Source organism: Aeromonas sp. A04, from assembly GCF_047780465.1.
Classification (GTDB): Bacteria; Pseudomonadota; Gammaproteobacteria; order Enterobacterales; family Aeromonadaceae; genus Aeromonas; species Aeromonas bestiarum.
The window spans coordinates 910,687-967,676 of the sequence record NZ_JBLNHP010000001.1 but is presented as its reverse complement, the minus strand read 5'-3'; the positions used below and the strand labels follow the sequence as shown (position 1 = coordinate 967,676).

Here is a 56,990-nt window from a genome sequence, read left to right as displayed (position 1 = left end):
GAGGCCATCACGCTGACGGGCTTGTCCGATGGCTTGCGCCAGATTGAGCAGGCGGGCGCCGAGCTCATCGTCGTGGAGGGGGCCGGGGGCTGGTTTTTGCCGCTGGATCGCAAGCACCTGTTGTCGGACTGGGTCAAGCAGGAGAACATGCCGGTGATCATGGTGGTGGGAGCCAAGCTGGGTTGCCTCAACCATGCGCTGCTCACCTTCGCCGCCATTCGCAATGACAACCTGCCGGTGGCGGGCTGGGTCATCAATCGGCTGCACGGCTCCATGAGTCACTACCAGGAGAACCTGGACACCTTGCGGGGCTTGCTGCCCGCCCCGTTTTTGGGTGAAATACCCTTTGTAAACAATCCGCTCGAGGCCGATCTGCGCGGGCGTCTCGACATTTCGCCCCTGCTCTGAGGCCGACATTCAGCGAACATTCATCGAATCTATCTATTATGTGGGCAGGTGTGGTCCCGGCCGGCAGTGACGCTGTGCGGGGCCACGCATCCATATCTCACAAGGAGTCAATATGAAGCGAATTATGCTATTCCTGGTGACCAACCTGGCCGTCATGCTGGTGCTGGGGGTGGTACTCAATATCCTGTTCTCGGTTCTGGGGATCAACAAGTCCAGCATTTCCGGTCTGTTGGTGTTCTGTGCCGTGTTCGGTTTTGGGGGTTCCTTTATCTCCTTGCTGATGTCCAAGTGGATGGCCAAGCGCAGCTATGGCGTCCAGGTCATCGAGCAACCCCGCAACGAGACCGAGCACTGGCTGGTCAGTACCGTGGCCCGTCAGGCCCGTGAAGCGGGCATCAAGATGCCGGAAGTGGGGATCTACGACTCCCCCGAGATGAATGCGTTCGCCACCGGTGCCCGCCGCGACGATTCGCTGGTCGCCGTCTCCTCCGGCCTGCTCTACAGCATGAGCCGGGACGAGGCGGAAGCCGTGCTGGCCCACGAGGTGAGCCACGTGGCCAACGGCGACATGGTGACCCTGACCCTGATCCAGGGGGTGGTGAACACCTTCGTGATGTTCTTCGCCCGTATCGTGGCCGGCGTTATCAGCAACTTCTTCAGCTCCAACAACAGCGAAGAGAGCAGCAGTTCGGGTGGCTTTGCCTACATGATCACCGTGTTTGTGCTGGAGATGCTGTTCGGTGTGCTGGCCTCCATGATCGTCATGTGGTTCAGCCGTCAGCGTGAGTTCCGCGCCGACGCCGGTGCCGCCAAGCTGGCCGGCCGCGACAAGATGATTGCCGCGCTGCAGCGCCTCTCCCGCGGTGCCGAGCCGCAGATGGAAGGTGCCATGATGGCCTTTGGCATCAACGGCAAGCGCTCCGTGAGCGAGCTGTTCATGAGCCACCCGCCCATCGAGCAGCGCATCGCCGCCCTGCGCGGCTGAGTGTGATGCCAGGGTGACACACCCGCATAAAAAACGGCTGCCTTTGGGCAGCCGTTTTGCTTTGTGCCATAGGATCACAGCTTGAAGTGGCCCATCTCCTGGCGCAGCAGCCGTGACAGCTGCTTGAGCTTGGCCGCCTCCTGGGAGACGTGACGGGCCGCGTCTCCCGACTGCTCTGAGAGGGAGGTGATGTTGCCGACGGTGGAGACCACCTCGTTGGCGGCGGTGGACTGCTCGCGCAGGGTGTGGCTTATCTCCCCCATCAGGCCGGTCAGGTTGGAGGCATGGCTCTTGATGCTGGCGATGGCCTCGCCTGTCTGGTTGGCCAGGCTCACCCCGCGGGAGACGTTGTTGACCGTGTTCTCCATGCTGCGGATGGAGGCATCCGCCCCGCTCTGGATCTTGCTGATCATGCCGGTGATCTGCTGGGTCGAGGCCGCGGAGCGGCTGGCGAGATTGCGCACCTCGTCGGCCACCACGGCGAAGCCGCGCCCCTGCTCACCGGCCCGCGCCGCCTCGATGGCCGCGTTGAGGGCCAGCAGGTTGGTCTGATCGGCGATGCCGCGGATCACCTCTATGATGTCCGAGATCTGCTGGGTGTGGCTGTTGAGCTCGGAGAGGCTGCTGGCCGCGTTGGATACGGTGTCCGAGATGCTCTGTATGCTGTCCAGAGTCTGCTTGATGACGCCGGATCCCTCTTCCAGGGTATTGGCGGAAACCTTGCTCAACTCGTCGGCATGGGTGGCGTTGTCGGAGAGGTGGCTGATGCTCACCACCAGCTCTTCGATGGCCGCCGCCATGGTCTGGGTACTGGTCTGCTGGGAGGTGGCAAACTGGGCGGTCTGCTCCGCTATCTGGGCTATGCTGTCGGCCGATCCCGACAGCTCCTCGGTGGAGTGGGAGACTTGGGCAATGATCCCCTTGAGGGTGGATTGCATGGTGGCCAGCAGGCCGATCAGGCTCTCCTTGGCGCCGCTCGGCACATGGATCTGGCGCGAGAAATCCCCCTGCGCCAGGCTGCCGAGATCGCTCCTGAGCTGGCTGACCGAGGTGCCGACCAGATCGAGCAGGGCCTTGTAGGTGCGCCACAGGAAGAACATCAACACCAGACCCAGGGCGATGAAGAGGTAACGCAGCATGGAGGACTGGCTGGTGGCATCGTCCACCGCCTGCTGGGTACGGTTCTCCATCATGACGTAGAAGTCATCTATGGGGGACATGATGCGTCCCTTGTTCTGGTGGTAGGCCTTGTCATGCATCATGGCGATGGCCTTTTGCTGGTTGGCGGCCTGATCACCGTCCGTCTGCTGCACCAGCTTGAAGGCCGCCACCTCTGTGTTGACCAGGGCATCCGAGTTGTTTTTGGCCTCGTTGAGCTTGGCCAGCTCCCCGTCGGTGAAGCCGGCGTCCTTCATCAGATCGATGAGGCCGCGGCGAAGATTGCCGTCGGGCCTCGGGTTCTGGCCGTTGGCGGCGACGAAGTCCCAGTAGATGCGGTTGTAGCCCTGTGGCCGGTTCTGTTCACCGTTGCGAATGGCCAGGATCCGCATGTACTGCTGTTCGTAGGCGGGATCCTTGGTGATCACATAGGTGCGACCGAGCCGGGTCAGATCGTCGGAGGATTGCCGCAGTTCATCGGCCAGCAGATAGGATTGGTAGCGTTGCTGATAACTCTGTTCGAGTCGCGTCCCTGACCAGCTGTAGGCAAAAAATACCAGCGACAGCAGGATCAGGGTGACAACGGAGAGCAGGAGGTTGAACTGAAAGGTGGGTCTGTTCTGTTCCATGGTTTGAGCGTCCTTATTCTCACCAGAGCAACCCCCTTTGTCACACGGCGAAGGCCGGTACTTCTGTGGGGTTTTATTGTTGTTGCTGTGAGTATAGGAGCCGGGCTCGGCAAGTTTGGCGGGCAGCGCCGAGAAAAGGGGGAGGGGCTTGAGGGGGAGGGCCGGGATGCATGGATGACGCCATGCTCCCGGTCCCTTGGATTATCGCGGCCCGATCACCAGATCGGTCAGCGGCACGGCGCAGCAGGTGAGGATCTTGCCCTCGGCGCGCTCGGCGGCCGTGATGGCCGGGGCATCCGGGTGATCTACCTCGCCCGAGATCAGGGTCTGCTTGCAACTGCCGCAGATGCCGGCGCGGCAGCTCCAGGGCAGCTCCACTCCCTGCTTGTGGGCCTGATCCAGCACGGTTCCCTGATTGTTGCCGGCAAAGGCCTGTTCACCTATGCGCAGCCGTATCGCCTTGTGGGGGCGCGCCACCGAGAGGATGGCGCCGCCGAAGCTCTCCTGCCGGATCTGGCTGGCGGGCACGCCAAGGGCGGTCAGTCTGGCCGCCGCATCGGCCATAAAGCCGTGAGGACCGCACAGGAACACCTCCCGCTGGTGCAGCCCCTTGATCTGGGCCAGATGGGTATCGCAGAGGCGCCCTTTCAGTCCCTGCCAGTGACCATCGGGCTGGCTCAGGATCAGGGTGAGCGCCATCCCCTGCTGCGCCATGGCGTAGAGCTCGGCGGCGGCCGGGATGTCGGCCTCGCTGCGACACAGATGCATGAAGTGAACGTCGCCAAGCTCCCCGCGCAGGGCTAAGGTGCGGGCGATGGCGAGCATGGGGGTGACACCTGAGCCGGCCGAGAGCAGCAACAGCGAGCGCTCTGTGCCGAGGTGGAACTCGCCAGCCGGGTCGGATGCCAGCAGGGTATCGCCCACCCGCAGCTGCTGGTGCAGCCAGGGAGAGATGCGCCCCTCACCGAGGCGCTTGACGCTGATGCTGTAGCGATCCGGCAGATCCGGGCTTGAGCTCAGGGTATAGCGCCGCTGCAGCCGCTCACCCTTGAGGTCGAGGCTGATGGGCAGGTGCTGGCCCGGCAGGTAGTCGGGCAGCGGCTCGCCATCGGCCGCTTCGAACCAGAAGGTTTCCAGATCCCGTGCCAGCGGTTCGCGGGCCACGCACACCAGCGCCCGCTTCCTGGGCGCCGCGTTGGGGTAGACCCGGGGACGTGTCGTCTCCAGCACCTCTATCTCGCTGCCCGCCTCAATCCAGCCCTCGTTGAGGGCCACCAGATTCTGGCCGAAATAGACATCCCCATCCTCGCCCCGGCGATAGCGGGTGAGGGTGGCGAGCGGCTCCTTGAGGGCATTGAAGCGATCCGTGCCCGCTTCCACCGTGGTCATGATGCAGCGGCTGCAGGGCTTGTCGACCCGAAACTCCACCTCGCCGATGCGGATGCGCACCCAGCTGTCCTCCTCGAACGGACGGGTGCCGCTCGCCACCAGGTTGGTGCGAAACTGGCTCATCTGGTGCAGGGCATCGGAGCGCAGGTTGAGATCATCGAGCGAACTCTGGCTGATCAGCAGCAGTGGATAACCGTCGGCAAAGCTGACCCGGGTGCCTGTCTTCTCCCGAAAGCGGTCTGATGTTTCGCCAAGCCAGAGCAGTTGCACCGGCTCCCTCGTCACCTGGCTCAGCCAGTGATCGGCCCGGGGCTGGGTCTGCAGGGCGGTGAAGCTGTCGCCCCAGACCCCTGTGGTCTTGGGCGTGCGGGAAAAATCCTGCTCTCGCAGTGTGAGTGGCTCAAGACCCGGATAGCGCAACTGCAGGCCGCCGGCCATGGGGGTGGCCACTACCTGTTGCAGCTGGGGATGGGTGCGAGCCGTGATGAAGCTGCCGTCCGGCTTGACCACCATGTAGCGGCGATCCCCCAGCAGGCCCTCTTCGGTCACCCGGGCACGGGTCAGTGGCATGCCTGCCGTCGATTTGATGGGGTAGAGATGAATGCTGTCGAGTATTGGCATGTCCGAGTCCTTGTGCAGTGGCCTGTGCAGATGAAGAGGAGGCAAGATAACGGTTCCCGCCTCGTGCAGCAATCCTTGCATGGTCGCCGCCCTGTGCCGTCCTTACCTGGCAATCCGGCGCCGACGGTACTGTGTCCGCCCTCGGTCGGATAAGCCGGTCAACGCCATCCCGTGTGCAATTGGGCAAGATGTTACAGGGGTCACGTTCCGCGCTCCAGACCCCATAAAGTGCAACATTTTTTGATCCTGATCCGCCATTCAGTACAAAAATCAGTCCACTATCGAGACAGCTTCCAGTTTCTAACGCTTTCGCTTCTTCCCTCTCCGGCCACCGTCCGCTCAGGCTAAACGGTATCAAGTGCCATCGGAGGGGGCCTGTCACACAAAAAGAAGAAAGCAATGTATGAGCAAACAACTGGATATGACCCCACAGCCGGATCTCTCCCAGAAAACGGGAACAGGCCCGGTCCGTACTCGGCTACCCGTTTGGCGGCCGGCCCTGCCACCTTGCAACCACGCCTGCCCGGCCGGCGAGAACATCCAGGCCTGGCTTGCCCTGGCCGAAGCGGGCCGCTTTGAAGCGGCCTGGCAGACGCTGATCGAAGAAAATCCCCTGCCCGCTGTCCATGGCCGGGTCTGCTATCACCCCTGCGAGAGCGCCTGCAATCGCGCCCAGGTGGATGATGCCGTCTCCATTCACGCCATCGAACGCTTCCTCGGCGACGAGGCGCTGGCCAAAGGCTGGCAGCCTGCGCCACCGGCGCCCGCCAGTGGCAAGAAGGTGCTGATCGTCGGCGCCGGCCCGTCCGGTTTGTCCTGTGCCTGGCACCTCAACCGGCTCGGCCATCAGGTGGAGATCCGCGAGGCGGGGCCGCTGGCCGGCGGCATGCTGCGCTTTGGCATTCCTGCTTACCGCTTGCCCCGCGACGTGCTGGACAGGGAGGTGGCCCGCATCCTGGCCGCCGGGGTGACCCTCACCCTCAATCACAAGGTGGAAGACGTGCTCAAAGCACGTGACGAGGGGGGCTTTGATGCCGTCTTTATGGCCATAGGCGCCCATCTGGCCAAGCGGGTCGACATTCCGGCCCGGGAGGCGGGCAAGATCCTCGATGCGGTGAGCTTCCTCGAGCAGGCGAGCCTGGCCGAGGAGCAAGGCTTACCGCCACCCAAACTGGGACGACGGGTGGCTATCTATGGCGGCGGCAACACCGCCATGGATGCGGCCCGCACCGCCCGTCGCCTCGGGGTGGAGGAGGCGATGATCATCTACCGGCGCGACCGGGATCACATGCCGGCCCACGCCTTCGAGGCCCTTGAGGCCGAGGAGGAGGGGATCAAGATCAACTGGCTGCGCAGCATTCGCCAGCTCGACAGCACCAGCATTGAAGTGGAGGTAATGGCGCTGGATGAGCAGGGCAAGCCTGTGCCCACCGGCCAGTTTGAAACACTCGAAGCGGACTCCCTCATCCTGGCGCTGGGTCAGGAGGTGGACTTGAGCGTGCTGGAGAGCATTCCCGGCGTGCGGGTCAGCCAGGAGGGGGTGGTGCAGGTGGCGGACAATCTCATGACAGACGTGCCGGGCCTCTTTGCCGGCGGCGACATGGTGCCCTCGGAGCGCACAGTCACCATAGCCACCGGCCATGGCAAGAAGGCGGCGCGCCACATGGATGCCTGGCTGCGCGGTCGCCACTACCACAAACCGCTCTCCTACCCGCTGGTGGGGCCTGAACAGCTGCAGCTCTGGTTCCAGACCCATGCGCCCGCCAGCAGTCAGCCGGTCAAACCGGCGTGGGCGCGGGACGACTTTGGCGAAATCATAGGTGGGCTGGACGAGACGGCGGCACGCTACGAGGCGGCGCGCTGCTACTCCTGCGGCAACTGCTTCGAGTGCGACGGCTGTTATGGCAGCTGCCCCGAGCAGGCCATCGAGAAGCTGGGGCCGGGCCACGGCTATCGGGTGGATGCGGATCGTTGCACCGGCTGCGGTGCTTGCCATGACCAGTGTCCCTGCCACGCCATCGAGTTGCGCCAACCGGAGGAGTCCCAATGAAACATGAACTGATCATGGTCGACGGCAACGAAGCCGCGGCCCGGGTGGCGTACCAGCTGAGCGAAGTGTGCGCCATCTATCCCATCACCCCCTCCTCGACCATGGCGGAGCTGGCCGACGCATGGGCGGACGAGGGGCAGACCAACCTCTGGGGCAACATCCCCACAGTCGTGGAGATGCAGAGCGAAGGGGGGGCAGCCGGGACTGTGCACGGCGCCCTGCAGGCGGGGGCGCTCGCCACCACCTTCACCGCCAGTCAGGGGCTGATGCTGATGCTGCCCAACATGTACAAGATCGCCGGGGAATTGACCGCTGCCGTGTTCCATGTGGCGGCCCGATCCTTGGCGGCGCAGGGGCTCTCGATTTTTGGCGACCATCAGGACGTGATGGCGGCGCGCAGCACCGGCTTTGCCATGCTCGCCTCCGGCTCCGTGCAGGAGGCGCAGGACTTGGCCTTGGTTGCCCACAGCGTCACCCTGCAGTGCCGGGTGCCCTTCATCCACTTCTTCGACGGCTTTCGTACCTCCCACGAGGTGAACAAGATCACGGCCCTGCATAGGGACGAGATCCGCGCGCTTATCGACAACGACTGGGTGCGGGCCCATCGCGCCCGGGCGCTCAACCCGGATCACCCCGTGATGCGCGGCACGGCCCAGAACCCCGATACCTATTTCCAGTCCCGAGAGAGCGTCAACCCCTTCTACGAGGCTGTGCCTGCCCGGGTGCAGCAGTGCATGGACAAGCTGGGATCCCTCACCGGCCGCCACTACCGGCTGGTGGAGTACCACGGGGCCAGCGACGCGACCGACGTCATCTTGCTGATGGGCTCGGGGGCGGCCACCGCCCGTACCACGGTCGACTGGCTCAACCGGCAGGATCGCAAGACAGGGGTGCTGGTGGTGCGCCTCTATCGCCCCTTCCCGGTGCAGGCGCTGCTCGATGCACTGCCTGCCAGCGTGCGCCGGCTGGCTGTGCTGGATCGCACCAAGGAGCCGGGCGCCGGGGGCGAGCCGCTGCTGCTGGATGTGCAGAGCGCGCTGATCGACGGCTTGCAGCGCGGCCTTATCAAGCGGCTGCCCTGGCTCAGTGGCGGTCGCTATGGCCTCTCCTCCAAGGAGTTCACTCCCGCCATGTGCGCCGCCGTGTTCGAGGAGCTGGCATCGGATGCGCCGCGCCCGCGCTTTACCGTGGGCATAGTGGATGATGTCTCGGGCCTGAGTCTGGCCTGGCATCCCATCGGTGATCTGGAGCCCGCCAGCCGGGTGCGGGCGCTCTTCTTCGGCCTGGGCGCCGACGGCACGGTCGGCGCCAACAAGAACAGCATCAAGATCATCGGCGAGCTGGAGGGCTTCCACGCCCAGGGCTACTTCGTCTACGACTCCAAGAAGTCGGGCTCGCGCACCGTCTCTCACCTGCGTTTTGGCCCCGAGCCCATAGATGCGCCCTGGCTTATCGAGCAGGCGAGCTTCATTGGCTGCCACCAGTGGAGCTTTGTCGAATCGGTGGACTTGCTGGAGCACGCCGCCGAGGGGGCCATACTGCTGCTCAACGCCCCCTGTGAGGCAAGCCAAGTCTGGGCCCGGTTGCCCGAGCGGCTGCGGGCCCGCATCCGCGCCCTCAACATCCAGCTCTACTGCATCGACGGGGATCGGGTGGCCGAGCAAAATGGCATGGGCAATCGTATCAACACCATAATGCAGACCTGCTTCTTCGCGCTGGCCGGAGTCTTGCCGCGGGACGAGGCCATTGCGCTGATCAAGGAGAGCATAGAGAAGAGCTATGCCCGCAAGGGGCCAGAGGTGGTGGCGCGCAACTTCGCGGCGGTGGACGATACCCTGGCTCACCTCTGCAAGGTGGCGATCCCGGCCGGTGATGAGCCGATCAGCGACTACCCGCTGCCACTGGCCCCCGGCGGCAGCGAGTTTGTGCAGCGGGTGACCGGCGAGATGCTGGCGGGGCGCGGCGATCTCATCCCCGTCTCCATGCTGCCGGTGGATGGCACTTACCCCACAGCCACCAGTCGCTTCGAGAAGCGGGATATCGCCCGCGAGATCCCGATTTGGCATTCGGATATCTGCATCCAGTGCGGCAACTGCGTCTTCGTCTGCCCCCATGCGGCGCTGCGGGCCAAGTTTTATCACCAGGACTGGCTGGCCACCGCCCCCGAGGCGGCCCAGTCGGTGCCCGTCACCGCCAGGGGTTTCCCCGACAGCCGCTACACCTTGCAGCTCTATCCGGAGGATTGCACCGGCTGCGGCCAGTGCGTGCAGGCCTGTCCGGTGCGGGTCGGGGCTGATGCAAGCCATCAAGGCGAGCGTGTTGAAGGAGGGCGCCACGAAGGGGATCGCGCCATCACCATGATGGACAAGGCGCCCCATCTGGCCGGCCAGAAACAGGCGCTGCGCTGGTTCGAGGGGCTGCCCTGGCCTGCCCGCGAGCGGGTGGATTTCTCCACGGTGCGCGGTGCCCAGTTCCTGGAACCCCTGTTCGAGTTCTCCGGCGCCTGCGCGGGCTGTGGCGAGACCCCTTATCTGAAGCTGCTGACCCAGCTGTTTGGCGATCGCATGCTGGTGGCCAACGCCACCGGCTGCTCCTCCATCTATGGCGGCAACCTGCCGACCACCCCCTGGGCCAAGAACGGCGAAGGCAAGGGACCGGCATGGTCCAACTCCCTGTTTGAGGACAACGCCGAGTTCGGCTTTGGTTTTCGCCTCACCGCCGATCAGCATCATGGTCAGGCGGTGGCCGCCCTCAAGGCGATGAAGGGGGAGCTGGGGGATGAGCTGGTCGAGTCGCTTGTCAGCGCCCCGCAGCGGCTGGAGTCACAGATCCGCGCCCAGCGGGGCAGGGTGGCGCAGGTGCGCGAACGACTGGAGGAGGTGAACTCGGGACAAGCCCGCGAGCTGCTGTCCCTCATCGATCAGCTGGTGCGTCGCTCGGTCTGGATCGTCGGCGGCGATGGCTGGGCCTATGACATAGGCTCGGCCGGGCTCGATCACGTGCTCGCCTCCGGGCGGGATGTGAACGTGCTGGTGATGGATACCGAGGTCTACTCCAACACCGGCGGCCAGATGTCGAAATCGACGCCGCTGGGGGCCGTCGCCAAGTTCGCGGCGGGAGGCAAGACGCTGGCCAAGAAGGATGTGGCGCTGCAGGCCATCTCCTATGGCAATGTCTATGTCGCCCGCATCGCCTTTGGCGCCAATCCGCAGCAGACGCTGCAGGCCCTGCGGGAGGCGGAGGCCTATCCGGGCCCGTCCCTCATCATCGCCTACAGCCACTGCATCGCCCACGGCATCGACATGGAGCTGGGGCTGACCCAGCAGAAACGGGCGGTGGACTCGGGCCACTGGCCGCTGCTGCGCTACAACCCGGTATTGCGCCACGCGGGGCAGAACCCCTTCAGCCTCGACAGCCTGCGCCCCTCCATTCCGCTCGCCGAGTACAGGGCAGAGGAGAACCGCTACCGGGTGCTGGCCCAGAGCCACCCGGAGGAGGCCGAGCGGCTGATGCAGGTGGCGCAAAAAGTGGCCTGGCAGAAGTGGGCCACCTACGAGGAGATGGCGACCCGGGAGGCCAGCGCCTTCCATCCTCCCGTCTGAGCCGGATCCTGAATGACGAAGCGGGCCTGTCGGCCCGCTTTTTTTATGGCTGGAGAGAGGCGTGGTTCAGGGGCTGGTGGCACGCAGCACCTTGAGGTGCAGGCTGCGCTCCTGATGGGCTTCTATCTCCTGCTCGGTGAAGCGCATGGGCTGCCACTGCTGGCGGGCAAACTGCTCGGTCTGATCGGTGAAGTGCGGGCTCTCGGGATCGTGGGACTGGCCGTAGATCAGGAAGCGCTCCGCTTTGGGTCCGGCGGCATCGAACTGCAGGGCCAGCACGAAGCTGGAGCCGTAGTTGGCGCGATAGCGCAGCTCGGGCTGCCCGTCACCGTCGTCATCCAGGCTGCGCAGCGTGGTGTCCGCCACGCTCTTGCCGGTCACTATGTTGGCGAGATCCGAGCTGCTGCGCGAAGGCAGATTGGTCTGCACCATGTTGAACAGCCCCTCGAACGAGTTGCCTCCCGGCAGCGCTATGGGGGTCAGCCCGGCCGCCTTTTGTACGAACTGCAGCGCGCCAAGTTCGGCATCCGGCGCGATACCGGCGGCCTGCAACCGCTGCTGGGCATGGGCCAGCGCCAGCAGGGCGGGATCCTGATCCGGCGCGCCGCCCCAGGGAGCCAGTCCGCTCGGCGTGGTGGCACCCCGGGCCGGATCGAAGGGGATGGCAAACAGGGTATCCTTGATGTCTCTGTGGCCGCTGGTGCGAAACGCCGTCAGCCATTCGCGCATCAGGTGGGCACCCCGGCTCTCCAGCTGATACTCGCCATCCCAGTTGGCGAGCGCATTGCAACTCGGGGTCAGGTCCAGCGGGCCGCTCGTCAGCTGGATCAGGGGATGGGCCTGGCAACGGGCCAGCAGGGGTTCCCTCAGTTCGCGGGCAAACAGGGAGCCGTTGTGGGTCAGCACCCGTTGCAGCGCCGGCAGGGTGAAGCGGCGATCGGCCCCGGTCAGTCCCATGGCCTCTGGGGTGCTGATGAGCTGGGCGTTGTAGCGAGTGCGCGGGCTGCGCACCGTCTGCTCCGGTCCGTAGAGGATGGAGTAACCCTCCAGCGGCGCCGCCAGGTTGGTCAGCCAGTGGCTGCTGTTGGCGTTGTAGACGTAGTCGCTGCGGGTCTGGCGGGGGGCCTGGCTCAGGGGAACAAGGCCGGGGGCCCGGGTCTGGCCGCTGTCGACCCACTCGAAATCGGGGTCGTTGCCCGGCAGCAGCACGCTGCCCTCGCCATCCAGCCAGACGGGGGCCAGTTGCGGGGTCTGGGAGGCCATTCGCCACCAGGCTTCGGCCTTGGCGCCGAGGCGGGGCACCTGGGTGGCATCCACATAGCTGGCCTGGCCCGCCTTGTCGATCAGCAGGATATTGACCCAGGGCACCCCCTGATGCTCGGCCAGGGCGTCGAAGAAGGCCGGGGTACTCTGGGCCCTGGCCATGGCCAGCCACTGCTCCAGCATCTTGTAGTTGCCGGCGTTGGCATCGCGGAAGCTGATGGCGCTGCTGCTGGTCCAGCCCAGGGTGGGCGAGAGGGAGGCGAGGTTGACCACGGGGCCGAAGTGGCTGGCATAGACGGTCTGGGCATAGGGTTGCAGGCTGCCATCGGCCTGACGCACTTGCAGCGTGACGGTTTTCTGGCTCATCTCCCGCCACTGGTCGCCGTAGCGGTAGCGCAGCGGATTGGCGGGATCCAGGGTGAGCTGATAGAGGGTGAAGCGCTTGGACTGGGAGACGGTATGGGTCCAGCCCAGCTGTTCGTTGAAGCCGATCAGGATGGCAGGAAAACCCATCATGGTGGCGCCGGTCACGTTGAGTTTGCCCGGGATCTGCAGGTGCTGTTCGTAGAACCTGAGCTCGCCATCCCAGGGGAAGTGGGGTTGCCGAGCAGCAAACTGTTGGCGTTGCTGCTGCGATCCGCCCCCAGTGCCCAGCCGTTGCTGCCGATCCCCTCGGCGGTGAGCAGCCACTCGGCTTCCGGGTCAGGCAAGGCGCGCGCCTGCGTCCCGCTGCCGGGGGGCTGGGCGCTCGCCATGGCGCCGATGAAGCTGCGGCCGCTGGCGAGCTGGGCGAGATCCAGGTGATAGGCCAGCAGCTGGGTCGGGGTGATGGGCTCGACCCACTCGGCCCCACGGCAGGGGGAGGGATAGTCCGCCGGGCTGGCTCGTCCCGCGAGTGAGTGGTTGAAGCCCGCCACATAGCCCTCGATGAGATCGCGGGCATCCGGCGCCAGCTTGCCATACAGAGTGGCGGCCTGGGCGGGCAGATCCAGCGAGCGATAGCCCACGTCGGAGAGCAGGTTGCGCCGCTGCTCTCCCGCCCCCAGCCAGCGGGATTTTTCCCCCCGCAGCTTCATGATCTGTTCGCTCAGGGTGCAGAGGTTCTCCTCGGCATGGGCGTAACCTGCCCCGAAGCCGAGGCTGGCGTAGTCATTCGCCTTGATGTGGGGCACCCCCTGCTCCGTGTAGGTGAGGGTGACGTCATAGTGGCGAGCGGGATCCGGCTCGCTGCTGTTCTCCTGGCAGCCGGCCAGAACGAGGCAGCCGAGCAGGGTAAGGGGAAAGGGAGATCGCATTTGAGTTCCTTCTGTTGTCCGTGCTTGTTATGGTTCTGTTGCTTTTTGCCCGCAGGAGAGGGTATTTAAGAGCAGGGCGAGCTGGCTGTCGCTCCGCTGGATGGAACCGGTCATAGTTCCAAAAACAGAATAAAAACAAGGATAAACAGGTCCGTCTCGATGGAGCCGTACCTGGGGGAGCAAGCATATGCAGTGGGAAGAAGTGGCGGCCTTGCTCAGTCTGAGCCTGGCGGGCATGTTGTTGCTGGCGGCGCTCGGCTGGCAGTGGCGGGGACGCTGGGACTCAGCCTCCGGTTATCTGCTGGCCCTGCTCGCCCTGAGCAGCGTGCAGGCGCTGGAGTATCTCTACCATCAGCAGCAGTTGTTCGAACGCTGGCCTCATCTGCTCAAACTGGCGGATCCCCTGGTGGTGATGCTGCCGTTCTGCCTCTATGGCTATATCCGGGCCCTGCAGGGGGAGCCTGTACTCGGCCGCTGGCGTGACCGCATGGTGCACAGTCTGCCGCTGTTGCTGGTGGCCGTGCTGGCGCTGCCTTACTGGTTGCTGCCTGGCGCCGAGAAGGTGCGCTGGATCCTGCTCGGCAAGCAGGGGGATGGGTTGTGGCCCGGCATCACCCTCTACGGCAATCGTTATCTGGCCATCATGGCCCTGCTGGGGCTGATCTACTGGTGGCGGCAGCAGCGGCTTGGGGTCGTCAGCCGCAAGCCGGCGCTGCGGGCCTGGGTTAGCCAGTTGCAGGGACTGCAACTGTTGGTGGCCTTGTTGCTGCTGGGGCGGATCGCCCTGAGCTGGCTCGGCTGGCCGCTCTCCACCGTCTATCTGCAGGCCCCCGTCACCGCCTATCTGCTGTTGCAGGTGCTGGCCCATGCCCGCCTGCCGCAACAGGCGGCCTCGGCAGAGATCACGCACCCCGGCGGGAGTGAGGGTCAGGCCTGCGTCATGAGCCCGGCACAGGACGCGAGCCAGCAGCCGCTGTTTGACGAGCTGGAGCGGCGGCTGAAGGAGGGGGCCTATCGGGATCCCGGCCTCTCCCTCGGCAAGCTGGCTGGCGAGTGCGGCCTGAGTACCCATCAGGCCTCCACCGCCATCAACGCCTGCTCGGGGGGCAACTTCTACGACTGGCTAAACCGTTATCGGGTGGAGGAGGCCAAACGGCTGCTGCAGGCGGGAGACGAGACGGTGGCCAGCATCTGCTACCGGGCCGGTTTCAACAGCAAGTCCACCTTCAACACCGCCTTTCGCCGCCATACGGGGCAGACCCCGAGCGAATTTCGCCGTCAGGGCCTGCCAGCGTTTCGGACGGCTTCCCCGTGACGAGACGATAAAAAGCCCGGCTTGAGCCGGGCTGGAGGGATAAGTTGCTTATCCGGGTATTCGTCGAGGCGTCTAGTGTGGATGTTGTTTGAGGATGTCGTATATCTCCTCTTTCAGTTTAAGTTTCTGTTTTTTCAGATCCTTCACCTCGGAGCTGTAGTCGCTGGCGTGATGCTTTTCCAACTTTCTAATCTCCGCATCCAGGTCGTTGTGCAAGTCAAACTTCTTCTGGAAATGGACATCACTGCTCTTCAGTTTCGAGATGAGATCTCTGTACTCTGGGAACATGTAATGAAGCCTCCTTGGTTTCGTTTGATTGTGCCTTCAAAACCAAAGTACCCCTTCCCCCCACAGATAAATGTGATCCCGATCGAATTCGGGACCAATGATTTGCTGCATCTGGGGGATGATTTTTAACTGCTTGAATCACAAGCTGATAAGCCATTTGTAAGTAAGAAACTGAGCTTCAAACTGGAATCGCGATCACAGTTGTGACGGTTTGATGACGGTGGAGGGCTGGCAAGCGGGCAGCAAAAAGGGGCCAGGGGCCCCTTCTTGAGAACAGGTGTGGCGTTTACTCTTTTTTCTTTTTCTTCTCGGGCAGCGGCTGACCGCCTCGGGCAATCACCTTGCCCACCTCGAAGCCTATCTGGGCCGCCAGCTCTTCCAGATCCGGGGCCTTGGCCTCGTTGCCGATGGCGTACTGGTAGTTGGCGATGGTGATCTTCTCGGCCACCGGGGTGCCGGGGACTATGGGCTCACGCCAGCCCTGGCCCACATGGGCCACTAGAGTGCCGTTCATGATGAGCTCGCCGACTATCTCCTGGGTGGGGATGCCCTTGCCGTAGGTGAGGCCCTGGGGGTGTTTCTTGCCGACCAGAGGTTCGGTGCTTGCGGGCATCAGCTTGGTGCGGATCAGCCACTTGGGATCCTTGTGCTTGCCCACCGCCTTGCCGGTCTGGTACTCGTTGATCTTGATGGTCTTGATCATCTGGGCCATGAAGTCCTTGGTCAGGGCCTTCTGCACCTCGCTGGTCTGGTCGATGACGATGGGGGCCACGTACCAGGTCTGGGGGGGTTGCGCCTTGGGGGCCGCCGGGGCGGTTTGTGCCATGGCGAGCGGGCTGAGCAGGATGGCCGCCAACAAGAGTCCGATTTTCTTCATTGTGATTCCGCTTATGTTTCGACAAGAATTTTGTTTTGCCAGCGACGACTGCGCCAGCGCCAGAACATGGCCAGACCGCGTACCCACTCGTCGCAGGCCAGCGCCAACCAGATGCCGACCAGGCCATAGCCCTGCATGATACCAAGGAAATAGGCGAGGGGAACGGCAATGCCCCACATGGAGACGAGCGCCATGTAGAGCGGGAAACGGGCATCCCCGGTGGCACGCAGGGCGTTGATCACCACCAGGTTGAAGGTGCGGCCCGGTTCGAGGATTAGGCTGATGAGGAACAGCTGCGCCACCTGGGTGATGATGTCTGCATCGTCGGTGAACAGGCTGATGATGGCGCGTCCGTTCAGGGCCGCGGCTATGGCAATCAGGCTGGTGACGATAAGGCCGAGCTTGAGGCTCTTGATGAGCTGGCGATAGGCCTGCTCGAAGCGACGGGCCCCCGCCAGGTGGCCGATGATGATCTCGTTGCCAAGGCCGATGGAGAGGCCGAACAGCAGGATGAACAGGCAGATCTGGAAGAAGTAGGACTGGGTCGCCAGTGCCTTGTCGCCGAGCAGGCCGACGAAGGCCGTCACCACCATGAACTGCAGCATCCAGGAGAGGTTTTCCCCCGCCGCCGGCAGGCCGATATGCAGCACCTTGTCCAGCATGGCGCGGCTTGGCCGGACTATCTCCGGCAGACGCAGCCGGATGCCGGTCTTGCACGCCACCAGCCATACCAGCAGCACCACACCGACGATGCGCCCGGCAACAGTGCTGATGGCGACCCCGGCGACCCCGAGCTGCGGCAGGCCGAACCAGCCATAGAGCAGCAGCAGGTTGCCGACGAAGGTGATGAGGTTGACGATCAGGGTCACGTACATGGCCTGACGGGTGTGGCCATGGGCGCGCAGGGTGGCGGCCAGGCAGAGGGCCGCCGCCTCCGGCAGCAGGCAGAGGCCGATGATCTGCAGGTAGAGGGTGGCATCCCCCATCAGGTGGGCGGGCAGGTTCATCAGCGCCAGCATGGTGCTGGCCCCGGCCATGACCCCGACCGCGGCCACCAGCCCCACCAGCAGGTTGAAGCCGATGGCGGTGTGGATGACCACGCGCGCCTTCTCCCTATCCCCCGCCCCCAGATACTGGGTGATCACCACGCTGGTGCCTATGCTGACGAAGCTGAACAGGGTGATGGCGAGATCGAACACCTGGTTGCCGACCGCCAGTGCCGCCACCCCCTGATAGGAGACGTGGCCCACCATGAAGGTGTTGAGGGCCCCGGTCAGAAAGTGCAGGGCGAGATCGATAAACAGCGGCCAGGTCAGGGAGAAGAGAGTGCCCGGGCCCGCGTGGGATTGAGTTTGCATGGGGTGTCCAAATACTGGGGATGGCCCTCGTCAGCGCCATCTGGACGGGCATTTAACACCAAGAGTCCGCAGGGTGCAATCCTGCCCTGAGCTGAGAGTGCGCCAGACCCTCCCAGGGGAGAGTCCGGCGCCCGATCAGGCCGGGGTGGCGCCCGCCTCCTGCTCAGAGGGGAGCGTGAGCCGCGCCGAGTCCGGCAGCGCATCATCCTGGGGCCAGTGGGAGAGGATGGCGTCCGTGGTGCTCTCCACCACGGCCTCATCCTTGAACACGGGCTCCCGGTAGCAGCGGGTCATGCGCAGCGCCTGATACATGTCGGGGCAGAGGATGACTCCCTCGTCGCCCACCCGGATCCCCGCCTGCTTGAGCCACTGGCTCATCTGGCCGTGGCGACCGGCCATCACCATGTGGATGCCGCGCCGTTTCAGATCCTTGTGCAGCTCCCCCACCATGCTCATCACGCTGATGTCCTGATGGGTGAAACAGGCCACCGCATCCACCACCAGGCATTTGGGGTTGTGGGGATCCTGCACCAGCAGCGCCAGCACCCGCCGCTTGAAGTAGGGGGCGTTGAAGTAGGTGAGCGGCGAGTTGAAGCGATAGACCAGGATGCCCGGAATGGCCTTGGCCTGCTCGTTGTCCCCCAGGGTACGCACCACCCCCTCGTCATCCATGCCGAGCAACTGGTCGGTGGGGCGCATCACGTTGCGCAGGAACTGGAACAGCCCCAGCAGCACGGCGAGGGTGATCCCTGGAATGACCCCCATGGCCAGCACGCTGACGAAGGTGATGAGCGCCAGCCAGAAGGCGGCCCGATCCGAGTGGCGCAGCGCCCACAGGCCGCGAAAATCGGTCAGCGACAGCGACGCCATCACCAGTACCACGCCGAGGGCGGCCGTGGGTATGTATTGCAGCGGCGCCGTCAGGTAGAAGGTGACCAGGGCGATGGCGGCGGCCGCTATGATGGAGACCAGCTGGCTCTTGCCGCCGTTGGCATCGTTGACCGCGGTGCGCGAATCCGCCCCGCTGATGGCAAAGCCCTGGGAGGCGGCGGCCGCCAGGTTGGCCATGCCGAGCGCCCGAAACTCCTTGTCCGCATCTATCTCGTAGCCGTTCTTGGCGGCGAAGCTGCGGGCGGTGAGCATCATGGAGACGAAGCTCACCATGGCGAGGTTGAGCGCCGGCAGCACCAGCTCGCGCATCAGACCTGGGGGAAATTCCGGCAACTGGAAGACGGGCATACCCGAGCCGATGGCCCCCAGGGTGGCGATGCCGAACTGGCCGAGATCCAGTCCCCACACCAGGGCCGCCGTCACCACCATGGCCACCATGGAGGAGGGCCAGGCCGGCTTGTAGCGCTTGGCCAGCAGCAGGGTGAACAAGGCGGTCAGGCTCATGGCCAGGGTCGGCAGATGGGTCTGGGTAATGTAGTTGGCACCGCCCGCGATCCGCTCTATGAGGTAGCGCTCGCTGAAGGTGAAGCCGAAGATCTTGGAGAGCTGGCCCACCATTATGGTGATGGCCACGCCGTTGAGCAGCCCCATCAGTATGGGGCGGGAGAGAAAGTCCGCCAGCACCCCCAGCTTGAAGCGGCTGGCGATGAGGCACCAGAAGCCGGTCATGGCGGTCATTGTCATCACCAGCTGCCAGTGGCGGGTGGCATCACCGGCGGCGAGCGGGGTGACCACGGCGGCGATCACGGCGCAGGTGGCGGCGTCCGGGCCGACGATCAGCTGGCGGGAGGTGCCAAACAGGGCGTAGACCAGCATGGGCAGTATGCAGGAGTAGAGGCCGACCAGGGGCCCCACGCCGGCGAGTTCGGCATAGGCGATGGCCACGGGCAGCGCCACGGCCGCCACCGACAGTCCAGCGCGCACATCCGGCATCAGCCAGGCCCGCTGGTATTGCAGCAGGGCGGCGAGGCCCGGTAGCCAGCGTTCGAGTGAGAAGAAGTCGCGCATTATTTAACCCATTGAGTTACAAACAGCTTTTCCCTAGTGTGCCCAAGGTTGCCGAAACATTGCAATCAGGTTATGGCCAGTTCACCACCAGGTCAGGCCACAGCCGTTGCCACTCCTTGGCCTTGACCCGCTCGGTAAAAACCCGGCTCTCCTGCCGGCAGCGCGGGTTGGGATCCACCTGCAGGGACCAGTTGGGGACAAAGCCATAGGGGGCCAGCCACTCGAACTCGCCGTCTGGCCGCAACCTGACCCCGATGCAGGTGGGCACCTCCACCCAGTGACTGAGGGCCTCCAGACTGCTGACAAAGGGGGGAACCCGTTGGCGCTGGTGCATGCGGGCCTGATTGCGCACTTCCCAGCGCTGGCCAGGCACCCTGGCGGCCAGCCAGGCCTCGTGATCGGCCTCCTTCAATCCAGCCGGATCAGCACTGTCCAGATAGATGAGATCGATATCGTTGAGCGGGGTAGGGACTGATTTACAGTGCAGATGATCCCAGATGAGGTTGCGGATAAAGCCGGCCCCCAGCGCCCAGTCGGGCAGCGCCAGCTCGCGCGCCGCCTGCAGGCAGGCCATGCGCTGGCCATCGGCCCGCAGCAGGGTTTCGGTCTGCGCTTGCAGGCGCGCCTCTTGCGTACTCTGACGCGTCTGTGCGTCAACCTGCATTGCGGCGCAGCCAGACGTCTATGTAGCTGCAACTGGGCACTATGGTGAGCCCCTCCGCCTGGGTCCAGCTGTAGAAGGTGCGCGCCAGCTGATCGGCGATGCCCTGTACCCTGAGCTCCGGCGGGACGAAGGTGCTGTAGGCGTCTATGGTCTTGGCATCGAGCCGCCGGTAACGCAGCCTGGACTCCTTGCCGTCCACCACACAGATGAATTGTTGCTGGTTGGCCTGATGAATGATCTCGCTCATGCTTGCTCCTCGGTACGGGGAATGGGGTTATCTGACCACGTTAGCAGCCCTTTGCCAACTGCACGGGCTCGCTTACACTGCGAGCCCGACCGGGTGCATACCCGCTAGCCAAGGTATAGAACAGTTAACAGAGGATGGATCCCATTATGGCCTTCGCCACGCTGGAAGATCTGATTGGCAATACCCCCCTGCTGGCGCTGCGCCGCATCAATCCCTGGCCAAAGGTCACCCTGCTGGTGAAGCTGGAGGGCAACAATCCCGCCGGTTCGGTCAAGGACAGGCCGGCGCTGAACCTCATCAAGAGTGCCGAAGCGAGCGGTCGCTTGCTGCCGGGAGCTCGGCTCATCGAGGCCACCTCCGGCAACACCGGCATAGCGCTGGCCATGGTGGCGGCGGCGCGGGGCTACCGGATGCGGCTCATCATGCCGCGCACCATGAGCCAGGAGCGGCGCGATGCCATGCAGGCCTATGGCGCCGAGCTGGTGCTGGTGGAGAACGGCATGGAAGAGGCGCGGGATCTGGCGCTGGCCATGGAGGCACGCGGGGAGGGACTGGTGCTCGATCAGTTCAACAACCCGGCCAACCCGGATGCCCACTATCAATCGACCGGCCCCGAGATCTGGCGCCAGAGCGAGGGGGCGGTCACTCACTTCGTTTCGGCCATGGGCACCACGGGCACCATAATGGGGGTCTCCCGCTACCTCAAGGAGCAGAACCCGGCGGTGCAGGTGATAGGTCTGCAACCGGCAGAGGGGAGCCAGATCCCTGGCATTCGCCGCTGGCCTGCGGCCTACCTGCCCACCATTTTCGAGCCACAAAGGGTCGATCGGGTGCTGGACGTGACCCAGCAGGAGGCGCTGCTCATGATGCGCCGGCTGGCGCGGGAGGAGGGGATCTGCTGCGGGGTCAGCTCCGGTGGCGCCGTGGCCGGTGCCCTGCGGGTGGCGGCAGAGATCAAGCAGGGAGTGGTGGTGGTTATCATCTGTGATCGGGGGGATCGCTACCTCTCCACCGGGGTCTTTACGCCGGATCCGGCAGAGCCTACCTGAGTGAACCGGTCAGTAACATGATAGTTATCAGTAAGTTGCTGACAAACTGCTTGATGTACCCTTTGTAACAATCAACAGCTTTCACAAGGTTGAATCCCTTTGTCTCCTGTTTGACACTCGGCGCCCTCTCGTCACCGATGCAAACAGGAGCGTCACATGATCTTGCCTTACTCCCTGAGTATTTCTCTCATTGGCCTGGCCCTGGCGGGCTGCACCGTCGAACCCTATGCCTACCAGTGCGGCGACAAGCACTGCGCCGTCATCGATCACAAGGGGGAGAAACATGAGCGTCCGCTGGACGAGATGAAACCCGTCTGGGAGCGCAACCAGGAGCGGGAAGAGGCCATTCGCCGCAACAAGGAGTCCATCTGGCGCGAGAAGACGCCGGAGGGAAAAGACAACTATGGCGCCGGTGCCACCATCAGCTGGTAGCAAGCGGCCCCGCCATGCGGGGCCTGGCCAAGCTGGCTATTCCCAGGCCAGCTCCAGCAGGCCGAGCAGCTGGGTCCGGTCGGCATCCTTGCGGTTGTAGAGCAGGGCGCCGTCGTTGATGGCGAGATCCCGGATCTCGGGCAGCAGGGCCTTGTCGGTGACGCCGGCTTCGCGCAGGGTGCGCGGCAGCTTTACCGCCTGCCACAGGGTATCGCGCAAGGCGCACAGGGCCTGGATGCTGGCCTGTGCCCGCTCGGCGACCGGGGTCGCCGCGAAGCGCTCGGCGCCGACCAGGGGCAGCAGCAGGCGAGCCAGCTCCTCATCTATGCCCGGCCGGTTGTAGTCGAGCACGGTCGGCAGGAAGAGGTTCATGCACAGACCGTGGGGCAGGTGACAGCGGGCCCCCAGGCTGTGGCCGAGGGCGTGCACCAGCCCCACCATGGAGTTGGAAAACGCCATGCCCGCCAGGGTGGAGCCCTCCGCCAGTTGCAGCCGCAGGCGCTTGTCCTGCGGGTTGTTCAGCACCTGGGGCAGGGCACTGGCGATCTTCTCCACCGCCATCAGGGCCAGGGCGTCGCTGACCGGGTTCTTGGCGTTGCCGATGAAGGCCTCGATGGCGTGGGTCATGGCATCCATGGCGGTGGCCGCCGTGATGTTGAGGGGCAAGCCCTGGGTGAGGCGCGGATCCAGCACCGCCAGCTGGGGCAGCAGGAAGGGGGAGGTGAAGGGCACCTTGCGCCCGCTCGCCTCATCCTTGATCACAGCCACCAGCGTCACCTCGGATCCCGTGCCCGCCGTGGTGGGTACCACCGCCAGCGGCTGCAGGGGTCTGGTCAGGCAGCCTGCGCCGGCGTAATCCAGCAGCCGCGTCCCTCCCATGGAGGCGAGGATGTTGACCGCCTTGGCGGTGTCGATGACGGAGCCGCCGCCAAGCGCCACCAGGCTATCGCATTTGAGCTCCCGATGGCGGGCCGCGATCCGCTCCACCACGGCGGTGGAGGAGTCGGCCGGGATCTCGTCCCAGATGTCGGCGACCGGCAGCTCCCCCTCGGCCAGCACATTGGCCAGCAGGGTGGCGAGTCCGGTGCCGCTGACCCCCTTGTCGGTGAGCAGCAGCGGGCGGCGTGCGCCCAATCCGGCCAGCTCGCCCGCGAGCTGCTCCAGTGCCTGTTCGCCCGCCATCAGCTTGACCGGGCAGAAAAAATCGTAATAGCGACTCATGGTGCTCATCCTCTCGTTCAGCCGGTCAACAGACCCAGGTAGATGTGGCAGGCACGCGCCAGCTTGCGGCGCGGGTCAGGATAGTGGCGCAGCAGTGGCCGCGCGATGAAGGCGGGCAGGATCAGGGCCTGCAGCTGTTCCAGCGCCCGTACCAGGTGCATGGCGACGGTGAGATCCCCCTCCACCAGCAAGCGGTTTTCGCTGAATGCCTGATTGACCCCTAGCCGAAAGCTGAGGGCGCGAAAGGCGATGCCCGGATGCTTGAAACGCACTCGCAGCGGGTGCAGATCGCCGCTGGTATGGGTCGGTGCGCCGCACTGCCAGCGACCTGCCGCCTTGTGGATGATCAGCGCCTGGCTGAGGCCCGCCACCTCCAGCCGTATGGTGAGGCCGTCGGGCAGGGGGGCGAGTTCTTGTCGCACCGCCTCATCGACCCGGGCGGCGCGGCACAGGGTGCGCCCTATGACCCAGAGCAGGGTGGCTATCCAGAGACGGCGGCCAAGGGCCGCCAGGGATTCAAGCGTCCGGTTTTGCATGAGGGTTCACTCCCGAGATGGCGGACCAGAACAGGGCGAAGGCACTGGCTTGCCAGTGAGCGTCCCGTCCCAGTTCAGGTTGGTCGACAAACAGAGAGGCGCAGGCCAGAAACTGGCTCTGGCACACCTCCAGCATCAGGGCCGGCGGGGCTTGCATCAGGGCACCGCTGGCCTGGCCCAGGCTCAGCAGGCGCGGCAGAAAGCGCAGGGTATCGCTCAGGATCTGGCTGCGCAGGGGGCGCGCCAGCAGGGGGGAGTGGAAGAACCCCAGCACGAACTTGAGCTCGTTGGGATGGTCCAGCATCCACTGCATCGCCTGCTGCCAGTAATGGCGGGCCTGCTCGCGCAGGGGCAGGGCGGCATCCGCCTCCGTGATGGCGGCGCCGAGCCGCAGTTTGACATCCTGATAGAGGCACTGGATCAGCACCTCCTTGCTGGGGAAGTGGTGAAACAGGGTGCCGTTGGCCACCCCAGCCGCCTTGGCGATGCGGGCGGTGGCGGCGCCTTGCAACCCATCCTCGGCGCACAGGGCGAGGGCGGCATCCAGGATCTGGCGGCGCTTGTCTGTCATGGGTTTGTGCATGCAGGTCTCCTACGCCCGTCAGCGCAAAAACAGCGCCATCATCAGCCGCTGGTGCCAGCGTCGATAAGGGGGGTGAACCAGGGAGCCTGTGCTGAACCTGCCACGGCTCAACACGGTTTTCGCCTTGGAGAAGGTGAGAAAGCCTTCGTGACCGTGGTAGTGGCCCATGCCGGAGGCGCCGATGCCGCCAAAGGGCACGTCATCGGCCGCCACCTGGAACAGGCTCTCGTTGATGGCCATGCCGCCTGAGTGGGTCTCCCGGGTCACTCTGGCCTGCAGCGCCGGATCCAGGCTCATCAGATAGAAGGCGAGGGGGCGCGGGCGGGCGGCTATGTAGGCGAGCGCCTCATCCAGGCTGTCGTAGGGCACCAGCGGCAACAGGGGGCCGAAGATCTCCTGCTGCATCAGCTGGCAGTGGTTGGGCACGTCGGTCAGCAGGTGGGGCACCAGCCGGTGGGCGACGTCGTCCCGGGCCGGGCTGCCGCAGGGGTGCACCTGGGCACCTGCCTGCTCGGCCTCGGCCAGCCAGCCGGTGAGCCGCTCATATTGGCGCCCGTTGATGATGGAGCCGTAATCCGGGCTCCCCAGCCCCTGGGGATAGAGGCGGGCGAAGTGGTTGCGGTAGGCCTCGATGAAGGCCTGCTCCTGGCCCCGTGGCAGCAGCACATAGTCGGGGGCCACGCAGATCTGGCCGGCGTTGAGGCTCTTGCCGAAGATCATCCGCTCTACCGCGAGCGCTATGGGCATGTCGGGGGCTATGAGGCAGGGACTCTTGCCACCGAGCTCCAGGGTGAGCGGGGTGAGCTGGGGGGCGGCGGCGGCCATCACCAGCTTGCCCACCGCGGTCGAGCCGGTGAACAGCAGATGATCGAACGGCAGGGCGCTGAACGCGGCGGCCACCTGGGCATCCCCCTCGACCACTGTGACTTCATCCTCATCGAACACCTGATCCAGCAAGGTGCGCAGCACGGCGTTGGTGTGAGGGGTGAATTCGGAGAGTTTGAGCATGGCCCGGTTGCCGGCGGCGATGGCGCTGATGAGGGGCCCCAGGCTCAGCATCACGGGGAAGTTCCACGGCACTATGATGCCGACCACCCCGAGCGGTTGATAGAACACCTCGACCCTGGCCGGGGCCAGCAGCAGCCCGGTGTGGCGGCGGTGCGGGCGCATCCAGCGCTTGATCCGGCGCTGGGTGTAGTTGATCTGCATGACGCTGGGGAGTATGTCGGCGATCAGGCTGTCGTAATCGCTGCGCTGGCCATAATCCCGGGCCAGGGCGTCACACAACGGCTGCTTGTGGGCCAGCAGGGCACGCTTGAGCTGGCTCAGGTGGGCTCTGCGTTCGCTCAGACCCGGCATGGGATTGGCCTGACAGGCCTGCCTGAGCCGGGCCAGCTTGCCCGGTAGCGACAGCTTGTCTGTGGTGGTCTCCTGCAACTGAACCGCTTCCATGGCATACCTCGCGCGTTAATTGACCGACTGATTGGTCGGTCTAAATCTAGCGGCTTGTTAATCGGCTGTAAAGTTTTGCCATCTGGCTTAGCATAGGGTCGCGGATGACTCACCTGTTAACTGTGCGACCCACCACAGTTTCGAGATTTGGTGGTTGGTGACTTATCTAATTAGGGGTAGTTTTTGGCCATCAACCTACAAGGAGTGAGCGACATGACCAGGGAACTGAACAGCTTGTTGGCCCGGCTTGATGATGTGGTCGAGCGGATGCCGGATTGCTTCAACACCTATGAATTTGCCCAGAAGCTGGCGCTGCAACACCAGCGCGAGTTCTTTGCCGCGGGTCACTCCCTGGCCGAGCAGGAGGGACGCTTGCTGCGGGTGCTGCATCAGAAGATTGCCGAGGCGCTGGCCAGCAGCGATTCGGTGATCGAGGGGGCCTTGTTGCCATGCGTCACCCCCTGGGGCGAGAAGGCCACCTCGCCGCGCTGGCATCGCAAGCACTGAGTCGGCAAACAGATAATGAGAAAGGCCCGTCACGGGCCTTTCTCATTTCTCATGGTGAGCGGGGCTCACTGCGTCAGACGGCGCGCCTGCCAGTAGCGGCTGTTCCAGTAGACATTGTCGAGGCGTGAGCGGATCACCCCCTTGCTGGTGGAGGCGTGAATGAACTCCCCGGCCCCCGTGTAGACACCGACATGGTATTGTTGCCAGCCGGTCTTGAAGAAGACCAGATCGCCGTGCTGCAAGCGGTAGCGATCGACCGGCGTGCCCAGGCTGGCCTGGGATTCAGTGGTTCTGGGCAGGTTGAAGCCGAGCACCTGCTGGTAGGCAAGCTGGGTGAAGGCGGAGCAGTCGAGCCCGGCCCGGCTGGCCCCACCCATGCGATAGGGCACGCCGCGCCATTGCTGGTAGAAGCCGTCGAAGGCACTGCTCTGACGGGGGGGCGGCGGTTCGGGCGTGCTGGAACAGGCGGCCAGCAACAGGGCCAGCAGGGGCAGCAGTAACTTGCAATGCATGGGGGCTCCTTCGACTCGACGACCCGCTCATCATAAACGGGGTTTGGGGCTCGAACATAGCCTTGTTGGCAATAAACCGCGCCTGAGCGCCCGGAAAGGGCATGAGCCGAGTGACGTCATATTATCGGTTGTATTCATTTGAATAATATTTGGCGGCTATCTTGAATGAGCATTTCAATATTAACGTAATTATTCTATTCAAGTTTGAATGATTTTATCATTAACTTTATTGACGCCGTTGCGTGATCTGTGTCACGTTATTATTTCAGGCTAATTCGTTATGATGAAACCCTATTACAGCAGGCCGCTAGACAGGCAACCCCCGTCACCAATATGGTGGCAGCAAATTAGATATATATGGGTATATTCCCGCAACTGGTTCACATAATAATATTTGGTCAATGACTGGCGTTGGCTGACAATATCACCAGACAGAGGAGGGCCACCCCATGATATCGAGCCCATAGCAGTGAGTGTTTCCTCGCGGCAGAATGCCCAAGGCATCAGGCTCCCGCTTCATCGTTCAGGCCGATGAACAGGGGCGCGAGGCTAAAGACAGGTGTCACCCGCATCCAAAATGGGCCGCGCTATCAGAGCGCGACAACCGTGTAATAGCATCGGCGAGCGCCGAATCTTCCACCTTAGACTGCACCGCAGTCCTTGTTTTGTCATATGAAATACCCGCCATGAATACGCTGTTAATTCACAGCGAGAAAAATGGCTGGCATTGAGCGGCAAGCAAGCAGAATAACACCGAAATATAACCATCAATAATAGGGTTATGCTGTTCCGCCTCATGGTGGAAATAGTCTGGTGTGATTCGACAAGGAGCTAACAATGAAAAACAAAAAACCACGCAAATTCATCACTCAGGCTCCCACTCTCAGTCTGCTCGCGCTGGCCTTGCTGGCAGGCAGCGTGCATGCCGAAGACATAGGCGAGCGTACCGATCAGGGCACCGCCATGCTGGCCAGCCTGCAATCGGAGCAGGGACTTGTCTACCTCAACGCCGGCGTCTGGCTGGCTGAGCAGCAGGCCGCCAGGGGGCTGACCTCTGATCAACTGCGCGAGCGCGTGCTGGGGCAGGGGGAGCGCGTCTTCATCGACTTCAGCGCCATCACTGACAAGGGCGAGCGGCAACAGGCCAGAAAGGCCATGGAGCAGCTGGCCGGCATTTCGTTCGATGCCGACTGGGTGCTGGTCTCAGCTTACAAGGGGGCGCTGCTGTTTACCCCGCTGGGGGGCGTCGATGATCCGGCCTTCTATCGGGTGATGGAGCGGGTCGAGAGTCTTGCGGGGCAGGGCAAACGCCACAAACGCTCCCTGACCCAGCCGGCCACCGCCGAAGCCGGCTTGCCGCACGTGGCCTTCTACCTCAACGTCAATCGCAAGATCAGCGATGCCGAGTGCACCTTCCCGCGCTCGCGCACCTGGGATCGGGGGGATCGGCTGTTCTGTGACTCGCCGAACATCTCGCTGGTCTATCGGGTGAACCTGGAGCGCTCCCTGCAATTTGGCAACACGGGCTCCGCCACGCCGGATGCCAAGATAGTGCGGATCTCGCTGGATGAGGAGTCGGCCGGTGCTGGCATCCAGCTCAACGAAGATCTCACCTGGAGCGAGAACTTTGCCGGCTACACCCTGCTCGACGGCTGGGCGCGGGACTATGCCACCGACGCCATCGCCCAGGACTACCGCTTCACCATCGAAGCCTCCAACGCCAAGGCGGCCGTGCTCAAGAGCCTGCCCACCAACCTCAACAGCAAGTATGAGCATCGCGAGATCTCCGGCTTCGAGGTTGGGGTGACCGGCGGGGTCGAGGTGAACAAGGATGGGCCCAAGGCCAAGCTGGAGGCCTCGGCCAAGTTCAGCCAGCAGCGCCAGCTCGCCTACAACACCCAGGACTATCGGGTCGAGCGCTCGGCGCCCAGCGCCCAGAAGGTGAGTTTCAGCTGGGTGCGGGATCAATACGCGACGGCGGAGTCTCTGCTCTCGTCCAAGACAGCCACCGTCTGGGGCATGGGGTACGATGTGGATCACAATCGCATCCAGCCGCTGAGCTACAAGGGCTTCGTGCCGAATCTGGACGTCATCTACAAGGCGGCGCCCAACGAGCAGGGCAGCACAGAGTTCAAGATTGACTCCTCGGTCAACATCCGCCCCATCTACACCGGCATCTACAAGCACTATTACGTGGTGGGCGCCCATGTCTCCTTCCAGGGCTTCGAGGATGTCGACAAGCGCAGACGGGTGACTGCCTCCACCAGCTTCAAGGTGGACTGGAACCACCCGGTGTTTACCGGTGGTCGCCCGGTCAACCTGCAGCTGGGCGGCTTTGACAACCGTTGCCTGAGCGCCGATGCCCAGCAAGGCGTGAGCGCCGTGACCTGTGACGAGACCTCGGCCGCCCAGTCCTTCATCTATGACCAGTACGGCCGCTATGTCAGTGCGCTGGATACCCGCCACTGCCTGGATGGCAACAACCTGGGCCAGTTGCAGAGCTGCAGCCTGAGTCTGGGACAACGCTGGGAGTGGAAAGCGGAGAGCGATGCACTCAGCAACCTGAGCGCCCATCAGCTGCTGGGTCACGACAAGCAGACGGGCGCGCTGGCGCTCTATGACGAGAATGGCCAGCCTGGTGACGTCAGCCTGCGTACCCTGACCTCCTACACCCAGATCTTCGGGCCACCGACCGGCAACTGACGGTTCGGCAGCTGATCCAGTGCCAGAGTCTTGACCAATGAAAACGCCGGCAAGTTGCCGGCGTTTTCGTGGAGGTCAGTCTAAGTTCAGGCCTTGGGTTCGATCAGCGGGGTGAGCAGCTCGGCCAACTTGTAGAAGGTCTGTACCCGGGTGGTGCTGGGACGCCACACCAGGCCTATCTCGCGGTACGGCTTCTCCCCCGGCAGGGGAATGGCCACCAGATCCGTGTTGTCGAGGATGCCGGCATCTATGGCCATCTGCGGCAGGAAGGTGGTGCCAAGCCCGGCGCCGACCATCTGCACCAGGGTGTGCAGGCTGGTGGCGGCGAACGGGTTGATCTTGCTCTTGTCCCGCAACCGGCAGGCACTGACCGCATGCTCGGTGAGGCAGTGCTCCCGCTCCAGCAGGAAGATGCTCTGATTGGGCAGCTCCTTGTAGTCGAACGGGGTGTGCAGACCGGCCGCCATGCTGGCGGGCATCACCATGTGGAAGGGGTCCTGGCCGACCATCTTGCAGTGGAAGCCGCCGATCTCCACCGGCAGCGCCAGGATCAGCAAGTCGAGCTGACCCTGCTCCAGCTGCTTGAGCAGGTTGGTGGTAGTGTCTTCACGCAGCAACAATTCCAGCTCAGGATAGGCCTTGCCACATACCTGCAGCAGCTTGCTGAGCAGGAAGGGGGCTATGGTGGGGATGCAGCCGAGCCGCACAGTGCCATGCATGACGCCGCCCTGATGCTGGCCGAGTTCCATCAGATCCCGTGCATCCGAGAGCAAATTGCGAGCCCGCTCGACGATTTCCATGCCGACCGGGGTCATAATGAAGCTCTTGTGGTCCCGCTCCACCAGTTGCAGGTTCATCATGTCTTCCAGCGTCTGGATCCCGGTACTCAGGGTGGACTGGCTGACGTGACAGGCCTTGGCGGCGCGGTTGAAGTTCTTGTGCTCGTCGAGAGCGACCAGATATTGCAGCTGTTTCAGGCTGGGCCAACGTTGCATAGGAAAACCCGATTAATGCTATCTATTTAATTTGATTTAACTAATCTACCACCGGGTCTATAGTTTGTCGCTTGAATTAGACGGACTTGGCTCTAGGTAGCCCAATCCTGACAGGATTGTTCACTTCACATAAAGAGGAATTGAATATGGTATTGGTAGGCCGTCCCGCACCCGATTTCACCGCTGCTGCCGTTCTGGGCAATGGCCAGATCGTTGACACCTTCAACCTGGCATCCCACATCAAAGGCAAGGCAGCCGTCCTGTTCTTCTATCCGCTCGATTTCACCTTCGTCTGTCCGTCCGAGCTGATTGCCTTCGATCACCGCCTGGAAGAGTTCAACAAGCGTGGCGTGGAAGTGATCGGTGTCTCCATCGACTCCGAGTTCTCCCACAACGCCTGGCGCAACACCAAGATCGAAGACGGCGGCATCGGTCCGGTCAAGTACCCGCTGGTTGCCGACATCAAGCACGAGATCTGCAAAGCCTATGACGTTGAGCACCCGGAAGCCGGTGTGGCTTTCCGTGGCTCCTTCCTGATCGACAGCCACGGCGTGGTTCGTCACCAGGTCGTGAACGATCTGCCGCTGGGTCGCAACATCGACGAGATGCTGCGCATGGTCGACGCCCTGCAATTCCACGAAGAGCACGGCGAAGTGTGCCCGGCTCAGTGGGAGAAAGGCAAAAAAGGCATGACCGCCTCCCCGGATGGCGTCGCCAAGTATCTGTCCGAGAACGCCGCTTCCCTGTAATAAGGTCTGCGTACCGGATACTGAAAAACCGATGCCAAGGCATCGGTTTTTTTATGTCTTTTTTGCGCCGGATCTCATCACCCGGCCAAATGCCGGCCATAAAAAAGCGCGCCCAGAGGCGCGCTTTTGCTAGTCAGGCCGTCAGGCTATTCGTCGAAGATACCGAAGTGATCCTTGGCGAAGTTGACCCGCTGCTCTACGTTCATCTTCACCTGGCCCAGCTTCTCTATGGTCTTGAGGTTGGGCACCAGACCACGGCCGTTGGCGATCTGGATGGCGAGGCCCGGCCGGGCGTTGAGCTCCAGCAGCATGGGGCCGCGGAACTTGTCCAGCACCATGTCGGTGCCTATGTAGCCCAGGCCCGACATCTCGTAGCAGGAGGCCGCCAGGGTCAGCAGGGTGTCCCAGTGGGGCACCTTGAGCTCATAGAGATCGAGGCCGGTATCCGGGTGATGACGCAACGGATTGCCAAACTGCACCGCCCGCAGTGCCCGACCGGTGCGCAGGCACAGGCCCACGCCCACGGCGCCCTGGTGCAGGTTCGCCTTGCCGTCGGAGGCAGCGGTGGAGAGGCGCATCATGGCCATCACAGGGAAGCCCTTGAAGATGATCACCCGGGCATCGGGCACCCCTTCGAACGAGTAGCCATCGAAGACGTCATCGAAGTTGATGAGGCCTTCCACCAGCGCCACGTCGGGCTTGCCGCCCAGCGAGTAGAGCCCGGCCAGTATGTTGGAGACATGGCGCTCCAGATCCTGACCATTGCTGGCGCTGCCGTTTGGCTTGTAGAAGAGACCCTCTTCCTGGCGCAGGATCACCAGGATCCCCTTGCCGCCCGAACCGCGCGCCGGCTTGATGCAGAAACCCGGCCAATCCTTGACCAGCTGGGTGATGCGGGTCACGTCATGCTGTTCGCGGATGGTGCCGATCAATTCCGGCACAGTCACCCCCGCATCCAGCGCGATGCGCTTGGTCTGCAGCTTGTCATCCACCAGCGGGTAGAGGCTGCGCGGGTTGTAGCGGCTGATGTAGGAGTGGTTGCGTTTGTTCATGCCGAGGATGCCTGCCTGGGACAGGCTCCACGGACTGGTGTATTTTTCCCAGAACCACATCTGTTACTTGTCCTTACCCGGGGTGGCGCCAGACTTGATCTCGTTCACCAGCGGTTTGAAACGCTTGAGCTCGCTCAGCTTGTAGCCGGTGTAGTTACCCAGCAGCAGCACGGTCGCCATCAGCACCAACTGCAGGCCGAGGAAGTTGAAGGTCAGGTGACGGATCAGCTCGTTGTCCATGGCCAGGTAGGCGATGACCGCCACCAGCAGGGAACCACCGCCCTGACGGACGACCTCTTTCGGACCCTCTTCCTCCCACAGAATGGACATCCGCTCTATGGTCCAGGAGAGGATGATCATCGGGAAGAAGGTGATCTTCATGCCATCGGTCAGCCCCAGCTTGAAGGCGAACGCGGAGAAGATGCCGATCATCGAGATCACCATGATGATGATCGCCGATATTCGGGCCACCAGCAGCAAGTTGAGCCGCGACAGGTAGGAACGGATGATGAGACCCGTGCCGACGATCAGCAGGAAGCCGATCAGACCCGTGATGAGGGAGGTCTGGATGAAGGCGACCGCGATCAGCACAGGCATGAAGGTGCCCGAGGTCTTGATACCGACTATGACCCGCAGGAACACCACCATCAGCACGCCGATGGGGATCAGCAGCAAGCCCTTGAACAGCGCCTGCTCTTCCAGCGGCAGACTGTGGATGGAGAAGTTCATCATCTCTGATTTTTCGAACTTCTGCGCCAGCGCCACGTTCACCGGTTGCTCCTGCTCGATCATCGAGAAGGTCACCTTGGAGTTGTGGCCACCGGTCACGTCCAGCAGGGCGCCCGAGTTGTATTCCCACAGCAGCAGGTTGGCAGGGCGACCCTGTTCACCGGTTTGCGGGTTGAACAGCTTGTAGTCGGTCGGGCTGTTGAACACCTGCAGGTAATCCACCAGCTCCTGGCGACGGCGGCCGTCTTCCAGGCTCAGAGCATGGACGACCCGGGCCGGGACGTCAGCGTTGCTCAGCAGCTCGGCGATCAGGTTGGCGCGGCTCTTGTGAGACTTCAGCAGCTCGGCGTTCTGCTCCTGCTTCTCGATCTCCTTGATGATCTCGCGGGTCAGGGTGTAGCCGTCGGCGGAGCGCTCCTGCGCCCGCTCGGAGATCTGCTTCATCGCGGTGGCGTAAGGCTCGCTCTCTATCTGCTTCTCGATGACGGGGGGCTGGGCCAGCGCCGCCGGTTTGGCGTGCTCGTCAGCCATCATGTCGACGCGATAGTAGAGTTCCTGCCGGCCGGAGGCGGTGCGAATGGACCACTCGGCACGGGCATCGCCATCTTTCTCGACAAACGACAGGCCATAGCCCGGGCTCGCGGCGTTCTCGTTCATCAGGGTGAAACCGGGCTGGGTGCCCGGAATGGCCAGGGAGGCGATCACAGGCTCGCCGGTGGCTTCAAATTCCAGCTTGGCCTCGATGGACCAGATCTGGCGTTTTTCACCCGGCGTCAGCGGCACGTCCAACGCTATGTGGTGATAAAACGTCATCCCCAGGCCGACAATGTACAGCAGGGCGACCAGCAAATAGAACGGCTTACGGGAAACCATGGATTATTTCACATCCTTGAGCTTGGGTTTTGGTTGGATATATTCGCGGGCCACATCAACCACGGCGATGTCTTTCAAAAATTCGCGACCCAGCAGCACGGGGAAGGTCATGTCGCTGCGGTCTTTCAGGGTAAATTCAGCTTTTTCTGTCATGTCGCCGATCCGCACAGCCAGACGCACCACGGGACGACGATCGAGATCGTCGGCGGACGCCTGACGCACCCGCACGTGACGCACCAGCGGCGCTTCGATCTGGATCTTGTCATCCATCTCCTGGTGGCTCAGGAAGAAGCGTACCCAGTTTTTGCCGTTGCGCTCGAAGATGGTGATGTCCTGGGCGCTGATGGAGGAGGTGGTGGCACCGGTATCGACCCGCGCCTGGAAGGCGTCATTGGCGGCGTCTACCCAGATCCACTCGGCTTCACCGACCAGCAGTTTGCCATCGACCGTGTGGCCCTGGCTTGGTGCCTGGCACTTCTCGGTCGGGATCGCCATGGGCTTGGGCGGCTCTGGCGGCAAGGATTCGAGCTTGCTGTCGACTTTTTTCACGGACTCTTTCATGTTGTTGACATCAGTGTTGAGCTGAACCAGCAGGTGCTGTTGCTGCACATACTGCTTCTGTTGCTGTTCCATGGATGTTTGCAGACGTTGCTCGCTCAGATTGATCTCGGTGCGAAGCTCGGCCAGCGTCAAGGTAGGTACCGGGGGCGCTTTCTCCATACTGACACACCCGCCGAGACTGAGCAGGGAGAGCAGGGTCATTCCTTTTAATTTGCTTTTCATGTCATTCATTTAACTGTGCTTCCTGGAATTGGGTCAGTGTAACTTCCACAGGCGCCATCGGCTAGTCTTTGGCCTTTCTGGCAATCAGTACGGCACGTTTCGGCGCCGGGTGTCCTTCCACCGTGAGCGCTGGATCTTGAGGGTCCAGGTAATCGCTCAGGGATTCATTTATCATCCAGTCGGTACGACGCTGTTCGTCGGTGCTGGTCATATTCTCGTCTACTATCCGCACGTCGGTGAAGCCGCAGCGCTCGACCCAGAGCTTGAGGGCCGCGCTCGAGGGGATGAACCAGACGTTGCGCATCTTGCCGTAACGGTCTGTGGGCACCAGCACGTCGTTGACGCCACCATCGATCACCAAGGTCTCCAGCACCAGCTCGCCATCGTCTTTCAGCTGGTTGCGCAGCTGCTCTATGTGCTCGATGGGGGACTTGCGGTGATAGAGCACCCCCATGGAGAAGACGGTGTCAAAGGCGCGCAGCTCCGGCAGTTCCTGAATGCCGAGCGGCAACAGGTGGGCGCGCTGGTCGCCGCCGAGAAAGTGGCGGATGGCCTCGAACTGGCAGAGAAACAGCGGGCTCGGGTCTATGCCGACCGCGAGTTTGGCGCCTTCCCCCACCATGCGCCAGAGGTGATAACCGCTGCCGCAGCCCACATCCAGCACATAGCGACCGGCCAGCGGGCTGATATGGGGCACGACCCGATCCCACTTCCAGTCGGAGCGCCATTCGGTGTCGATGTGGATGCCGTGCACGGTGAACGGGCCCTTGCGCCAGGGCATGAAGTGGCGCAGCAGGCTCTCGACCTTCTTGCGTTCCCCCTCGCCCAGGCTCTCGGCATGGCCGATCTCGACCCCATGTTGCAGTTCGATGGGGCCGGGCGCGACCGTGGGCAGCTTGTTGAGGGCACGATTCCAGCGCGGCAGATCCCCGTGCTGGTTGTCATGCTGCCAGGCGTGCAACTGGGCGGGCAGGGTATGCAGCCAGTGGCTCAGCCGGTTTTTGGCGATCAGTTGATAAAAATTGGCAAAGTCGATCATGGCTTAGTTGGCGTCGCTGGATTTGATGGCAATCATGGAACCGAAGTTGAAGCACTGGAACCAGAGATCCTGGTGAACGAAACCTGCGTCCCGCAGGCGGGCTCTGTGTATCTCCAGGCTGTCGGTGCGCATCACGTTCTCGAGGGCGTTGCGCTTCTGGCTTATCTCCAGCTCGCTGTAGCCATTGGCCCGCTTGAAATCCAGGTGCAGATCGATGAGCAGCTCGTTGACCGGCGCATCCTCGAAGCGGAACTTCTCGCTCAGGATCAGGATGCCGCCCGGGCGCAGCCCATCAAAGATGCGCTGGATCAGGGTCATCCGCTTTTCGGGGTCCACGAACTGCAAGGTGAAGTTGAGCACCACCACGGAGGCGTTCTCGATTTCGACGTCGCAGATGTCCGCTTCCACCAGCGCTACCGGCACCTCGGATTTGAAGCCGGAGAGGTGGGCGCGGGCGCGCTCGATCATGGGATGGGAGAGATCCACCGCCGTGATGGCGCAACCCGGCTGGGTCACGTGGCGACGCATGGCCTGGGTGGCGGCGCCCAGCGAACAGCCGAGGTCATAGAGCCGACTCTCGGGCTGGGCGTAGCGGGCGGCCATCATGCCGATGGCGGAGATGATGTTGCTGTAACCCGGCACCGAGCGCTGGATCATGTCGGGGAAGACGTCGACGACCTGTTCGTCAAAGCAAAAGTCCCCCAATCGGGCGATGGGGGCGGCAAAAATCTGGTCTTTGGTATGCATGCTGGCGCAACCTGACAGCCGGTATATGAACCGACTGTTTGTTCAATTGAGTCGTTGGGTGACACCCTTCAGGGTTGTTTTATCACCGGTTTACGAACGGGGTGGCTGGCCGTGAGATCCTTCGGGCCGGCCCTGTTCGCAATGGGCCATCATCCGGGCCCTTGATCCGGAGCCGCGCTGTCCTCTTGTTGCAACGAATTGCAGTGGTCAACGAAGGCCCCTTGCTTGGGGCGCTAGTGTAGAGGATTGATGGGCGTTTGTCTTGACGCCGAGCCCCGTCCAGCCACAAAAAAGCGGCTTTTTTTACGCATGCCCGATGGCCCATGAAATGGCTGACTAAAAGCGCAGCACGCCCTGGCGCGCGCGATCGTTTTCCCCCGGCCAGGGAGCCATATCCTGCCCCAACAGGCGGGTTATCTGGCGGGCCAGCTCGGGTGACTGGGCATTGTCAGCGGTATGTATAAAGAGGTAGAGATCCTTGCCTTCCGCCAGCCACTGACGCCAGTGGGGCAACCAGCTGGGCAGGAAGGGGTGATTGGCGGCCGGATCCGGCAGACCGATGAGCCGCACCACGGGGGCGCTGGCGGTGGCCAGCAGATGTACCGGCAGTCTGGGCTTCTTGCCCTGGGCATCTATCATGGCTGCCGTGGTGGCTGGCACAGAGAACAGCGGCCGGCTGTCGAGCATGATGCGGTTGATGCCTTTTTCCATCAGCATACGGTTCAGGCTGCGCTCCGCCTCGCCCTTGGCGAAGAAATCGGGGTGGCGCACCTCGAGGGCATAGCGAAACTGTGTCGGCAGCCGGTTGAAGAATTCAGCGAGACGGGGAAGGCCGCTCGGGCCGAAGCGGGCGGGCAGTTGCAGCTTGAGCAGCCCCAGCTTGTCGTGCAGCGGGGTGAGCAGCTGGATGAAGTCGGTCACCTGCTTGTCGGCGCTCACCAGATCGCTCTGGTGGCTGATTTCTTTCGGAAACTTGAAGCTGAAGCGAAAGTGGGTGGGCACCGCATCGGCCCAGCGTCGCACCGTTTCCGGGGTCGGCGAGGCGTAGAAGGTGGTGTTGCCTTCTACCGTGTTGAACACCCGGGCGTAGTGGGCGAGGTGCTCGGCGGGTTTGGCCCCCACGCCCAATAATTGACCGGGCCAGGCCGGGTGTGACCATTGTGGCAGGCCCAAAAAGAGGCTCATGGCGGATCCTGTTTGCGGGTTTATCTCGTTTTGCGCCCATTTTTTGCCTTGAGATGTAAAAAACAGGGCAAAGGGGGCTGCTGGCCATTTTACCCAAATGGGGGTTTTCCTCTATAATGCCAGCCCTTTTGTTTGCCAATTTGTTGTGACTCACGCCGCTGTGCGCATATTGTGGCGACGGTAGCGGCCATGAATTGGCCAAACAACGACGCTTTCCGATGCCCTCTGACCGACTGCCCGGCCGCTTGCCAGCCGCCTCTGGTCGAGCCGATATCGGTGGCAGGTGTCCGATCCAGGGGATCGGACGGTATGAGACAGATTTCAAACCGGGTAAGAACAAGACTCTGGCCAGCTGTGAGACAGACGGTGCTTGCCAGTCGTGCCCGGCGACCCAGGTTCACCGTCTCTCTACAATTTCGAAGGAAGAAGTCCATGCGCTCTATCTATTGCGGACAGGTCAATGAGGCCCATGCTGGGCAGACCATTACATTGTGCGGTTGGGTTCATCGTCGTCGCGACCTCGGCGGTCTGATCTTTATCGACATGCGTGACCGGGAAGGGATCGTGCAGGTGTTCTTCGATCCGGACAAGCCGGACGCCTTCGCCCTGGCCTCCGAGCTGCGCGGCGAGTTCTGCATCCAGGTGACCGGTGTGGTGCGTACCCGTCCGGACTCCCAGCGCAACAGCGACATGGCCACTGGCGCCATCGAAGTGTTCGCCCACGAACTCAACATCATCAACCGTGCCGAGCCGCTGCCCCTTGACTTCAACCAGGTCAACAGCGAAGAAATCAGCCTCAAGTATCGCTACCTGGATCTGCGTCGCCCCGAGATGGCCAAGTACCTGAAGACCCGTGCCAAGGCCAGCGCCTTCGTACGCCGCTTCATGGACGAGCACGGCTTCCTCGACATCGAAACCCCCATGCTGACCAAGGCCACTCCGGAAGGTGCCCGTGACTATCTGGTACCTAGCCGCGTGCACAAGGGCAAGTTCTACGCCCTGCCGCAATCTCCCCAGCTGTTCAAGCAGTTGCTGATGATGTCCGGCTTCGACCGTTACTACCAGATCGTCAAGTGCTTCCGTGACGAAGACCTGCGTGCCGACCGCCAGCCGGAATTCACCCAGATCGACGTGGAGACCTCCTTCATGACGGCGCCGCAAGTGCGTGAAATCATGGAAGAGATGATCCGCAAACTGTGGATGCACATCCTGAATGTGGATCTGGGCGACTTCCCGATCATGACCTTCGACGAGGCCATGCGCCGTTTCGGCTCCGACAAGCCGGATCTGCGTCTGCCGATGGAGCTGGTCGATGTGGCTGATCTGCTGACCGCCGTCGAGTTCGCCGTGTTCGCCGGCCCCGCCAACGACCCGAAAGGCCGTGTGGCGGCCCTGAAAGTGCCGGGCGGCGCCGAGCTGTCCCGCAAGCAAATCGACGAGTACACCAAGTTTGTCGGCATCTACGGTGCCAAGGGCCTGGCCTGGATGAAGGTCAACGAAGCCGCCAACGGCCTCGAAGGCGTACAGTCTCCGGTGGCCAAGTTCCTGTCTGACGAGATAGTGCGCGAGATCCTGGCCCGTACCGGCGCAGCTGACGGCGACATCATCTTCTTCGGCGCTGACTCCAAGAAAGTGGTCTGCGATGCCATGGGCGCTCTGCGCCTGAAAGTGGGTCGCGATCTGGGTCTGATGGAAAACAGCTGGAAGCCGCTGTGGGTCATCGACTTCCCCATGTTCGAGGAAGACAGCGAAGGCGGCCTGGCGGCCATGCACCACCCCTTCACCGCACCGAGCAACCTGGGCCCGAGCGAGCTGAAAGCCAACCCGCTCAGCGCCTATGCCAACGCCTACGACATGGTCATCAACGGCTACGAAGTGGGTGGCGGTTCTGTGCGTATCCACAACAGCGAGATGCAGGCCACCGTCTTCGACATCCTGGGTATTACTCCGGCCGAGCAGCGCCTGAAGTTCGGCTTCCTGCTGGATGCGCTGAAGTACGGTACCCCGCCGCACGCCGGTCTGGCCTTCGGCCTGGATCGCCTCAGCATGCTGCTGACCGGTACCGACAACATCCGGGACGTGATTGCCTTCCCGAAAACCACGGCGGCCGCCTGTCTGATGACAGACGCCCCCAGCTTTGCCAACCAGGCGCAGATGAGCGAACTGGCGATTGCGACGACCGTCAAGGGTGATGAATAAGCCGGCATCCGGCACAGTCCCGGCCGCGCCCGGCGCGGCCTACCCGGTCACTTTGTGTTATTGAAATCTAAAAAATATAACGGAGAGTCTCTATGGCAGGTCACAGTAAGTGGGCCAACATCAAACACCGCAAGGCAGCTCAGGATGCCAAGCGCGGCAAGATCTTCACCAAGCTGATCCGTGAAATCACCACCTCGGCTCGTATCGGCGATCCGGATCCCGCCAACAACCCACGCCTGCGTGCGGCGGTGGCGGCAGCCCTGACCGGCAACATGACCCGCGACACCATCAACCGCGCCATCGCACGTGGGGCCGGTGGTGGCGACGGCGAGCAGCTCGAGACCATAGTTTACGAAGGCTACGGCCCGGCTGGCTCCGCCGTCATGGTGGAGTGCCTGACCGACAACCGCAACCGTACCGTGGCGGAAGTGCGTCATGCCTTCAGCAAGTGCGGCGGCAACCTGGGCACCGACGGCTCGGTCGCCTACCTGTTCAGCAAGAAAGGTCTGCTGACCTTCGTCGGTGTCGATGAAGATGCCCTGATGGATGCGGCCCTGGAAGCGGGCGCCGATGACGTGGTGACCGAGGAAGATGGTTCCATCGAGGTGTACACCACCCCGAACGACTTCGGGACCGTGCTGGATGCGCTGGAAGCCGCCGGCTTCAAGGCCGAGAGCGCCGAAGTGACCATGATCCCTTCCACCGAAGCCGAGCTGGATGCGGAAACCGCCCCCAAGCTGATGCGCCTCATCGACATGCTGGAAGATCTGGACGACGTGCAGGAGGTGTACCACAACGGCTCCATCTCCGACGAAGTCGCCGCGACCCTGTAATCCGGTTCGTGAACACTCAGGTGGCGACGCTCTGTTCGCCCCCGCTAAAACGGCAGCCTCGGCTGCCGTTTTTCTTATGATGAGCTGGCACCTGAAGATCGTGCCGACCATGGCATTGCCCGCCTTAATTTTCCCTTAAGTTTGGCGACTTAAGCTGCCTGCCGTGTCCGGGCGCCCAGCCCCTTGCCGCGCTTGCCCTCAGGAAGAGGTGCGCGGCAAGCGAGCACTCACAACGGGTGCCCCCATGCAGGGGACCCAGTCCTGCCTGGTTTGTCGGAGTATCGTTATGCGCATCACCCTGGGAGTGATGAAGGTGAATCTGTTGCTGGTGCTGCTGTTTGCACTGGTGTTCAACTGGCCCATCTTCCTGCACTTTTACCACATTCTCACCCAGCTGGAGCACGTCAAGGCGGGCTTTGCCCTCTCTATCCCCCTGGTGCTGCTGGCCGCGCTCAATGCGGTGTTTCTGCCCTTTACCTTCCGCTATCTGCTCAAGCCCTTCTTCGTGCTGCTGATCCTGATGGGCTCTGTGGTCAGCTACGCCATGCTCAAGTACGGCGTCATCTTCGACGTGAGCATGGTGCAGAACATAGTCGAGACCAACAGCGGGGAGGCGACGGCCTACCTCAATGGCTCGGTCGCGCTCTGGTTCCTGCTGACCGGCCTGCTGCCGGCGCTGGCCTTGCTGTGGGTGAAAATAGCCTATCCCAGCCCCTGGTATAAGGGACTGGGGTTGCGTCTTGGTTCCATCGCCCTGTCGCTGCTGTTTCTGGTGGGGGTGGCCGCGCTTTATTACCAGGATTACGCCTCGGTCGGGCGCAACAACAAGTCCCTCGGCAAGGAGATAGTGCCCGCCAACTATGTGCACGGTCTCTATCGCTATGCCACCGACATCCTGTTTGCCACCCCCATCCCGTACCAGCCGCTGGGGACGGATGCCAAAGTGGTGGGGCAGGGCGGCAAGCCGACCCTGATGTTCCTGGTGGTGGGGGAGACGGCCCGTAGCCAGAACTACTCCCTCAACGGCTACGGGAAGCAGACCAACAGCTTCACCGCGCAGGAGGCGGGCATGGTCTCGTTTCGCAACGTGCGCTCCTGCGGCACAGCCACGGCTGTCTCCGTGCCCTGCATGTTCTCCAATCTCACGCGCCGGGAATATGACGACACCCTGGCCCAGTCGCGGGATGGCATGCTGGATGTGCTGCAACACGCCGGCATCTCCGTGCTGTGGAAGGAGAACGACGGCGGCTGCAAGGGGGTGTGCAAGAACGTGCCCACCATAGACATAGAGGCCAAGGCGTTCCCGCAGTATTGCCAGAGAGGCTCCTGCTACGACGAGGTGATGCTGGAGGGGCTGGATCAGCAGATAGCGCAGATGAAGGGCAACAAGCTGGTGGCTTTTCACCTGATGGGCAGCCACGGCCCGACCTACTATCGGCGCTACCCCGCCTCCGAGCGCTTCTTCGTGCCGGACTGCCCGCGCAGCGACATCGAAAACTGCACCAATGAAGAGCTGGTCAACAGCTATGACAACACCATACGTTACACCGACAAGGTGGTGGCACGGCTGATCGACAAGCTCAAGACGCTGCAGAACGACTACAACGTGGGGCTGGTCTATCTCTCCGATCACGGCGAGTCCCTCGGTGCCATGGGGCTCTACCTGCACGGCACCCCTTACAAGTTCGCGCCGGACGATCAGACCCGGGTGCCGCTGCTGACCTGGCTCTCCCCCCAGTTGCAGGCAGATCGGCGGCTGAACATGGATTGCCTGCAGCAGGAGGCGGCCAGCCAGCGCTTCTCCCACGACAACCTGTTCCACTCAATGCTGGGGATCATGGATGTGCAGACAAAGGTGTATGACGGGGCCCTGGATCTGTTCAAACCGTGCCGGGCGGGGTAAACCGGCGAACAGCACACAATAAAAAAACGGCAGCCAGTGGCTGCCGTTTTTTATCTCGCAAGGCCAGCGCCTTACTTCTGCTCCATGATGATCTGCAACAGATCACCCTCCAGCAGGGCCCGTTTCACCAGGGCGAAGCCGCCTATGGTGGGTTGGTTCTGGAAGCGCGCCTTCACTATGGGCAGGCCACGGTGGAAGCTCGGCAGAGACTGGTGCTCCACGCAGCGGCGGATGGCCGGGAACAGAATCTCTTCGGCGGCGGTGATTTCACCGGCGATCAGCACCTTCTGCGGGTTGAACAGGTTGACCGTGATGGCCACCGCCCGTCCCAGATGCTCACCCACGTTCTCGATCACGCTGCGGGCCAGTTCATCACCGGCCATGGCGGCCTTGCACACCTCCTGGATGGTGATGTGCTTCTCCTGCAGCGAGCTCAGGTGGCCGCGGCTGATGAGCTCTTTCACCTTGTCGACGATGGCCTCGTTGGAGGCTATGGTCTCCAGACAGCCAAAGTTGCCGCAGTGGCAGCGCTTGCCGAGCGGTTCGACCTGGATGTGGCCGATCTCGCCGACGTTGCGGTTCTGACCGAGGAACACCTTGCCCTTGGTGATGATGCCGGAGCCGGCCCCCTGGTGCACGCTCACCAGGATGGAGTCCATGCAGTCGCGGGATTCACCGAAGAAGTGCTCGGCCAGCGCCAGGGAACGGGTGTCGTTGCCCACGTAGCAGGGCAGGTTGAAGTGGTTCTCCAGCAGCTTGGCCAGCGCCAGATTGCGGATCTGGTACTTGGGGGTATAGATGACCATGCCCGATTCCGGATTGACCAGACCCGGCATGGTCAGCGCTATGCTGATCAGGTTGCGGCTGCGCTCCTGCTGGGCGTCGATGAAGGCACCAATTTCGCGCAGCAGCATGTCGACCACGGGCTGCTGGTCGATCTCGGTCACCTGGGTGATGTGCTGATCGAGCTCCTTGCCGTCGAGATCGTACAGGCTCAGCTGCAAATAGCCGCGGCCGAGCTTGGCGGACACAAACTGAAAGCGATGCTTGATGGTGGTCAGGGAGATGGCGCGCCGCCCGCCGGTAGAGGCTTGCGGTGAGGTCTCCTTGATCAGGCCATGTTCGATCAGTTGCCGGGTTATTTTGGTCACGCTGGCCGGGGCCAGCTGACTCAACTCGGCAATTTTGACCCGCGAGATGGGGCCTTGCAGGTCGATGAGCCGATATACGGCCGCACTGTTGACCTGCTTGATAAGATCTACGTTTGCTATTTGTCCGCCAGTCATAGTGTCACTGTGTTGTGTAGTGTCCGTTAACCACGGTCCCGCAGACCGTGAAGGCCTGATCAAAGACAGTCAGGTTGGCTATTTTTCCGACCTGGATACTACCGAGACGTGAGTCCCATCCAATGGCGCGAGCGGGATATAGGGTGGCCATTCTCAGTGCTTCATCGAGCGGTAATCCGACCTGTTTGACCAGATTTTCCACCCCTTCAATCATGGTGAGGGCAGAACCGCCGAGTGTACCATTCTCGTCGACGCACTGACCATCGCGGAAATAGACGGTTGCGCCACAAAAATCAAACTTCTCAAAGCCTTCCGGCGCACCGGCTGCGGCGGTGGCGTCGGTGACCAGCACCAGCCGATCCCCCAGCATCTTGTGGGCCAGCCGCACGTTGGCCCAGTGCACGTGATGCCCATCGACGATGACGCCGGCATAGACATCCTTGCGATCGTAGATGGCGCCCACTACGCCCGGCTCGCGGCCGTTCACGGTCGGGGTCATGGCGTTGTAGAGGTGGGTGGCAAAGCGGATGCCGTTGTTAAAGCCGGCCATGGCCTGATCGTAGTTGGCGGCGGTATGGCCGGCAGAGACCAGGATGCCCGCTTCCACCAGCTGGCGTATGTGCTCCGGCTTGTTGCGCTCCGGCGCCAGGGTGATCTTGGCGATGGCGTCGCTGTTGGCACAGAAGAAGTCGATCATCTCGTCGGCGGGCTGGCGGATCTGCTCGGCCGGGTGAATACCCTTGCGCTTGAGGTTGGTGTAGGGCCCCTCCAGATGCACGCCCAGCACCTCGTTGGGGTGGGCGGCCATGTAGTCGCGGGTCACGGCGACGGCCTGCTTCATGTCCGCATCCGGGCTGGTGATCAGGGTTGGCAGGAAGCTGGTGGTACCGGATTTCAGGTTGGCGGCCTGCATGGTCGCCAGGGTTTGGGTGGTGATGTGGCCGTTGAACATGACGCCGCCGCAGCCGTTGAGCTGCACGTCGATGAAGCCGGCGCAGAGGTTGGCGCCGTGCAGATCATGTTGTTCTATGCCGGCGGGCAGTTCGGCCCGGCGGGAGATGGCGACAATCTTGTCGCCCTCGATCACCACCCCGTAACCGGTCAGCACACAGCTGCCGGTGTAGAGGGTGCAGTTGGTCAATGCGTACATGGTGGCTCCTTACAGACGGCCGATGTTGGCGGCTTCCAGCTGCTGGAAGTAACGCACCGTCTTGACTTTGAGCTCCATGGTGGAGGGCTCGTCGCACACCATCATTCCCTTCGGATGCAGTTGCAGGGTGGAGATGGTCCACATGTGGTTGACGCTGCCTTCCACCGCGGCTTGCAGGGCCTGGGCCTTGCCGTGACCGGTCACCAGGATCATGATCTCTTCGGCGTCCATCAGGGTGCCGACACCCACGGTCAGCGCCAGCTTGGGCACCTGCTCCATGTCGCCGCCAAAGAAGCGGGAGTTGGCGATGCGGGTGTCTTCGGTCAGGGTCTTGACCCGGGTTCGGGAGGAGAGGGAAGAGGCCGGTTCGTTGAACGCTATGTGGCCGTCATTGCCGACCCCGCCCATGAAGAGGTTGATCTTGCCGTAGGACTTGATCTTCTCCTCGTAGCGCTTGCACTCGGCCACCAGATCCGGGGCGTTGCCATTGAGGATGTTGATGTTCTCGGGGCGGATGTCGATGTGACAGAAGAAGTTGTTGTGCATGAAGCTGTGGTAGCTCTCGGGGTGATCTTCCGGCAGGCCGACGTATTCGTCCATGTTGAAGCTGACCACGTGCTCGAAGCTCACCTCGCCCGCTTTATGCAGCTCGATCAGGCGCTTGTAAGTGTTGAGCGGGGTGCCGCCGGTGGGCAGGCCCAGTACGAAGGGGCGATCGGCAGTGGGTTTGAACGCATTGATACGGTCAACGATGTAACGGGCAGACCACAGGCCCACTTGGCTGGCAGATTTCAACGGGATCAGGCGCATTGTAGATACCTCTGTACGGGTTGCTGCCGGGGTGTCGGCGGCAAATAGGCTGAGACGGATTCAAGTTGTTTTATAGCGTAAATAAAGATTGCGAACTAAGCCACATGTATCCGCTACCTTTATCTCGTTTGGGTGATAATGATCACGAATATACGTTTATTAATTTGCGCAGCGAAATAAAAGCCCTAGACTGCCAAACAAGCCTTGATGGCTTATGCGTCAAACGTGATAAGCACTTAATTTCTAGAAAAACATTAACTAAGGAGAGGAACCGTGAACATTCTCGGTTATTTGCAAAAGATCGGCCGTGCCCTGATGGTGCCGGTAGCGGTATTGCCTGCCGCCGCGATCCTGATGGGGGTTGGCTACTGGATTGATCCGAACGGTTGGGGTGGTGACAGCGCGCTGGCTGCCTTCCTGATCAAGGCGGGTGCCGCCATTATCGACAAGATGGCCATACTGTTTGCTGTCGGTGTCGCCTATGGCATGTCCAAGGATAAAGACGGTTCTGCTGCCCTGGCAGGTCTGGTCGGCTACCTGGTGGTGACCACCTTGCTGAGCCCAGGCGCCGTGTCGCAAATCCAGCAGATCCCGCTGGATCAAGTGCCTGCCGCATTCGGCAAGATTGAGAACCAGTTCATCGGTATCTTGACCGGTGTGATCGCCGCCGAGCTTTACAACCGCTTCAGCAGCGTCGAACTGCACAAGGCGCTGGCCTTCTTCTCTGGCCGTCGTCTGGTGCCGATCGTGACCTCAGTGGTGATGATAGTCGTCGCCTTCATCCTGATGGCCGTCTGGCCGGTCATTTACGGTGGTCTGGTGAGCTTTGGTGAATCCATCGTCAACCTGGGCTCTACCGGTGCCGGTATCTACGCCTTCTTCAACCGCCTGCTGATCCCCGTCGGTCTGCACCACGCCCTGAACTCCGTGTTCTGGTTCGACGTGGCCGGCATCAACGACATCCCGAACTTCCTGGGTGGCCAATCCTCCATCGACGCCGGTAAAGCGGTTGTGGGTGTCACTGGTATGTACCAGGCTGGCTTCTTCCCCATCATGATGTTCGGTCTGCCGGGCGCCGCGCTGGCCATCTATCACTCCGCCAAGAAAGAGAACAAGGACAAGGTTGCATCCATCATGATCGCCGCCGCCTTCGCCGCCTTCTTCACCGGTGTGACCGAGCCGCTCGAATTCTCCTTCATGTTCGTGGCACCTGTGCTCTATGTCATCCACGCCCTGCTGACCGGTATCTCCGTGTTCATCGCCGCCAGCATGCAGTGGATTGCCGGTTTCGGCTTCAGTGCCGGTCTGGTGGATATGGTGCTCTCCAGCCGCAACCCGCTGGCGACTCACTGGTACATGCTGCTGGCACAGGGTCTGGTGTTCTTCGGCCTCTACTACGTCATATTCCGTGCCGTCATCGTCAAGTTCAACCTGAAAACCCCGGGTCGTGAAGATGACGAAGCCGTACCGGTACAGGCTCAGACCACAGACCGCACCGAACTGGCTCGCCAGTATCTGGAAGTGCTGGGTGGTCAAGAGAACCTGGTCACCATAGATGCCTGCATCACCCGTCTGCGTCTGACCCTGAAAGACCGCAGCATAGTGGATGAGCGCAAGCTGAAAGCCCTGGGCGCGGCCGGTGTGGTCAAGCTCGGTGAACAGAACCTGCAGGTGATTCTGGGCCCCTTGGCCGAAATCATCGCCGGTGAGATGAAGGCCCTGCGTTAATCGGGCGCCAAGCTCGCCTCAAGTCTAAGTCCATTGTTGACATAACTAGGGCCCCGCCTCGGGGCCCAATATAAAAAAAGCCAAGAAATTCCAACCTTTACTTCAAATGAGAGCAGCAGTTATGAACTTGAAACATTCTCTGTTAGCCATTGCCATGTCTACCGTTTTCGTCAGCCAGGTACAGGCAGCCGATGCCGCCAAGCAAGCCGTGGTCGATTCACTCGCCAGCAACCTCGTCGTCAAGTACGAAGTCGTCACCAACGACGGTGCCGGCGCCGGCCTCGATTGCCAGGCGCTGGGTTCCGAGTGGGCGAGCTGTGGCGTTGCCAAGCTGCACCTGACCAATACAGGTGCTGACGTGACTTCCAAGGACTGGAGCATCTATGTCTCCTCCATCCGTCGCATCCAGCGGGTCGACAACGACCAGTTCACCATCACCCATCTGACCGGCGACCTCTATCGTTTGACGCCAACCGAGCAGTTTAAGGGCTTTGCCAAGGATGCCACGGTCGAAGTGCCGTTGGTGGTGGAATACTGGGTACTGTTCGAATCTGACATTATGCCGAACTGGTATGTCGCCAGCGAAGGTGCCGAGCCGAAAGTGCTGGCCAGCATGAGCAACATCGATGACGCCAGCACCTACGAGAAGCCGATGCCGGCCGACGGCTGGAAGCGCACCAAGGATGACAACAACATCCTGATGAACAGCGAAACCCGTTTCGCCGCCAACCTGACCAGCAACCTGCTGCCGGCCAGCAAGATTGATGACCAGATACTGCCGACCCCGCTCAAGCAAGTCATCAAGGCGGGCCCGCAGGTTGACTTCTCCAGCATCAAGCTCAATGCGCTGGACCTGCCGAGCGATCGTGCCGACGCCCTGAAGGCTCAACTGACCAAGCTGGGTGTTACCCTCTCCGACACCGGCTATCCAGTGACCGTCAAGCTCGGCAGCAAGCTCAAGCAGGCCGAAGGTTATGACATGACCGTAGGTCCGAAAGGCACTGTGATCCAGGGTCATGACATCGAAGGCGCCTTCTGGGGCGCGCAGTCCCTGATCTCCCTCTTGGGGGTCAACGACAAGCTGGTCAGCCAGATGAGCGTCGAGGATGCGCCGCGCTTTGAATACCGCGGCATGCAGACCGACGTGGCTCGTCACTTCAGAAGCCCGGAAACCTTGCACAAGCTGATCGACCAGATGTCGGCCATGAAGCTCAACAAGCTGCACCTGGGCCTGACCAACGATGAAGGCTGGCGTCTGGAGATCCCGGGTCTGCCGGAGCTGACCGAAGTGGGCAGCCAGCGTTGCCACGATCTCTCCGAGACCAAGTGTCTGATGCCGCAGTTGGGTTCCGGCCCGACCAGCGACAACCAGGGCTCCGGTTTCTACAGCAAGTCCGACTACATCGACCTGGTGCGTTATGCCAAGGCCCGCGGCGTGACCGTGATCCCCGAGATCAACATGCCGGCTCACGCCCGTGCCGCCGTGGTCTCCATGGAGGCGCGCTACCAGCGGCTGATGGCCGAGGGCAAGGAAGCGGAAGCCAACCAGTTCCGTCTGACCGACCCGGCGGATACCTCCAACGTCACCTCGGTGCAGTTCTACGACAAGATGTCCTTCATCAACCCTTGCCAGCCGGGTGCTGCCACCTTCGTGAGCAAGGTGATGGATGAAGTGGCCCAGATGCACCAGGCCGCCGGCCAGCCGCTGACTGCCTGGCACTACGGTGGTGACGAGGCGAAGAACATCATGCAGGGCGGTGGCTATCAGGATCCGGCCGTCACCAAGAAAGAAGAGCTGGTCGCCTGGAAGGGCAACGTCGACTCCAGCAAGCAGGACAAGCCGTTCGGCAAGTCGCCGGTCTGCCAGAAGATGATCGACGATGGCAAGATCAAGGACGTGGCCGAGCTGCCTGTCTATTTCGCCAAGGAAGTGAGCGAGCTGGCCAAGAGCCGTGGCTTCTCCACCCTGCAGGCATGGGAAGATGGCCTCAAGTACGCCAATAGCGCCAAGGATTTTGCCACCGACAAGACAGTGGTCAACTTCTGGGAAACCCTTTACTGGGGTGGCTTCAACGAGGCGATGAAGTGGGCGCACAAGGGCTATGACGTCGTGCTCTCCAACCCGGATTACCTCTACTTCGACTTCCCGAACGAGGTGCACCCGGCCGAGCGCGGCTACTACTGGGCAACCCGCGTCAACGACACCCGCAAGGTGTTCGCCTTCGCCCCGGAAAACCTGCCGCAGAACGCCGAGACTTCGGTTGACCGCGACGGCAACGCCTTCGTGGCCAAGGGTGACCAGGATCCGGTCAAGTTCCGCGGGATCTCCGGTCAGCAGTGGAGTGAAACCGTGCGTACCGATGCTCAATATGAGTACATGGTCTACCCGCGCATCTTCTCCATGGCCGAGCGTGCCTGGCACAAGGGCGGCTTCGAGCTGAACTATGTGAAGGGTCGCGAGTTCTCCGGTGAGACCAAGCATGTCAACAAGGCCACCCTGAACAAGGAGTGGAACCAGTTCGCCAACCTGCTGGGGCAGCGCATCCTGCCGAAACTGGATGTCCAGGGCGTTGAGTATCGTCTCTCCGTGCCGGGCGCCAAGGTCATCGACGGCAAGCTGGAAGCGAACGTGGATCTGCCGGGCCTGCCCATCCAGTACAGCCTGGACGGCAAGAGCTGGAGTGCCTACGACGCCGCGGCCAAGCCAAGCGTAACCGGCAAGGTCTACCTGCGTACCACCAGCTTCGATGGCAAGCGCACCAGCCGCGTCACCGAGCTGAACTGATAGTCCTCAATCCATAACGCAAGGTGGGTCGCAAGACCCGCCTTTCCCAAGCCCGATAACGCATCGGCCTTGGGAAAGGTTGACTGTGCGTGTGAGCCTTTGTTGTGTGTGTGTATTGTCTGTTTTTGTTTTTTCATCACCTTGAACCCCGCCCAGTGCGGGGTTTTTTTTTATCCGTCATGACATTCAGCCGGCGGGCGCGTGCCGTTTTGGCCTGCCCGCGCCCCGAATTGGGTAAATTCAGGTTGAGACAGGGCGCGTAATGAGGGATCATAACCGGCTTGACGGCGGGGGTATGAGGGTGCCAGCCGGCACAACTTCCGCCAGTGACGCATTTTTGAGGTGAGCCATGAGTCAGGCGAACAGCCCAACTAACTTTATTCGTCAGATCATTGATGAAGATCTGGCCAGCGGTAAGCACAAGAGCGTGCATACCCGTTTTCCGCCCGAGCCGAACGGTTATCTCCATATCGGCCACGCCAAGTCCATCTGCCTGAACTTCGGCATCGCCCGTGACTATCAGGGTCAGTGCAACCTGCGTTTCGATGACACCAACCCGGTGAAAGAAGACATCGAATACGTGGAGTCCATCAAGCAGGACGTGCAGTGGCTCGGCTTCCAGTGGAACGGCGAGATCTGCTACTCCTCCGACTATTTCGACAAGCTGCACGGCTACGCCATCGAGCTTATCGAAAAGGGTCTGGCCTATGTGGACGAGCTGTCTGCCGAGCAGATGCGCGAATACCGCGGCACCCTGACCGAAGCCGGCAAGAACAGCCCGTTCCGCGATCGCAGCGTGGAAGAGAACCTGGCGCTGTTTGCCAAGATGAAGAACGGCGAGTTCACCGAAGGCAGCGCCTGCCTGCGCGCCAAGATCGACATGGCGTCCCCCTTCATGGTGATGCGCGATCCGGTCATCTATCGCATCAAGTTTGCCCACCACCACCAGACAGGTGACAAGTGGTGCATCTATCCGATGTATGACTTCACCCACTGCATCTCGGACGCGCTGGAAGGGATCACCCACTCCATCTGTACCCTGGAATTCCAGGACAACCGTCGTCTGTATGACTGGGTGCTGGACAACATCACCATCGACTGCCACCCGCGTCAGTACGAGTTCTCTCGTCTGAACCTCGAATACACCGTCATGTCCAAGCGCAAGCTGAACCTGCTGGTGACCGAGAAGCACGTGGATGGCTGGGACGATCCGCGCATGCTGACCGTTTCCGGTCTGCGTCGTCGTGGCTATACCTCTGCCTCCATCCGCGAGTTCTGCAAGCGCATCGGCGTGACCAAGCAGGACAACATAGTCGAGATGAGCATGCTGGAAGCCTGCATCCGTGACGATCTCAACGAGAATGCACCGCGCGCCATGGCCGTGCTGCATCCGGTGAAGGTGGTCATCGAGAACCTGGCGGCCGACGAGGTGCTGACCGCACCGGCGCACCCGAACAACGCCGAGATGGGTACCCGCGAGTTGAACTTTACCCGCGAGATCTTCATCGACGAAGCGGACTTCAAAGAAGAAGCGAACAAGCAGTTCAAGCGGCTGGTGCTGGGCAAGGAAGTGCGCCTGCGCAACGCCTATGTGATCAAGGCCGAGCGGGTCGAGAAGGATGCGGATGGCAAGGTGACTTGTATCTACTGCTCCTACGATCCCGAGACCCTGGGCAAGGATCCGGCCGATGGCCGCAAGGTGAAGGGTGTGATCCACTGGGTCTCCGCCACTCACTCCCTGCCGGCCGAGATCCGTCTTTATGACCGTCTGTTCAAGATGCCGAACCCGGGTGCCGAGGCTGACTTCGAGGCGGCGCTCAACCCGGACTCCCTGGTGATCATCGAAGGCGCCCGCGTGGAAGCCTCCCTGCAGAACGCCAAGCCGGAGTTTGCCTACCAGTTCGAGCGCGAAGGCTACTTCTGCGCCGACAACAAGCTCTCCAGCGCCGAGCACCTGGTGTTCAACCGCACCGTGGCCCTGCGTGACGTCTGGGGCAAGGCCGAGGCCTGACAAGCAGAGGGGCAGGGGAGACCCTGCCCCTCTTGTCCGGATTGCGGACACAAAAAAAGCCAGCGCTATGCTGGCTTTTTTATTGACCGGTGCAAGCCGCTATCAATCGTCGTGCTTGCAGTCGCCGTTGGCGCAGTGGCCGTACAGATAGAGGCTGTGATTGGTCAGGCGAATGTTGTGCAGCTTGGCGATGTCGCGCTGGCGCTGCTCGATCACCTCGTCGGAGAACTCGATCACCTTGCCACAATCGAGGCAGACCAGGTGGTCGTGGTGTTCCTGGGTGGCCAGCTCGAACACCGATTTGCCCCCTTCGAAGTGGTGACGGGTAACAATACCGGCATCATCAAACTGGTTGAGAACGCGATATACGGTAGCGAGACCAATCTCTTCACCCTGGTCGATCAGTCGTTTGTACAGATCTTCCGCACTGGTGTGCTGGCAATCCGGCTGTTGCAGGATTTCCAGGATTTTGACGCGGGGCAAGGTGATCTTGAGCCCGGCCTTTTTTAACGCTTGGTTGTTGTCTGCCATATTCTACTTATTCGCATTCTCGAAGGTGTGGTTATTCTGATTGACTGCCGCTGGAATGGCAACCACGAACTCGCTTGGCCTGTCATTATAGGTCGTAGCTTACCTAAAAATAAACCCAGTAATTCAAGGGCTTTAGCGCAAAGTCCGCCATCTGGCCGAATTGGTGAAATCGCAGCACCGGCTTGCTCGCCCGTCGAATGTTGATAAGATGTAACCTTCTTCATTGTCTGGTCGGATGAGATCCATGGATTGGCTTTTTGACAACGCGGCCTGGGTGCGCCGCGCCCTCAACGCCTGGCCCCCCTTCTGGGGCGCAGGTATCAAGATAGAGGCGCTGAGCGATGATTTTCGCTACTGCCGGGTGACGCTCAAGTCCCGCTGGTGGAACAAGAACGCCAACCGTACCCAGTTTGGCGGCAGCATGTTTGCGATGACGGATCCCATCTATCCGCTGATGCTGATGGGCTATTTCAAGAACCGCTATTACGTCTGGGACAAGGCGGGCAGCATCAACTACATCAAGCCGGGCAAGGGCAAGCTGGTGGCCGAATTCAACCTGACCGACGGCAAGCTGGCCGAGATAGCGGCGGCGACCGAGGGGGGCAACAAGCACTTCCCCGAGTTCGAGGTGACGGTGCAGGACAAGGGGGGCGAGCTGGTGGCCCAGGTCAAACGCACCCTCTATGTGCGCGCCAAACCCGAACACAGAGGGGGTTGAAAAGCGCATGTCGCAGAAACAACAAGGGCCCCGATGGGGCCCTTGTTGTCAGAGGTGGCTGGCTTGCCGGATCACTCCAGCTCGGCCAGGCACATCTCTTCATGCAGCTGCTTGCACCAGCCCTTGACGCGCTCGGCGGTCAGCTCCGGCTGGCGATCTTCGTCGATACCCAGACCGACGAAGTGCTTGTCATCCACCACAGCCTTGGAGGCTTCAAACTCGTAACCGGCGGTTGGCCAGTTGCCGATGATGATGGCGCCTTTGGCTTCGACTATGTCACGCAGTGTGCCCATGGCGTCGAGGAAGTACTCGGCATAGTCTTCCTGATCGCCGCATCCGAAGATGGCGACCAGCTTGTTGGTGAAGTCGATCTCTTCCAGCTCGGGGAAAAAGTCATCCCAATCGGCTTGGGCTTCGCCGTAGTACCAAGTCGGGATACCGAACATCAGCAGATCGAAGCTGTCGATGTCGGCCTTGCTGCTCTTGGCAATGTCACGGACTTCAATCAGTTGTTTGCCCAGTTCTTTCTGGATCATCTTGGCGACAGCTTCGGTATTACCGGTATCGCTGCCGAAAAACAGACCTACACTAGCCATAGTGTTTAGTTACCCGTATCTGGTGTTAATGCTTAACGGTCAGATTGCGATGCCTGCTGCGAAAGCAGACTCAATCTGTTGCTTCAGGATAGATTGGATCAGCTCGGCTCGGCTGACGTTCTGTTGTAACGCAAGTTGGTTCAGGCGCTCCAGCAACTCGGCCTCCACCTTTAACTCAACCCGTTTCAGGCCATTCTCTCGATCGCGCTTAAGCTGGTTGCGCTTGTTGATCTTGAGCTGGGTCTCACGGGGGAGTGGATTGGTCTTTGGCCTGCCGGGGCGCTTCTCATTTGCGAACAGATCCAGTGTTGTTCGATCAGTTTGCTGTTTGGCCATACATCACAGATGAAAATAAGTTAGCCGATCCCTGAGCCTTCCCAGCCCAATTCGATCAGCCCCTTGGCGACAAAACCCGCGCAACCGAGAAAGAGAACCAACCAGACGATGAGTCGACCGAAACGGGGCACATTACCGCGTTTGAGCACGTCGTGAATGGCCAGGCCAATCAATATGAAAATGGCCAGAAAGAACAACTTCAGGCCCAGACTCTCGATAAGATCGATATGTTCACTCAGCATGGATTGCGCACACTCCTTATGACGGGCGCACTATATCACAAAGGATTTGAAACTGTTAACCGCCTGTCGACAGGAAATCCACAACCAATTTGTTGAACAAAACCGGCTTTTCGGCGTGCAGCCAGTGGCCGGTTCCGGCGATGACCCGGGCCCTTGCCGCCGGGAATTGCGCCATCACAGTCTCTGTATGCTGGGGCTGCATGTAGTCAGAATCTCCCCCCTTGATGAAGAGCGCGGGCCCCTCGAAGCGGCTCTGGTCGTCGGGCCAGCCCATGATGTTGGCGTAGTTGTGCTCCAGCGCCGGCACGTTGAAGCGCCAGCCCCAACCCGACTCCCCCTTGGCGAAAGACTTGAGCAGGAACTGGCGCACGCCGGGGATCTCGACGTATTGGGCCAGCAGGGCTTCCGCCTCGCTGCGGCTCTGCACCGGCTGGCGCAGGGTGGCGTTGAGGCCGGCAAACACATTCTGATGGCGGGCATGGGGATAGGCGACCGGCGCTATGTCGGCCACCACCAGCTTGCCGATCCGGGCGGGGGCCTGCTTGGCCAGTTGCATGGCGACCTTGCCGCCCATGGAGTGACCGACCAGGGATACCTGATCCAGCGCCAGGGCATCGAGCAGGTCGAGCACGTCGGCGGCCTGCTGGGGATAGCTCATCTCGTCGCTGTGGAAGGAGGCGCCATGGTTGCGCAGATCCACGCTGATGACGCGATAGTGCTCGCCGAGTGCACGGGCCAGCAGCCCCAGGTTGTCGAGGCTGCCGAACAGACCGTGGATCAGCACGACGGCCGGGCCCTGGCCCTGTTCCTTGAAGTTCAATAATGAGTTTTGTTGCAAAATGACACCTTGCCGGTCGTGGGCTTTTTCGCCTGTTTTTTAACACACTGAAAGAAAAGGATTTCATTCCCTGGGAGGCATTTTTTTGTGGTTTTTTTTCAAAAAAATGGCCCCGTATGCGCTATCAGTGCGGAGGATCACACACTTGGCCCGCCATTATGCCGTATTCTCGATGAGATTCATGCACATCTGCCAGCCCTTGGCTTGGGCTGCCGGGTTTGCCTATGTATAATCGCCGCATCCGAATTTCGACGAGTCCAGCGCATCCCTATGAAAACCATCGAGCTTGATGACGATCTCTACTTCTATATCGCCAGCCAGACCCGGCACATTGGTGAGAGTGCCTCCGATATCCTGCGCCGTCTGCTGGAACACCCCACGCACATCGCAGTGCCGCCGGCCGAGCCGGTCGCCCTTGCCCAGCCGCGCGTCGTCGCCGACCCCATAGGGCTGCAGGCCCTGCTCGACTCGGGTGAGCTGCAAAAAGAAGAGAAGTCCATCAACCGCTTCATGCAGGTGCTCAGTACCCTCTACCGGGATGACCCGGTCGGGTTTACCCAGGCCACCGAAATCAAGGGGCGCAAGCGCGTCTATTTCTCGCAGGATCCCGAGGCACTGCGTGCCAGCGGTAGCACTACCAAGCCCAAGCCGGTGCCACAGACCCCGTTCTGGGTGATCACCAATACCAATACCAGTCGCAAGCAGAACATGGTGGCCCAGCTGATGGCCAGCATGGGCTATGGCGAAGAGGTGATCGCGCAGGTGTGCAGCGCAATTTAACGCTTCATCAGACTCAGGCCTTGCCGGGCAAGGCCGCCATCAAGCAAGGACAACGCCATGGCACAGCATTCCCACGCCGGTCAGCCGGCCCGTTTAAGTGACCTGACCAACATTCCCCGTCTGGTCAGCGCCTACTACCTCAACAAGCCGGACATGAGCCGCCCCGAGCAGCGGGTGGCCTTCGGCACCTCCGGCCACCGTGGCAGCGCCCTGCACAACGCCTTCACCGAATCCCACATCTTGGCGGTGACCCAGGCACTGGTGGAATATCGCCAGCAGGCCGGCATCCAGGGCCCGCTGTTTGTCGGCATGGACACCCACGCTCTGTCTGAATCCGCCTTTGCCAGCGCGGTGGAAGTACTGGCCGCCAACGGGGTCGAGACGCGCATTCAGGCAGGCCTCGGCTTCACGCCGACCCCGGTCATCTCTCACGCCATCCTGCGCTACAACGCTGGCAAGGAAGGGGCTGGCAAGCCGGCGGCGCTGGCGGACGGCGTGGTGATCACCCCGTCCCACAACCCGCCGGAAGATGGCGGCTTCAAGTACAACCCGCCCCACGGCGGCCCAGCAGAAGGGGAGATCACCAAGTGGGTGGAAGACCGCGCCAACGCCATTCTGGAAGCCGGCCTGGCCGGGGTGAAACGGATGCCGTTTGCAGAGGCGCTCAAGAGCCCCTTCGTGGTTGAGCACGACTATGTCACCCCCTATGTGGATGACCTGAAAAACGTGCTGGATCTGGACGCCATCAAGAAAGCGGGCATCAAGATAGGTGTGGATCCGCTGGGCGGCTCAGGTGTCGCCTACTGGGACGTCATCGCCAAGACCTATGGTCTGAACATAGAGGTGGTCAACTACAAGGTAGATCCCACCTTTTCCTTCATGACCCTGGACAAGGACGGCAAGATCCGGATGGACTGCTCCAGTCCGTTCGCCATGGCGAGCCTGATCGCGCTCAAAGACAAGTTCGACATCGCCCTTGGCAACGACCC

The 56,990-nt window shown here is 61.9% G+C and carries 47 protein-coding genes and 1 pseudogene (2 of these 48 only partly in view); 19 read left to right on the top strand and 29 right to left on the bottom strand.

What is annotated here, in order from left to right:
• Positions 1 to 408: the 3' portion of a dethiobiotin synthase gene (gene bioD, locus ACM3N8_RS04285; protein ID WP_043140934.1), read on the top strand. The gene continues 273 nt to the left of window position 1, outside the view; only the last 408 of its 681 coding nucleotides appear in the window; the start codon falls outside the window, past its left edge; its stop codon occupies positions 406 to 408.
• Positions 409 to 520: 112 nt separating this feature from the next.
• Positions 521 to 1,393 (top strand): protease HtpX, encoded by an 873-nt coding sequence (gene htpX, locus ACM3N8_RS04280; RefSeq protein ID WP_042651327.1) that lies wholly within the window; start codon positions 521 to 523, stop codon positions 1,391 to 1,393.
• A 74-nt stretch (positions 1,394 to 1,467) separates the two neighbouring features.
• Here htpX and ACM3N8_RS04275 read toward each other — a convergent pair whose 3' ends face one another.
• Positions 1,468 to 3,180: a methyl-accepting chemotaxis protein gene (locus ACM3N8_RS04275; protein WP_043557636.1), complete on the bottom strand. Its 1,713-nt coding sequence runs from the start codon at positions 3,178 to 3,180 to the stop codon at positions 1,468 to 1,470.
• A gap of 201 nt (positions 3,181 to 3,381) precedes the next feature.
• Complete coding sequence (locus ACM3N8_RS04270; RefSeq protein ID WP_416015485.1) at positions 3,382 to 5,190, bottom strand: MOSC N-terminal beta barrel domain-containing protein; 1,809 nt, start codon at positions 5,188 to 5,190, stop codon at positions 3,382 to 3,384.
• A 403-nt stretch (positions 5,191 to 5,593) separates the two neighbouring features.
• Here ACM3N8_RS04270 and ACM3N8_RS04265 point away from each other — a divergent pair, with 403 nt between their 5' ends.
• Positions 5,594 to 7,240, top strand: coding sequence for an NAD(P)-binding protein (locus ACM3N8_RS04265; protein ID WP_416015484.1), 1,647 nt, complete (start codon positions 5,594 to 5,596; stop codon positions 7,238 to 7,240).
• Complete coding sequence (nifJ, locus tag ACM3N8_RS04260) at positions 7,237 to 10,842, top strand: pyruvate:ferredoxin (flavodoxin) oxidoreductase (protein ID WP_416015483.1); 3,606 nt, start codon at positions 7,237 to 7,239, stop codon at positions 10,840 to 10,842. Before ACM3N8_RS04265 ends, nifJ begins: the two co-directional genes overlap by 4 nt.
• Before the next feature lie 66 nt (positions 10,843 to 10,908).
• On the opposite strand, the pseudogene ACM3N8_RS04255 reads toward nifJ, so the two are convergent.
• A pseudogene (locus ACM3N8_RS04255) lies at positions 10,909 to 13,400 on the bottom strand (penicillin acylase family protein).
• A gap of 187 nt (positions 13,401 to 13,587) precedes the next feature.
• Between ACM3N8_RS04255 and ACM3N8_RS04250 the strand changes: the two are divergent.
• Positions 13,588 to 14,715: a helix-turn-helix domain-containing protein gene (locus ACM3N8_RS04250; protein ID WP_290017082.1), complete on the top strand. Its 1,128-nt coding sequence runs from the start codon at positions 13,588 to 13,590 to the stop codon at positions 14,713 to 14,715.
• 72 nt (positions 14,716 to 14,787) lie between these two features.
• Here ACM3N8_RS04250 and ACM3N8_RS04245 read toward each other — a convergent pair whose 3' ends face one another.
• From ACM3N8_RS04245 to ACM3N8_RS04220, 6 genes are all read right to left on the bottom strand, one after another.
• Positions 14,788 to 15,003, bottom strand: coding sequence for a YdcH family protein (locus tag ACM3N8_RS04245; protein ID WP_005313020.1), 216 nt, complete (start codon positions 15,001 to 15,003; stop codon positions 14,788 to 14,790).
• A gap of 286 nt (positions 15,004 to 15,289) precedes the next feature.
• Positions 15,290 to 15,880, bottom strand: a complete 591-nt coding sequence (locus ACM3N8_RS04240) for a hypothetical protein (protein ID WP_290017080.1) — start codon at positions 15,878 to 15,880, stop codon at positions 15,290 to 15,292.
• A gap of 11 nt (positions 15,881 to 15,891) precedes the next feature.
• Positions 15,892 to 17,238, bottom strand: coding sequence for an MATE family efflux transporter (locus tag ACM3N8_RS04235; protein ID WP_290017079.1), 1,347 nt, complete (start codon positions 17,236 to 17,238; stop codon positions 15,892 to 15,894).
• Between the two features lie 135 nt (positions 17,239 to 17,373).
• The gene (locus tag ACM3N8_RS04230) at positions 17,374 to 19,197 is read right to left on the bottom strand and encodes a SulP family inorganic anion transporter (protein ID WP_290017078.1); all 1,824 of its coding nucleotides are present in this window, start codon (positions 19,195 to 19,197) and stop codon (positions 17,374 to 17,376) included.
• 70 nt (positions 19,198 to 19,267) lie between these two features.
• Complete coding sequence (locus ACM3N8_RS04225; protein ID WP_290064245.1) at positions 19,268 to 19,861, bottom strand: nucleotidyltransferase family protein; 594 nt, start codon at positions 19,859 to 19,861, stop codon at positions 19,268 to 19,270.
• The gene (locus ACM3N8_RS04220; protein ID WP_011705401.1) at positions 19,851 to 20,108 is read right to left on the bottom strand and encodes a GNAT family N-acetyltransferase; all 258 of its coding nucleotides are present in this window, start codon (positions 20,106 to 20,108) and stop codon (positions 19,851 to 19,853) included. Before ACM3N8_RS04220 ends, ACM3N8_RS04225 begins: the two co-directional genes overlap by 11 nt.
• Positions 20,109 to 20,242: 134 nt before the next feature.
• On the opposite strand from ACM3N8_RS04220, the gene cysM reads away from it, so the two are divergent.
• Positions 20,243 to 21,157, top strand: a complete 915-nt coding sequence (gene cysM / locus ACM3N8_RS04215) for a cysteine synthase CysM (RefSeq protein ID WP_290064246.1) — start codon at positions 20,243 to 20,245, stop codon at positions 21,155 to 21,157.
• 156 nt (positions 21,158 to 21,313) lie between these two features.
• Entirely contained in the window at positions 21,314 to 21,589 is a 276-nt protein-coding gene (locus ACM3N8_RS04210) for a hypothetical protein (protein ID WP_290064247.1), read from the top strand.
• A gap of 36 nt (positions 21,590 to 21,625) precedes the next feature.
• On the opposite strand, the gene ACM3N8_RS04205 is transcribed toward ACM3N8_RS04210, so the two are convergent.
• Genes ACM3N8_RS04205 through ACM3N8_RS04190 form a run of 4 tightly spaced genes read right to left on the bottom strand, consistent with a single transcriptional unit; the run spans position 21,626 to position 25,381 of the window.
• Positions 21,626 to 22,810 carry an iron-containing alcohol dehydrogenase gene (locus tag ACM3N8_RS04205; protein WP_290064248.1) on the bottom strand — a complete coding sequence of 395 codons (1,185 nt, stop codon included), beginning with the start codon at positions 22,808 to 22,810 and terminating at the stop codon, positions 21,626 to 21,628.
• 17 nt (positions 22,811 to 22,827) lie between these two features.
• On the bottom strand, positions 22,828 to 23,346 hold the full coding sequence (locus ACM3N8_RS04200) for an SCP2 sterol-binding domain-containing protein (protein ID WP_103471939.1): 519 nt from the start codon (positions 23,344 to 23,346) through the stop codon (positions 22,828 to 22,830).
• A complete protein-coding gene (locus ACM3N8_RS04195; RefSeq protein WP_103471938.1) occupies positions 23,327 to 23,929 on the bottom strand; it encodes a TetR/AcrR family transcriptional regulator in 603 nt (200 codons plus the stop codon). Before ACM3N8_RS04195 ends, ACM3N8_RS04200 begins: the two co-directional genes overlap by 20 nt.
• 18 nt (positions 23,930 to 23,947) lie before the next feature.
• Positions 23,948 to 25,381: a coniferyl aldehyde dehydrogenase gene (locus ACM3N8_RS04190; protein ID WP_043141034.1), complete on the bottom strand. Its 1,434-nt coding sequence runs from the start codon at positions 25,379 to 25,381 to the stop codon at positions 23,948 to 23,950.
• Positions 25,382 to 25,594: 213 nt separating this feature from the next.
• Here ACM3N8_RS04190 and ACM3N8_RS04185 point away from each other — a divergent pair, with 213 nt between their 5' ends.
• Positions 25,595 to 25,888: a hypothetical protein gene (locus ACM3N8_RS04185; RefSeq protein ID WP_241278305.1), complete on the top strand. Its 294-nt coding sequence runs from the start codon at positions 25,595 to 25,597 to the stop codon at positions 25,886 to 25,888.
• A gap of 65 nt (positions 25,889 to 25,953) precedes the next feature.
• Here ACM3N8_RS04185 and ACM3N8_RS04180 read toward each other — a convergent pair whose 3' ends face one another.
• Positions 25,954 to 26,400: a C40 family peptidase gene (locus tag ACM3N8_RS04180; protein ID WP_042872518.1), complete on the bottom strand. Its 447-nt coding sequence runs from the start codon at positions 26,398 to 26,400 to the stop codon at positions 25,954 to 25,956.
• 837 nt (positions 26,401 to 27,237) lie between these two features.
• Here ACM3N8_RS04180 and ahh1 point away from each other — a divergent pair.
• Positions 27,238 to 29,103 (top strand): hemolysin Ahh1, encoded by a 1,866-nt coding sequence (ahh1, locus tag ACM3N8_RS04175; protein ID WP_290017075.1) that lies wholly within the window; start codon positions 27,238 to 27,240, stop codon positions 29,101 to 29,103.
• An 86-nt stretch (positions 29,104 to 29,189) separates the two neighbouring features.
• Here the strand turns inward: ahh1 and ACM3N8_RS04170 are convergent, their stop codons facing one another.
• The gene (locus tag ACM3N8_RS04170; RefSeq protein ID WP_043141650.1) at positions 29,190 to 30,098 is read right to left on the bottom strand and encodes a hydrogen peroxide-inducible genes activator; all 909 of its coding nucleotides are present in this window, start codon (positions 30,096 to 30,098) and stop codon (positions 29,190 to 29,192) included.
• Positions 30,099 to 30,244: 146 nt separating this feature from the next.
• Here ACM3N8_RS04170 and ACM3N8_RS04165 point away from each other — a divergent pair, with 146 nt between their 5' ends.
• The gene (locus tag ACM3N8_RS04165) at positions 30,245 to 30,847 is read left to right on the top strand and encodes a peroxiredoxin C (protein WP_042872512.1); all 603 of its coding nucleotides are present in this window, start codon (positions 30,245 to 30,247) and stop codon (positions 30,845 to 30,847) included.
• A gap of 146 nt (positions 30,848 to 30,993) precedes the next feature.
• Here the strand turns inward: ACM3N8_RS04165 and ACM3N8_RS04160 are convergent, their stop codons facing one another.
• From ACM3N8_RS04160 to ACM3N8_RS04135, 6 genes are all read right to left on the bottom strand, one after another.
• The gene (locus tag ACM3N8_RS04160) at positions 30,994 to 31,959 is read right to left on the bottom strand and encodes an alpha-L-glutamate ligase-like protein (protein WP_043141648.1); all 966 of its coding nucleotides are present in this window, start codon (positions 31,957 to 31,959) and stop codon (positions 30,994 to 30,996) included.
• A 3-nt stretch (positions 31,960 to 31,962) separates the two neighbouring features.
• On the bottom strand, positions 31,963 to 33,501 hold the full coding sequence (locus ACM3N8_RS04155) for an inactive transglutaminase family protein (RefSeq protein WP_043141646.1): 1,539 nt from the start codon (positions 33,499 to 33,501) through the stop codon (positions 31,963 to 31,965).
• Positions 33,502 to 33,504: 3 nt separating this feature from the next.
• Positions 33,505 to 34,263 carry an ATP-dependent zinc protease gene (locus ACM3N8_RS04150; protein WP_172955446.1) on the bottom strand — a complete coding sequence of 253 codons (759 nt, stop codon included), beginning with the start codon at positions 34,261 to 34,263 and terminating at the stop codon, positions 33,505 to 33,507.
• An 82-nt stretch (positions 34,264 to 34,345) separates the two neighbouring features.
• Positions 34,346 to 35,323, bottom strand: coding sequence for a tRNA 5-methoxyuridine(34)/uridine 5-oxyacetic acid(34) synthase CmoB (cmoB, locus tag ACM3N8_RS04145; protein WP_290017070.1), 978 nt, complete (start codon positions 35,321 to 35,323; stop codon positions 34,346 to 34,348).
• Between the two features lie 3 nt (positions 35,324 to 35,326).
• Positions 35,327 to 36,070 carry a carboxy-S-adenosyl-L-methionine synthase CmoA gene (cmoA, locus tag ACM3N8_RS04140; protein WP_103471934.1) on the bottom strand — a complete coding sequence of 248 codons (744 nt, stop codon included), beginning with the start codon at positions 36,068 to 36,070 and terminating at the stop codon, positions 35,327 to 35,329.
• Positions 36,071 to 36,406: 336 nt separating this feature from the next.
• Positions 36,407 to 37,255: a DUF72 domain-containing protein gene (locus tag ACM3N8_RS04135; RefSeq protein ID WP_103471933.1), complete on the bottom strand. Its 849-nt coding sequence runs from the start codon at positions 37,253 to 37,255 to the stop codon at positions 36,407 to 36,409.
• Between the two features lie 432 nt (positions 37,256 to 37,687).
• Here ACM3N8_RS04135 and aspS point away from each other — a divergent pair, with 432 nt between their 5' ends.
• The 3 genes from aspS to ACM3N8_RS04120 all read left to right on the top strand — a co-directional run bounded on the left by aspS (position 37,688) and on the right by ACM3N8_RS04120 (position 42,190).
• The gene (aspS, locus tag ACM3N8_RS04130; protein WP_290064255.1) at positions 37,688 to 39,454 is read left to right on the top strand and encodes an aspartate--tRNA ligase; all 1,767 of its coding nucleotides are present in this window, start codon (positions 37,688 to 37,690) and stop codon (positions 39,452 to 39,454) included.
• 92 nt (positions 39,455 to 39,546) lie between these two features.
• Entirely contained in the window at positions 39,547 to 40,287 is a 741-nt protein-coding gene (locus ACM3N8_RS04125; protein WP_043557237.1) for a YebC/PmpR family DNA-binding transcriptional regulator, read from the top strand.
• Positions 40,288 to 40,573: 286 nt separating this feature from the next.
• Entirely contained in the window at positions 40,574 to 42,190 is a 1,617-nt protein-coding gene (locus tag ACM3N8_RS04120) for a phosphoethanolamine transferase (RefSeq protein WP_241278298.1), read from the top strand.
• Positions 42,191 to 42,261: 71 nt separating this feature from the next.
• On the opposite strand, the gene nagC is transcribed toward ACM3N8_RS04120, so the two are convergent.
• The 3 genes from nagC to nagB are packed head-to-tail and all read right to left on the bottom strand — an operon-like array spanning position 42,262 to position 45,436.
• The gene (gene nagC, locus ACM3N8_RS04115; RefSeq protein ID WP_042872493.1) at positions 42,262 to 43,476 is read right to left on the bottom strand and encodes a DNA-binding transcriptional regulator NagC; all 1,215 of its coding nucleotides are present in this window, start codon (positions 43,474 to 43,476) and stop codon (positions 42,262 to 42,264) included.
• A gap of 4 nt (positions 43,477 to 43,480) precedes the next feature.
• Positions 43,481 to 44,626, bottom strand: a complete 1,146-nt coding sequence (nagA, locus tag ACM3N8_RS04110; protein ID WP_103471931.1) for an N-acetylglucosamine-6-phosphate deacetylase — start codon at positions 44,624 to 44,626, stop codon at positions 43,481 to 43,483.
• A gap of 9 nt (positions 44,627 to 44,635) precedes the next feature.
• The gene (gene nagB, locus ACM3N8_RS04105; RefSeq protein ID WP_042872490.1) at positions 44,636 to 45,436 is read right to left on the bottom strand and encodes a glucosamine-6-phosphate deaminase; all 801 of its coding nucleotides are present in this window, start codon (positions 45,434 to 45,436) and stop codon (positions 44,636 to 44,638) included.
• 273 nt (positions 45,437 to 45,709) lie between these two features.
• Here nagB and nagE point away from each other — a divergent pair, with 273 nt between their 5' ends.
• The 3 genes from nagE to glnS all read left to right on the top strand — a co-directional run bounded on the left by nagE (position 45,710) and on the right by glnS (position 51,960).
• Positions 45,710 to 47,164, top strand: a complete 1,455-nt coding sequence (nagE, locus tag ACM3N8_RS04100; RefSeq protein WP_416015482.1) for an N-acetylglucosamine-specific PTS transporter subunit IIBC — start codon at positions 45,710 to 45,712, stop codon at positions 47,162 to 47,164.
• Positions 47,165 to 47,285: 121 nt separating this feature from the next.
• On the top strand, positions 47,286 to 49,949 hold the full coding sequence (locus tag ACM3N8_RS04095) for a beta-N-acetylhexosaminidase (protein ID WP_416015481.1): 2,664 nt from the start codon (positions 47,286 to 47,288) through the stop codon (positions 49,947 to 49,949).
• A gap of 349 nt (positions 49,950 to 50,298) precedes the next feature.
• Positions 50,299 to 51,960 carry a glutamine--tRNA ligase gene (gene glnS, locus ACM3N8_RS04090; protein ID WP_348685665.1) on the top strand — a complete coding sequence of 554 codons (1,662 nt, stop codon included), beginning with the start codon at positions 50,299 to 50,301 and terminating at the stop codon, positions 51,958 to 51,960.
• Positions 51,961 to 52,062: 102 nt separating this feature from the next.
• On the opposite strand, the gene fur is transcribed toward glnS, so the two are convergent.
• Complete coding sequence (gene fur, locus ACM3N8_RS04085; protein ID WP_042036904.1) at positions 52,063 to 52,491, bottom strand: ferric iron uptake transcriptional regulator; 429 nt, start codon at positions 52,489 to 52,491, stop codon at positions 52,063 to 52,065.
• Positions 52,492 to 52,735: 244 nt separating this feature from the next.
• On the opposite strand from fur, the gene ACM3N8_RS04080 reads away from it, so the two are divergent.
• The gene (locus ACM3N8_RS04080) at positions 52,736 to 53,209 is read left to right on the top strand and encodes a DUF4442 domain-containing protein (RefSeq protein ID WP_172955377.1); all 474 of its coding nucleotides are present in this window, start codon (positions 52,736 to 52,738) and stop codon (positions 53,207 to 53,209) included.
• 71 nt (positions 53,210 to 53,280) lie between these two features.
• Here ACM3N8_RS04080 and fldA read toward each other — a convergent pair whose 3' ends face one another.
• From fldA to ACM3N8_RS04060, 4 genes are read right to left on the bottom strand one after another with little or no spacing between them, the layout of a single operon-like run.
• Positions 53,281 to 53,805, bottom strand: a complete 525-nt coding sequence (gene fldA, locus ACM3N8_RS04075; protein WP_017412672.1) for a flavodoxin FldA — start codon at positions 53,803 to 53,805, stop codon at positions 53,281 to 53,283.
• A gap of 39 nt (positions 53,806 to 53,844) precedes the next feature.
• Positions 53,845 to 54,141 (bottom strand): LexA regulated protein, encoded by a 297-nt coding sequence (gene ybfE, locus ACM3N8_RS04070; RefSeq protein ID WP_005309699.1) that lies wholly within the window; start codon positions 54,139 to 54,141, stop codon positions 53,845 to 53,847.
• Positions 54,142 to 54,161: 20 nt separating this feature from the next.
• Complete coding sequence (locus ACM3N8_RS04065) at positions 54,162 to 54,383, bottom strand: DUF2788 domain-containing protein (protein WP_042036907.1); 222 nt, start codon at positions 54,381 to 54,383, stop codon at positions 54,162 to 54,164.
• Between the two features lie 55 nt (positions 54,384 to 54,438).
• Positions 54,439 to 55,203 (bottom strand): alpha/beta fold hydrolase, encoded by a 765-nt coding sequence (locus tag ACM3N8_RS04060; protein ID WP_416015887.1) that lies wholly within the window; start codon positions 55,201 to 55,203, stop codon positions 54,439 to 54,441.
• A gap of 288 nt (positions 55,204 to 55,491) precedes the next feature.
• Here ACM3N8_RS04060 and seqA point away from each other — a divergent pair, with 288 nt between their 5' ends.
• Both seqA and pgm read left to right on the top strand, forming a co-directional pair.
• Positions 55,492 to 56,001, top strand: coding sequence for a replication initiation negative regulator SeqA (gene seqA, locus ACM3N8_RS04055; protein ID WP_416015480.1), 510 nt, complete (start codon positions 55,492 to 55,494; stop codon positions 55,999 to 56,001).
• Positions 56,002 to 56,058: 57 nt separating this feature from the next.
• Positions 56,059 to 56,990, top strand: the 5' portion of a protein-coding gene (gene pgm, locus ACM3N8_RS04050) for a phosphoglucomutase (alpha-D-glucose-1,6-bisphosphate-dependent) (RefSeq protein WP_416015479.1). The gene runs 733 nt beyond the window's last position; 932 of the gene's 1,665 nt are visible here — the first part of the coding sequence; the start codon lies at positions 56,059 to 56,061; its stop codon lies beyond the right edge, outside the window.

Bases quoted from the DNA above. Each gene is read 5' to 3' on its own strand.
- ACM3N8_RS04230 (WP_290017078.1), bottom strand. From the start codon at position 19,197: ATGCGCGACTTCTTCTCACTCGAACGCTGGCTACCGGGCCTCGCCGCC.
- ACM3N8_RS04155 (WP_043141646.1), bottom strand. From the start codon at position 33,501: ATGGTTTCCCGTAAGCCGTTCTATTTGCTGGTCGCCCTGCTGTACATT.
- ACM3N8_RS04165 (WP_042872512.1), top strand. From the start codon at position 30,245: ATGGTATTGGTAGGCCGTCCCGCACCCGATTTCACCGCTGCTGCCGTT.
- ahh1 (WP_290017075.1), top strand. From the start codon at position 27,238: ATGAAAAACAAAAAACCACGCAAATTCATCACTCAGGCTCCCACTCTC.
- ACM3N8_RS04270 (WP_416015485.1), bottom strand. From the start codon at position 5,190: ATGCCAATACTCGACAGCATTCATCTCTACCCCATCAAATCGACGGCA.
- nifJ (WP_416015483.1), top strand. From the start codon at position 7,237: ATGAAACATGAACTGATCATGGTCGACGGCAACGAAGCCGCGGCCCGG.
- nagB (WP_042872490.1), bottom strand. From the start codon at position 45,436: ATGCGCCTGATCCCGTTGAAATCTGCCAGCCAAGTGGGCCTGTGGTCT.
- seqA (WP_416015480.1), top strand. From the start codon at position 55,492: ATGAAAACCATCGAGCTTGATGACGATCTCTACTTCTATATCGCCAGC.
- ACM3N8_RS04170 (WP_043141650.1), bottom strand. From the start codon at position 30,098: ATGCAACGTTGGCCCAGCCTGAAACAGCTGCAATATCTGGTCGCTCTC.
- htpX (WP_042651327.1), top strand. From the start codon at position 521: ATGAAGCGAATTATGCTATTCCTGGTGACCAACCTGGCCGTCATGCTG.
- cysM (WP_290064246.1), top strand. From the start codon at position 20,243: ATGGATCCCATTATGGCCTTCGCCACGCTGGAAGATCTGATTGGCAAT.
- ACM3N8_RS04210 (WP_290064247.1), top strand. From the start codon at position 21,314: ATGATCTTGCCTTACTCCCTGAGTATTTCTCTCATTGGCCTGGCCCTG.
- ACM3N8_RS04190 (WP_043141034.1), bottom strand. From the start codon at position 25,381: ATGGAAGCGGTTCAGTTGCAGGAGACCACCACAGACAAGCTGTCGCTA.
- ACM3N8_RS04125 (WP_043557237.1), top strand. From the start codon at position 39,547: ATGGCAGGTCACAGTAAGTGGGCCAACATCAAACACCGCAAGGCAGCT.
- ACM3N8_RS04205 (WP_290064248.1), bottom strand. From the start codon at position 22,810: ATGAGTCGCTATTACGATTTTTTCTGCCCGGTCAAGCTGATGGCGGGC.
- ACM3N8_RS04220 (WP_011705401.1), bottom strand. From the start codon at position 20,108: ATGAGCGAGATCATTCATCAGGCCAACCAGCAACAATTCATCTGTGTG.
- ACM3N8_RS04225 (WP_290064245.1), bottom strand. From the start codon at position 19,861: ATGCAGGTTGACGCACAGACGCGTCAGAGTACGCAAGAGGCGCGCCTG.
- ACM3N8_RS04185 (WP_241278305.1), top strand. From the start codon at position 25,595: ATGACCAGGGAACTGAACAGCTTGTTGGCCCGGCTTGATGATGTGGTC.
- nagA (WP_103471931.1), bottom strand. From the start codon at position 44,626: ATGTACGCATTGACCAACTGCACCCTCTACACCGGCAGCTGTGTGCTG.
- ACM3N8_RS04240 (WP_290017080.1), bottom strand. From the start codon at position 15,880: ATGAAGAAAATCGGACTCTTGTTGGCGGCCATCCTGCTCAGCCCGCTC.
- ACM3N8_RS04095 (WP_416015481.1), top strand. From the start codon at position 47,286: ATGAACTTGAAACATTCTCTGTTAGCCATTGCCATGTCTACCGTTTTC.
- ACM3N8_RS04195 (WP_103471938.1), bottom strand. From the start codon at position 23,929: ATGCACAAACCCATGACAGACAAGCGCCGCCAGATCCTGGATGCCGCC.
- nagC (WP_042872493.1), bottom strand. From the start codon at position 43,476: ATGACTGGCGGACAAATAGCAAACGTAGATCTTATCAAGCAGGTCAAC.
- ACM3N8_RS04135 (WP_103471933.1), bottom strand. From the start codon at position 37,255: ATGAGCCTCTTTTTGGGCCTGCCACAATGGTCACACCCGGCCTGGCCC.
- cmoA (WP_103471934.1), bottom strand. From the start codon at position 36,070: ATGCATACCAAAGACCAGATTTTTGCCGCCCCCATCGCCCGATTGGGG.
- ACM3N8_RS04265 (WP_416015484.1), top strand. From the start codon at position 5,594: ATGAGCAAACAACTGGATATGACCCCACAGCCGGATCTCTCCCAGAAA.
- cmoB (WP_290017070.1), bottom strand. From the start codon at position 35,323: ATGATCGACTTTGCCAATTTTTATCAACTGATCGCCAAAAACCGGCTG.
- ACM3N8_RS04200 (WP_103471939.1), bottom strand. From the start codon at position 23,346: ATGCAAAACCGGACGCTTGAATCCCTGGCGGCCCTTGGCCGCCGTCTC.
- ACM3N8_RS04275 (WP_043557636.1), bottom strand. From the start codon at position 3,180: ATGGAACAGAACAGACCCACCTTTCAGTTCAACCTCCTGCTCTCCGTT.
- ACM3N8_RS04065 (WP_042036907.1), bottom strand. From the start codon at position 54,383: ATGCTGAGTGAACATATCGATCTTATCGAGAGTCTGGGCCTGAAGTTG.
- ACM3N8_RS04120 (WP_241278298.1), top strand. From the start codon at position 40,574: ATGCGCATCACCCTGGGAGTGATGAAGGTGAATCTGTTGCTGGTGCTG.
- fur (WP_042036904.1), bottom strand. From the start codon at position 52,491: ATGGCAGACAACAACCAAGCGTTAAAAAAGGCCGGGCTCAAGATCACC.
- ACM3N8_RS04250 (WP_290017082.1), top strand. From the start codon at position 13,588: ATGCAGTGGGAAGAAGTGGCGGCCTTGCTCAGTCTGAGCCTGGCGGGC.
- ACM3N8_RS04080 (WP_172955377.1), top strand. From the start codon at position 52,736: ATGGATTGGCTTTTTGACAACGCGGCCTGGGTGCGCCGCGCCCTCAAC.
- ACM3N8_RS04180 (WP_042872518.1), bottom strand. From the start codon at position 26,400: ATGCATTGCAAGTTACTGCTGCCCCTGCTGGCCCTGTTGCTGGCCGCC.
- ACM3N8_RS04245 (WP_005313020.1), bottom strand. From the start codon at position 15,003: ATGTTCCCAGAGTACAGAGATCTCATCTCGAAACTGAAGAGCAGTGAT.
- ACM3N8_RS04235 (WP_290017079.1), bottom strand. From the start codon at position 17,238: ATGCAAACTCAATCCCACGCGGGCCCGGGCACTCTCTTCTCCCTGACC.
- glnS (WP_348685665.1), top strand. From the start codon at position 50,299: ATGAGTCAGGCGAACAGCCCAACTAACTTTATTCGTCAGATCATTGAT.
- ACM3N8_RS04160 (WP_043141648.1), bottom strand. From the start codon at position 31,959: ATGTGGTTCTGGGAAAAATACACCAGTCCGTGGAGCCTGTCCCAGGCA.
- aspS (WP_290064255.1), top strand. From the start codon at position 37,688: ATGCGCTCTATCTATTGCGGACAGGTCAATGAGGCCCATGCTGGGCAG.
- ACM3N8_RS04150 (WP_172955446.1), bottom strand. From the start codon at position 34,263: ATGACCCTGCTCTCCCTGCTCAGTCTCGGCGGGTGTGTCAGTATGGAG.
- ybfE (WP_005309699.1), bottom strand. From the start codon at position 54,141: ATGGCCAAACAGCAAACTGATCGAACAACACTGGATCTGTTCGCAAAT.
- fldA (WP_017412672.1), bottom strand. From the start codon at position 53,805: ATGGCTAGTGTAGGTCTGTTTTTCGGCAGCGATACCGGTAATACCGAA.